At 51.3% G+C, this 57269-nt stretch carries 60 protein-coding genes and 1 pseudogene (2 of these 61 cut by a window edge); 35 read left to right on the top strand and 26 right to left on the bottom strand.

Features of this window, described 5'->3' with window-relative positions; all coding sequences use genetic code 11:
- A protein-coding gene (locus KK083_RS05390) for a 2OG-Fe(II) oxygenase family protein (RefSeq protein WP_254161478.1) crosses the window boundary here: on the top strand, positions 1–160 show its 3' portion. It extends 647 nt beyond the left edge of the window; the window shows 160 of its 807 coding nt (coding positions 648–807); the start codon falls outside the window, past its left edge; its stop codon occupies positions 158–160.
- A gap of 7 nt (positions 161–167) precedes the next feature.
- Here KK083_RS05390 and KK083_RS05385 read toward each other — a convergent pair whose 3' ends face one another.
- The 3 genes from KK083_RS05385 to KK083_RS05375 all read right to left on the bottom strand — a co-directional run bounded on the left by KK083_RS05385 (position 168) and on the right by KK083_RS05375 (position 2218).
- Positions 168–1109, bottom strand: coding sequence for a glycosyltransferase family 2 protein (locus tag KK083_RS05385; RefSeq protein ID WP_317195213.1), 942 nt, complete (start codon positions 1107–1109; stop codon positions 168–170).
- A gap of 17 nt (positions 1110–1126) precedes the next feature.
- Positions 1127–1606 carry an Mpo1 family 2-hydroxy fatty acid dioxygenase gene (locus KK083_RS05380; protein ID WP_254161474.1) on the bottom strand — a complete coding sequence of 160 codons (480 nt, stop codon included), beginning with the start codon at positions 1604–1606 and terminating at the stop codon, positions 1127–1129.
- 105 nt (positions 1607–1711) lie between these two features.
- Positions 1712–2218, bottom strand: coding sequence for a DUF4442 domain-containing protein (locus KK083_RS05375; RefSeq protein WP_254161472.1), 507 nt, complete (start codon positions 2216–2218; stop codon positions 1712–1714).
- Between the two features lie 123 nt (positions 2219–2341).
- On the opposite strand from KK083_RS05375, the gene KK083_RS05370 reads away from it, so the two are divergent.
- The 13 genes from KK083_RS05370 (at position 2342) to KK083_RS05310 (ending at position 15015) form a co-directional block, all read left to right on the top strand.
- Positions 2342–3475, top strand: a complete 1134-nt coding sequence (locus KK083_RS05370; protein ID WP_254161470.1) for a saccharopine dehydrogenase family protein — start codon at positions 2342–2344, stop codon at positions 3473–3475.
- 44 nt (positions 3476–3519) lie between these two features.
- Positions 3520–4278, top strand: a complete 759-nt coding sequence (locus KK083_RS05365) for an NRDE family protein (protein ID WP_254161468.1) — start codon at positions 3520–3522, stop codon at positions 4276–4278.
- An 11-nt stretch (positions 4279–4289) separates the two neighbouring features.
- Positions 4290–5153: an alpha/beta hydrolase gene (locus tag KK083_RS05360; protein WP_254161466.1), complete on the top strand. Its 864-nt coding sequence runs from the start codon at positions 4290–4292 to the stop codon at positions 5151–5153.
- A gap of 145 nt (positions 5154–5298) precedes the next feature.
- On the top strand, positions 5299–6021 hold the full coding sequence (locus KK083_RS05355) for an ABC transporter ATP-binding protein (RefSeq protein ID WP_262899455.1): 723 nt from the start codon (positions 5299–5301) through the stop codon (positions 6019–6021).
- A 164-nt stretch (positions 6022–6185) separates the two neighbouring features.
- Positions 6186–6734 (top strand): cob(I)yrinic acid a,c-diamide adenosyltransferase, encoded by a 549-nt coding sequence (locus KK083_RS05350; protein WP_254161465.1) that lies wholly within the window; start codon positions 6186–6188, stop codon positions 6732–6734.
- 72 nt (positions 6735–6806) lie between these two features.
- Positions 6807–7871, top strand: a complete 1065-nt coding sequence (locus tag KK083_RS05345; protein ID WP_254161464.1) for a branched-chain amino acid aminotransferase — start codon at positions 6807–6809, stop codon at positions 7869–7871.
- Positions 7872–7961: 90 nt separating this feature from the next.
- On the top strand, positions 7962–8492 hold the full coding sequence (locus tag KK083_RS05340; RefSeq protein ID WP_254161463.1) for a hypothetical protein: 531 nt from the start codon (positions 7962–7964) through the stop codon (positions 8490–8492).
- A gap of 159 nt (positions 8493–8651) precedes the next feature.
- A protein-coding gene (gene prfB / locus KK083_RS05335; RefSeq protein ID WP_254161462.1) for a peptide chain release factor 2 occupies positions 8652–9750 on the top strand; the annotation gives its coding sequence in 2 pieces (ribosomal slippage) (positions 8652–8711 and positions 8713–9750; 1098 coding nt in all).
- Positions 9747–10928: an MFS transporter gene (locus KK083_RS05330; protein WP_254161461.1), complete on the top strand. Its 1182-nt coding sequence runs from the start codon at positions 9747–9749 to the stop codon at positions 10926–10928. The genes prfB and KK083_RS05330 overlap by 4 nt, the downstream gene beginning before the upstream one ends.
- A complete protein-coding gene (locus KK083_RS05325; protein WP_254161460.1) occupies positions 10925–11587 on the top strand; it encodes a lysoplasmalogenase in 663 nt (220 codons plus the stop codon). The genes KK083_RS05330 and KK083_RS05325 overlap by 4 nt, the downstream gene beginning before the upstream one ends.
- A 79-nt stretch (positions 11588–11666) precedes the next feature.
- Positions 11667–12710, top strand: a complete 1044-nt coding sequence (galT, locus tag KK083_RS05320) for a galactose-1-phosphate uridylyltransferase (RefSeq protein ID WP_254161459.1) — start codon at positions 11667–11669, stop codon at positions 12708–12710.
- The gene (locus KK083_RS05315) at positions 12707–13723 is read left to right on the top strand and encodes an inositol monophosphatase family protein (RefSeq protein WP_254161457.1); all 1017 of its coding nucleotides are present in this window, start codon (positions 12707–12709) and stop codon (positions 13721–13723) included. The genes galT and KK083_RS05315 overlap by 4 nt, the downstream gene beginning before the upstream one ends.
- Positions 13720–15015, top strand: a complete 1296-nt coding sequence (locus tag KK083_RS05310) for a galactokinase (RefSeq protein WP_254161455.1) — start codon at positions 13720–13722, stop codon at positions 15013–15015. The genes KK083_RS05315 and KK083_RS05310 overlap by 4 nt, the downstream gene beginning before the upstream one ends.
- A gap of 230 nt (positions 15016–15245) precedes the next feature.
- Here the strand turns inward: KK083_RS05310 and KK083_RS05305 are convergent, their stop codons facing one another.
- The gene (locus tag KK083_RS05305; protein ID WP_254161453.1) at positions 15246–16064 is read right to left on the bottom strand and encodes a head GIN domain-containing protein; all 819 of its coding nucleotides are present in this window, start codon (positions 16062–16064) and stop codon (positions 15246–15248) included.
- A 116-nt stretch (positions 16065–16180) separates the two neighbouring features.
- On the opposite strand from KK083_RS05305, the gene KK083_RS05300 reads away from it, so the two are divergent.
- The gene (locus KK083_RS05300; protein WP_254161451.1) at positions 16181–16792 is read left to right on the top strand and encodes an IMPACT family protein; all 612 of its coding nucleotides are present in this window, start codon (positions 16181–16183) and stop codon (positions 16790–16792) included.
- A 6-nt stretch (positions 16793–16798) separates the two neighbouring features.
- Here KK083_RS05300 and KK083_RS05295 read toward each other — a convergent pair whose 3' ends face one another.
- Entirely contained in the window at positions 16799–17278 is a 480-nt protein-coding gene (locus KK083_RS05295; protein ID WP_254161448.1) for a DoxX family protein, read from the bottom strand.
- A 77-nt stretch (positions 17279–17355) separates the two neighbouring features.
- Positions 17356–17937: a Crp/Fnr family transcriptional regulator gene (locus tag KK083_RS05290; protein ID WP_254161446.1), complete on the bottom strand. Its 582-nt coding sequence runs from the start codon at positions 17935–17937 to the stop codon at positions 17356–17358.
- A gap of 131 nt (positions 17938–18068) precedes the next feature.
- Between KK083_RS05290 and KK083_RS05285 the strand changes: the two genes are divergently transcribed.
- On the top strand, positions 18069–19322 hold the full coding sequence (locus KK083_RS05285) for a TCR/Tet family MFS transporter (RefSeq protein ID WP_254161444.1): 1254 nt from the start codon (positions 18069–18071) through the stop codon (positions 19320–19322).
- A gap of 1 nt (position 19323) precedes the next feature.
- Here KK083_RS05285 and KK083_RS05280 read toward each other — a convergent pair whose 3' ends face one another.
- The 9 genes and pseudogenes from KK083_RS05280 to KK083_RS05240 all read right to left on the bottom strand — a co-directional run bounded on the left by KK083_RS05280 (position 19324) and on the right by KK083_RS05240 (position 27106).
- Positions 19324–20064 (bottom strand): LytR/AlgR family response regulator transcription factor, encoded by a 741-nt coding sequence (locus KK083_RS05280; RefSeq protein ID WP_254161442.1) that lies wholly within the window; start codon positions 20062–20064, stop codon positions 19324–19326.
- Positions 20061–21092, bottom strand: coding sequence for a sensor histidine kinase (locus KK083_RS05275; RefSeq protein ID WP_254161440.1), 1032 nt, complete (start codon positions 21090–21092; stop codon positions 20061–20063). Before KK083_RS05275 ends, KK083_RS05280 begins: the two co-directional genes overlap by 4 nt.
- Before the next feature lie 7 nt (positions 21093–21099).
- Positions 21100–21450, bottom strand: coding sequence for a DUF4288 domain-containing protein (locus KK083_RS05270; protein WP_254161438.1), 351 nt, complete (start codon positions 21448–21450; stop codon positions 21100–21102).
- A gap of 25 nt (positions 21451–21475) precedes the next feature.
- A complete protein-coding gene (locus KK083_RS05265) occupies positions 21476–22255 on the bottom strand; it encodes a LiaF transmembrane domain-containing protein (RefSeq protein ID WP_254161436.1) in 780 nt (259 codons plus the stop codon).
- Positions 22256–22454: 199 nt separating this feature from the next.
- The gene (locus KK083_RS05260) at positions 22455–25136 is read right to left on the bottom strand and encodes a glycoside hydrolase family 78 protein (protein WP_254161434.1); all 2682 of its coding nucleotides are present in this window, start codon (positions 25134–25136) and stop codon (positions 22455–22457) included.
- A 66-nt stretch (positions 25137–25202) separates the two neighbouring features.
- Positions 25203–25784 carry a GDP-mannose pyrophosphatase NudK gene (nudK, locus tag KK083_RS05255; RefSeq protein WP_254161426.1) on the bottom strand — a complete coding sequence of 194 codons (582 nt, stop codon included), beginning with the start codon at positions 25782–25784 and terminating at the stop codon, positions 25203–25205.
- A gap of 7 nt (positions 25785–25791) precedes the next feature.
- Positions 25792–26249 (bottom strand): annotated as a pseudogene (locus KK083_RS05250) (PIN domain-containing protein).
- Positions 26242–26460 (bottom strand): UPF0175 family protein, encoded by a 219-nt coding sequence (locus KK083_RS05245; RefSeq protein WP_254161422.1) that lies wholly within the window; start codon positions 26458–26460, stop codon positions 26242–26244. Before KK083_RS05245 ends, KK083_RS05250 begins: the two are co-directional and overlap by 8 nt.
- A gap of 22 nt (positions 26461–26482) precedes the next feature.
- Positions 26483–27106, bottom strand: a complete 624-nt coding sequence (locus KK083_RS05240) for a 3'-5' exonuclease (protein ID WP_254161420.1) — start codon at positions 27104–27106, stop codon at positions 26483–26485.
- Between the two features lie 186 nt (positions 27107–27292).
- On the opposite strand from KK083_RS05240, the gene KK083_RS05235 reads away from it, so the two are divergent.
- On the top strand, positions 27293–29014 hold the full coding sequence (locus KK083_RS05235) for an amino acid permease (RefSeq protein ID WP_254161418.1): 1722 nt from the start codon (positions 27293–27295) through the stop codon (positions 29012–29014).
- A gap of 101 nt (positions 29015–29115) precedes the next feature.
- Here the strand turns inward: KK083_RS05235 and rnhB are convergent, their stop codons facing one another.
- Positions 29116–29739, bottom strand: coding sequence for a ribonuclease HII (rnhB, locus tag KK083_RS05230; RefSeq protein WP_254161416.1), 624 nt, complete (start codon positions 29737–29739; stop codon positions 29116–29118).
- 143 nt (positions 29740–29882) lie between these two features.
- Between rnhB and KK083_RS05225 the strand changes: the two genes are divergently transcribed.
- The 5 genes from KK083_RS05225 to KK083_RS05205 all read left to right on the top strand — a co-directional run bounded on the left by KK083_RS05225 (position 29883) and on the right by KK083_RS05205 (position 33004).
- Positions 29883–30440 carry an NUDIX domain-containing protein gene (locus tag KK083_RS05225; protein WP_254161414.1) on the top strand — a complete coding sequence of 186 codons (558 nt, stop codon included), beginning with the start codon at positions 29883–29885 and terminating at the stop codon, positions 30438–30440.
- A gap of 120 nt (positions 30441–30560) precedes the next feature.
- Positions 30561–31124, top strand: a complete 564-nt coding sequence (locus KK083_RS05220; protein WP_254161412.1) for an acyl-CoA thioesterase — start codon at positions 30561–30563, stop codon at positions 31122–31124.
- 118 nt (positions 31125–31242) lie between these two features.
- Positions 31243–31989 carry a lysophospholipid acyltransferase family protein gene (locus KK083_RS05215; RefSeq protein ID WP_254161410.1) on the top strand — a complete coding sequence of 249 codons (747 nt, stop codon included), beginning with the start codon at positions 31243–31245 and terminating at the stop codon, positions 31987–31989.
- Positions 31964–32251 carry an Asp-tRNA(Asn)/Glu-tRNA(Gln) amidotransferase subunit GatC gene (gene gatC, locus KK083_RS05210; protein WP_254161409.1) on the top strand — a complete coding sequence of 96 codons (288 nt, stop codon included), beginning with the start codon at positions 31964–31966 and terminating at the stop codon, positions 32249–32251. The genes KK083_RS05215 and gatC overlap by 26 nt, the downstream gene beginning before the upstream one ends.
- A gap of 15 nt (positions 32252–32266) precedes the next feature.
- Complete coding sequence (locus tag KK083_RS05205) at positions 32267–33004, top strand: lysophospholipid acyltransferase family protein (protein WP_254161407.1); 738 nt, start codon at positions 32267–32269, stop codon at positions 33002–33004.
- A gap of 82 nt (positions 33005–33086) precedes the next feature.
- On the opposite strand, the gene KK083_RS05200 is transcribed toward KK083_RS05205, so the two are convergent.
- The 7 genes from KK083_RS05200 to KK083_RS05170 all read right to left on the bottom strand — a co-directional run bounded on the left by KK083_RS05200 (position 33087) and on the right by KK083_RS05170 (position 40874).
- Positions 33087–35279: a TonB-dependent receptor family protein gene (locus KK083_RS05200; RefSeq protein WP_254161405.1), complete on the bottom strand. Its 2193-nt coding sequence runs from the start codon at positions 35277–35279 to the stop codon at positions 33087–33089.
- Entirely contained in the window at positions 35266–36822 is a 1557-nt protein-coding gene (locus KK083_RS05195) for a vanadium-dependent haloperoxidase (RefSeq protein WP_254161403.1), read from the bottom strand. Before KK083_RS05195 ends, KK083_RS05200 begins: the two co-directional genes overlap by 14 nt.
- Before the next feature lie 10 nt (positions 36823–36832).
- Positions 36833–37744, bottom strand: coding sequence for a hypothetical protein (locus tag KK083_RS05190; RefSeq protein ID WP_254161401.1), 912 nt, complete (start codon positions 37742–37744; stop codon positions 36833–36835).
- A 192-nt stretch (positions 37745–37936) separates the two neighbouring features.
- A complete protein-coding gene (locus KK083_RS05185) occupies positions 37937–38470 on the bottom strand; it encodes a hypothetical protein (protein WP_254161399.1) in 534 nt (177 codons plus the stop codon).
- 68 nt (positions 38471–38538) lie between these two features.
- A complete protein-coding gene (gene rsmG, locus KK083_RS05180) occupies positions 38539–39168 on the bottom strand; it encodes a 16S rRNA (guanine(527)-N(7))-methyltransferase RsmG (RefSeq protein ID WP_254161397.1) in 630 nt (209 codons plus the stop codon).
- 6 nt (positions 39169–39174) lie between these two features.
- The gene (locus KK083_RS05175) at positions 39175–39783 is read right to left on the bottom strand and encodes an RNA polymerase sigma factor (RefSeq protein WP_254161395.1); all 609 of its coding nucleotides are present in this window, start codon (positions 39781–39783) and stop codon (positions 39175–39177) included.
- Positions 39771–40874 (bottom strand): glycosyltransferase, encoded by a 1104-nt coding sequence (locus KK083_RS05170; protein WP_254161393.1) that lies wholly within the window; start codon positions 40872–40874, stop codon positions 39771–39773. Before KK083_RS05170 ends, KK083_RS05175 begins: the two co-directional genes overlap by 13 nt.
- 552 nt (positions 40875–41426) lie before the next feature.
- On the opposite strand from KK083_RS05170, the gene KK083_RS05165 reads away from it, so the two are divergent.
- The 4 genes from KK083_RS05165 to KK083_RS05150 all read left to right on the top strand — a co-directional run bounded on the left by KK083_RS05165 (position 41427) and on the right by KK083_RS05150 (position 45992).
- Positions 41427–42497: a substrate-binding domain-containing protein gene (locus KK083_RS05165; RefSeq protein WP_254161391.1), complete on the top strand. Its 1071-nt coding sequence runs from the start codon at positions 41427–41429 to the stop codon at positions 42495–42497.
- Positions 42498–42699: 202 nt separating this feature from the next.
- Complete coding sequence (gene tgt, locus KK083_RS05160) at positions 42700–43830, top strand: tRNA guanosine(34) transglycosylase Tgt (protein ID WP_254161389.1); 1131 nt, start codon at positions 42700–42702, stop codon at positions 43828–43830.
- A gap of 161 nt (positions 43831–43991) precedes the next feature.
- The gene (locus tag KK083_RS05155) at positions 43992–45092 is read left to right on the top strand and encodes an LptF/LptG family permease (protein WP_254161387.1); all 1101 of its coding nucleotides are present in this window, start codon (positions 43992–43994) and stop codon (positions 45090–45092) included.
- On the top strand, positions 45093–45992 hold the full coding sequence (locus tag KK083_RS05150) for a DMT family transporter (RefSeq protein ID WP_254161385.1): 900 nt from the start codon (positions 45093–45095) through the stop codon (positions 45990–45992). It abuts the gene before it with no gap.
- 3 nt (positions 45993–45995) lie between these two features.
- On the opposite strand, the gene ispE is transcribed toward KK083_RS05150, so the two are convergent.
- Positions 45996–46808: a 4-(cytidine 5'-diphospho)-2-C-methyl-D-erythritol kinase gene (gene ispE, locus KK083_RS05145; RefSeq protein ID WP_254161383.1), complete on the bottom strand. Its 813-nt coding sequence runs from the start codon at positions 46806–46808 to the stop codon at positions 45996–45998.
- 57 nt (positions 46809–46865) lie between these two features.
- Positions 46866–47678, bottom strand: coding sequence for an enoyl-ACP reductase FabI (locus KK083_RS05140; RefSeq protein WP_254161381.1), 813 nt, complete (start codon positions 47676–47678; stop codon positions 46866–46868).
- 142 nt (positions 47679–47820) lie between these two features.
- On the opposite strand from KK083_RS05140, the gene KK083_RS05135 reads away from it, so the two are divergent.
- Complete coding sequence (locus KK083_RS05135) at positions 47821–48561, top strand: hypothetical protein (protein ID WP_254161379.1); 741 nt, start codon at positions 47821–47823, stop codon at positions 48559–48561.
- An 18-nt stretch (positions 48562–48579) separates the two neighbouring features.
- On the opposite strand, the gene KK083_RS05130 is transcribed toward KK083_RS05135, so the two are convergent.
- The gene (locus KK083_RS05130) at positions 48580–50700 is read right to left on the bottom strand and encodes a sensor histidine kinase (protein ID WP_254161377.1); all 2121 of its coding nucleotides are present in this window, start codon (positions 50698–50700) and stop codon (positions 48580–48582) included.
- A gap of 62 nt (positions 50701–50762) precedes the next feature.
- On the opposite strand from KK083_RS05130, the gene murI reads away from it, so the two are divergent.
- From murI to KK083_RS05090, 8 genes are all read left to right on the top strand, one after another.
- Positions 50763–51578, top strand: coding sequence for a glutamate racemase (gene murI / locus KK083_RS05125; protein WP_254161375.1), 816 nt, complete (start codon positions 50763–50765; stop codon positions 51576–51578).
- Between the two features lies 1 nt (position 51579).
- On the top strand, positions 51580–51747 hold the full coding sequence (locus KK083_RS05120) for a hypothetical protein (protein ID WP_254161373.1): 168 nt from the start codon (positions 51580–51582) through the stop codon (positions 51745–51747).
- A gap of 86 nt (positions 51748–51833) precedes the next feature.
- Positions 51834–52916: a complex I subunit 1/NuoH family protein gene (locus tag KK083_RS05115; protein ID WP_254161371.1), complete on the top strand. Its 1083-nt coding sequence runs from the start codon at positions 51834–51836 to the stop codon at positions 52914–52916.
- A gap of 56 nt (positions 52917–52972) precedes the next feature.
- The gene (locus tag KK083_RS05110) at positions 52973–54940 is read left to right on the top strand and encodes a tetratricopeptide repeat-containing sensor histidine kinase (protein WP_254161369.1); all 1968 of its coding nucleotides are present in this window, start codon (positions 52973–52975) and stop codon (positions 54938–54940) included.
- A gap of 54 nt (positions 54941–54994) precedes the next feature.
- Positions 54995–55861, top strand: coding sequence for a 4Fe-4S dicluster domain-containing protein (locus KK083_RS05105; protein WP_254161367.1), 867 nt, complete (start codon positions 54995–54997; stop codon positions 55859–55861).
- Positions 55858–56367, top strand: coding sequence for an NADH-quinone oxidoreductase subunit J family protein (locus tag KK083_RS05100; protein WP_254161365.1), 510 nt, complete (start codon positions 55858–55860; stop codon positions 56365–56367). The genes KK083_RS05105 and KK083_RS05100 overlap by 4 nt, the downstream gene beginning before the upstream one ends.
- On the top strand, positions 56364–56672 hold the full coding sequence (nuoK, locus tag KK083_RS05095) for an NADH-quinone oxidoreductase subunit NuoK (RefSeq protein ID WP_254161363.1): 309 nt from the start codon (positions 56364–56366) through the stop codon (positions 56670–56672). The genes KK083_RS05100 and nuoK overlap by 4 nt, the downstream gene beginning before the upstream one ends.
- Before the next feature lie 4 nt (positions 56673–56676).
- Positions 56677–57269: the 5' portion of an NADH-quinone oxidoreductase subunit 5 family protein gene (locus tag KK083_RS05090; protein WP_254161361.1), read on the top strand. The gene runs 1342 nt beyond the window's last position; the window shows 593 of its 1935 coding nt (coding positions 1–593); it begins with the start codon at positions 56677–56679; its stop codon lies off the right edge, out of view.

The following is a 57269-nucleotide window of genomic DNA, read 5'->3' as shown; positions in this document are numbered from 1 at the left end:
GGCCGTCACAGGGATCGATGGAGCTTATACGGCGGTGAGGCCCGATCCACAGCTCAATGAGGTGCTGGTATTTTCGCCTTACCTGATCCATGGCGGAGCTGCCAATCTCAATCCGGATAAAACACGGATCTCCATCGAGCTCAGGCTTTGGAAAAAATAAACGAGGGTTAATTGTACTTGATCCGATGATACCAATGCCGCAGGTAAGAAAGCGGTAGTCTGAATTTATTGAGCAACCACAGTAAACGGTCAACAACCCCACTCCTACCGGTTTCACGCAAAAAGATATAGAACTGATCTGCCTCTGCCCGGTTTTCGGAAAACACTGATTGCCGCAGCTCATATTTCAATCTCAACGCCAGCGCGCGATGATCTTCTTCTGTGCGGTTGAGCAGCAACGCTTTTTTGCAGACAAGGTAAGTGGAATGCAGCTGCCGGTCGCCCTGCCTGTACCATCCTGTAGACATCGAGCGTGCGCTTCGCCTCACCTTGGTCAGCTTGCGGTCAAGGTACGCGTACCGGTAATTGCGCGACGACCGCACCCAAAAATCAAAGTCCTCATAGCTCAGCGTTTCATCGTAACCATGAAGCTCGTCCATCACTTGCTTGCGCACCATCATGGTAGGCGAGCAGATAAAATACCGGCTGAGCACATGGCGGTAGACGTCTCCTTCCGGGATCGCCTTCAAAAGTTTTTTCCAGAAGAGGTATGCGTAGTGCTCGCGCAGAAATTTTCCTCGTTCGTCGATATAGATGGCATCGGTGAACACTACGCCATAAGAAGCATCGAGTGTTGAGAAAAATTCAACCTGGCGCTCGATCCTTTCAGGCATGAACACATCGTCTGCGGCAAGGTCGATGATGAACTCGCCCTTCGCCAGGGCCAGCCCGCGATTGAATGCGGCGCAGTTGCCAACATTCTCCGGAAGCAGGAGATATTCTATGGATGGATGTTTTGAAACGATCTGTTGGATGATCGCCGCGCTGTTATCGGTGCTGGCGTCATCCACCACGATGAGCTGAATGTTGTCGTAGGTCTGCGAGCGCACGGAATTTATCGCCTCCTCCACAAACCTCGCCTGATTATAACACAGGCAGACTACAGACACCAACGGTTTTTTCAGACTCAATACGGGATACCCAGTTTGCGATAAACAAAGTGCATGAGCCAGGCAGGACCGATCAGCAGAAACTGAATGTCTTTAAAGAAAGAAGGTTTTTTTCCTTCCACCTTGTGACCATAGAACTGCCCGATCCAGGCCACTATAAAAATGATGATCGATACCAGCCACAGCGGTGCAATGCCCGACTGCCCGATGAGCTTGGCGAGATAGAGACACAAAACACCGAAGAGCATCATGCCGAAGCTTAACGCGATGGAGAGCGAGGTATAATAAACCAGCACGAGGATCAGGACCACGGCTGCCCAGTTAGCATAAGGATTTCCTTCGCCCAAAAAGCGCTGCACCAAACCGGAAGGGATAGAAGCGATGAGGCCCACAATACTGAAAAAGATCAGCGGCACACATACCCAGTGAATGGCTTTGTTGGTGCCGTTCTGGTGACTTTCACCATACTCGGCCAGAAGTTCATCTATTTTACGCATAGGTTTAAGGCGGAAATTGAAAGTTTCTAATTTGAAGTTTCAAGTTAGCCGGTCAGGTCGGCGTTCTGTTATATCTATCTAAGTTAACACTAACACAACAAGTTTTCAAGTTTTGGTCTTCACCTTGCTCCAGTCCTTGATCTGCCAATGCACATTTCCTGTGGAGAGGTGATTACCCTTTACATCGTGAATGGGAACCTGGCAGTTCACCACCACGGATTCTTTTGTTTTCAGCGGGCCAAAAATATTCGCTTCAAGCCAGTCTGATGAAATGACGAATTCCGCGTGGGCATCCATCTTTCCCTGGTAGTGATAATCCATCTCCAGCCGTTGCATGATCAACCGGTATTTTTTCGGGTCCAGCTTCGAGATCAGCAAAAAGCCCGTGGTGAACTCTGAAACGGTTGCCATCGCGCAGGCATGCAATCCACGGATGTGGTTCAAATTTTTTCTGCGATAAGGCAAAAGTATTTTCAGGCGGTAGTCACCGATCTCAACCACCCTGAAGCCATGGGGTTTGTTAAACGGTACCATCCGGTCAAGCGCCAGGTTCAGCACCCACCTGTAAAAGGATGAGCTTTTCGCTTTTTGTAAGATCTTGTCTGTATCCATAAGCTTTTTAGCGGCAACAAAAGATATTCACAAGTTGCATTTTTTTAGGCTAATCTATCCTGCGTTGCAACTTTATTCTAATCGTTAATTTATGGTATACTTGCAGTACTGCAATCCAGATCCATGAAGAAAAAAATTGTTGTACTCGGCGCCGGGCTTGTAGGTAAAGCCATTGCCCTTGACCTGGCGAAACATTTCGAGGTAACGTCTCTAGACATCAGCGAAGAAGCTTTGAAAGCGCTTCAAGCTTCGGGCATCAGCACGCGCAAAACAGACATCACGGATACAAGCGCGCTCCAGGCGGCGATCGAACCCTTTGACCTGGTGGTGGGTGCCGTGCCAGGCTTCCTGGGATTGCAAACAGCCCGCACCGTTATTGAAGCAGGAAAGAATATGGTCGACATTTCTTTCTTTCCTGAAGATCCTTTTCAGCTCGACGACCTGGCGAAAAAGAAAAATGTCACCATCGTAACAGACTGCGGTGTGGCTCCCGGCATGGGCAACATCATTCTCGGCTATCACAACAAAAGAATGAAGGTGAGCGCCTATGAATGCCTTGTGGGTGGCCTGCCCGTGGTACGCGAGTGGCCTTACGAATACAAAGCGGTGTTCTCTCCCATCGATGTGATAGAAGAGTACATCCGGCCTGCCCGTTATGTGCAGAACGGCGCGGTGGTGGTGAAAGAAGCATTGTCGGATCCGGAGCTCATTCACTTCGATGGCGTGGGCACACTGGAGTCGTGGAACTCGGATGGCCTTCGCTCCCTGATCAGGACCATGCCCGGCATCCCCGACATGATTGAAAAAACACTTCGTTATCCCGGCTGCATCGAATACCTGAGGGTGCTGCGCGAGAGCGGATTCTTTTCGTATGAAGAGATCGACGTAAAAGGTGTGAAGATCCGCCCCGTGGATGTTACCGCCCGACTGCTCTTTCCGAAATGGAAACTGAAACCCGGCGAAGAAGAGTTCACCGTCATGCGCATCCGCATCAAAGGACAGGAGAACGGATCGGAAAAATTGTACGAATACAACCTGCTGGACCGCACCGACAAGCCTACCAGCACACTCTCGATGGCACGAACAACCGGTTACACCTGCACGGCTGCCGTTCACCTGGTGCTCGACGGAAAATTCAACCGTAAGGGGATCTGCCCGCCGGAATACCTGGGCGAAGAGGAAGCACATTTTAGCTTCATCATGAACCACCTGAAAGAGAGAGACGTAATTTATAAAATGGTAATCAGTAACCAGTAACCAGTAAATACAAAACCGTCCAAACCGAATACCGATTACCAATTATGTGTCTGATCTTCATTTCGCTCAACGAGCATCCCTCATACAAGCTGATAGTAGCTGCCAACCGCGATGAGTTCTACAACCGCAGAACCGCGGCCGCTGATTTTTGGCAAGACCATCCCGAAGTGTTGGGCGGTCGCGACCTGGAAGCCTGTGGTACATGGCTCGGAATGTCGCGCGGCGGTAAGATCAGCATGATCACCAACTATCGCGATCCCGTCAACATCAATCCGAAAGCACCCTCGCGCGGTCCCCTGGTATCTGACTATCTCATCAATCGCGAGACGCCCGAAGCTTACCTCCGGAAACTGGAGCCGGAAGCAAAACGATACAACGGCTTCAACCTGATCACCGGCACAACGGATGAGCTGTGGTATTTCTCCAATTACGGCAGCGGCATCGAGAAACTGACGCCGGGCCTTCATGGGCTGAGCAACCACCTGCTGGACACACCCTGGCCAAAGGTTCAGAAGGGAAAACAAGCCATGTGCGCCCTCACCAGCAATGCCTTTACACCCAACGATCTTTTTGAGCTGCTCCACAACACCGACACTGCTCCTGACGCGCAGCTGCCCGACACCGGCGTTGGGCTGGAACGCGAACGATATCTTTCTGCGATGTTCATCAAAAGCCCCGGGTATGGAACACGATGCTCCACGGTGGTGCTGGTGAGCTATGATAATGATGTTTTCTTTGCAGAACGTGTTTTTGATCTTGCCACCTTCACTTTCTCAGAGAAATCGTTTACGTTTAAAGTATAACCTCCATCGCTTTGAAAAAGGACAAGACACCTCCGCTGCTCAAGATCGTTCGCTGGTTTTTTCCAAAAGTGGAGAAGGTGGCGCCTTTCCTGGCACACCGGTATTTTATCAAGATCTTTTTCACCCCGCTCCGGTACCCGCTTCCCGACAAGGAAAAAGTTGTGGCACAACGGGCCGACCTGTTTACGATCGAAGTACTGGGAAAACAGATCCAATGTTATTCATGGGGGACAGGCCCCGTGGTATTGCTGGTTCACGGTTGGGCTGGGCGCGCCACACAATTCAGAAAATTCATCGAAGCGCTCACGGCATCCGGATACCGCGCGGTTGCGTTCGACGGACCTGCGCATGGAAGGTCTGAAGGCAAACAAACCAGCATTGCCGAATTCGAAGCGGTGCTTAAAAAGATCTACGAGACCATCGGTGAGCCGCACGCCATCATCGCGCACTCTTTTGGTGGCGGGGCCGTACTGTTTGCCGCCATGAACGGTCTCCCTGTCAGCAAGCTCATCAACATCGCCAGCCCTACCATCGGCGATGAGATCATCAACACCTACCTGAAGGCCATCAACGGCTCACCGGGAACGGGCGTGTTCTTCAAATCATACATCCTGCAACACTATGGGAAGAGCTTCGACGAATTCACCAGCCTTCACTTTATACGGCACCTGAAACAAGAAATAAACCTGTTGCTCGTTCATGATGAGAACGACAAGGAAGTGATCCTGAAGCATGCGCAGGAGCTCAAAAAAGTGTATCCAGGCGCCAGGCTCCTCGTTACCCAGGGATTGGGGCATACCCGCATTCTGAAAGACGACGAGGTGATTCGAAATTGTGTAACATTCATCAGCAACGGGCGTCTCAATGGCCAATGACCTTACCTCTGATACCGGTTTTCAGGTTTTTGAAAGAAATTTTGAAACTTAACGGAAACCTTTCCAGTATTAACACGGAAGGCAACTTTTTAACTTTTCCCGGCATCTTTGTAATTACGGCAGCAAACCAATAACTAATTGATCGATGAAAATCATAGAAACACACGCCATCTCGAGGACGTATAAAATGGGTAACCAGACGGTGAATGCCCTTCAATCGATCTCAATTTCCATCAATAAAGGTGAATACGTGGCTTTTATGGGTCCGTCCGGTTCCGGAAAGTCCACCCTCATGAACATCGTGGGATGCCTGGATACGCCTACTTCCGGCACCTATATGCTCAATAACAAGCTGGTAAGTGAAATGACCGAAAACGAGCTTGCAGACACCCGCAATAAGGAGATCGGCTTTGTGTTTCAGACGTTCAACCTGCTGCCCCGTGCCAGTGCGCTGGAGAACGTGGCCCTGCCCCTGATCTATGCCGGCTATTCCAAATCTGAACGTGAAGATATGGCCATGCAGGCGCTGGAGAACGTAAGCCTGGCCGACCGCTATCATCACAAGCCCAACGAGCTTTCCGGCGGCCAGCGCCAGCGTGTAGCCATTGCCCGCGCCCTGGTGAACAACCCTTCCATTATCCTCGCCGACGAACCTACCGGTAACCTCGACACAAAAACGTCTTACGATATCATGAACCTCTTCCAGGAGCTTCACGACAAAGGCAACACCATCATCATGGTAACGCACGAAGACGATATCGCTCACTATGCACACCGTATCATCCGCCTGCGCGATGGCCTCATCGAATGGGACCGCAAGAATGACAATGTGAACCGCGCAAAAGTGGCTGTTGCGGTGAATAGTTGACAATTGACAAGGGGCAATTGACAACGTGTGGAGTCAACTACCCTATTCTCTTTCAATTCATTGTAACACTAACCATGAACGGTTTCCCAGGCGTTGTCAACTGTTCCCGATGACAATCGGGATTTTGTCAACTTCGACTTCGATGCTTTCCCTAAATTAGCAGCATGAAGATCTACACTAAAACCGGCGACCAGGGCACTACGGCGCTCTTCGGGGGCAAACGTGTTTCGAAGGCCGACCTCCGCATAGACACTTACGGCACCGTGGATGAGCTCAACTCATGGATCGGTGTGGTGCGCGACCAGCCCGTGAACGAAAAACGCAAGGATTTTCTCATCTCCATACAAGACAACCTCTTTGTTACCGGCTCTATTCTCGCCACGGAGCCCGGCAACACCAAAGTGAAGATCCCTTCCTTGTCGGAAGCGGATGTAACGGCCCTCGAAAAAGAGATCGACGCCATGGATGCGCAGCTGCCCCCGATGAAGTTCTTCATTCTGCCGGGAGGCCATCAATCCGTATCGTTCTGCCATGTGGCCCGCACCGTTTGCCGCAGGGCTGAGCGGCTTACCATTGCCCTGCACGCACAGGAACCCATAGACCTGCTCGTGGTACGTTATCTCAACCGTCTTTCAGATTATCTCTTTGTGCTGGCCCGGAAAATGGGCGCGGAGCTGAATGTGGAAGATACCCCCTGGAAAGCCAGAATTTAACACAATCTTAACCCTAACTAACGTTAGTCGATTCGGGAATTTAGGTGTATCTTGCCTGGAAACTCATTAACCATGGTCGAGACACTTAAAATTGAGATAGAGCACGTAAAACGATCGCGGCTCCCGGAAGTGGATTTTACCAATCTTCCATTCGGGAAAGTTTACAGCGATCATATGCTGATGGCAGATTTCCGGAAAGGAAGCTGGGGAGGGTTCAGGATCCTGCCCTATGGCCATATTCCCGTCAGTCCTGCAACACCGGCCATTCACTATGGCCAGTCCATTTTCGAAGGCATGAAGGCCTACCATTCTTCCAGTGGCGAAGCGATGGTTTTCAGGCCGCTGGATAATTTGAAAAGACTCAACATTTCCGCCGAGCGTATGTGTATGCCGGTGCTTCCGGAAGAGTTTTTTATGGAAGGCCTCAGCACACTGATCGATACAGACCGGCGGTGGATCCCTTCGCAGGAAGGCGCGTCGCTCTACATCAGGCCGTTCATGTTCTCGGCCGATGAATATATCGGGATCAGGCCGTCACAGGATTTTACGTTCATGATCATTCTGAGTCCTGCCGGGGCCTACTATTCAACACCGGTGCGGGTAAAGATCGAGACGCATTATACGCGCGCCGTGCAGGGCGGAACCGGCTACGCAAAAGCAGCTGGCAACTACGGAGGATCGATCTATCCATCAAAGCTCGCCCAGGATCAGGGTTATCACCAGCTGATCTGGACCGATGGCAAAGCGCATCAGTACATAGAAGAATCCGGAACGATGAACGTGATGTTTGTGATCGACGATACGCTGGTAACGCCGGCATTGAGCGACTCGATCCTGGCAGGCATCACCCGCGACAGTGTGCTGAAGCTGGCGCGTCACTGGGGCATGAATGTGGAAGAGCGCAAGATCTCTGTTAAGGAGCTTGTGGATGCGCTGGAGCAGGGACGTGTGAAAGAAGCATTTGGAGCGGGAACAGCGGCCACCATTGCGCACATTGAAGTGATCGGCCATGAAGGAGTAGATCACCGGCTGCCTCCGGTAGAGAAGCGTGAGTTCGCGAATAAAGTGTATAAGGAACTGGAAGCTATCAAGCGCGGCACAAAACCTGATCCGTTCGGATGGGTTGTAAAAATGTAACGGTTTTATAGTTATATAGTTTTTATTGGCGGGCAGACATGTCCGCCAATTTTTTTTACTTTTAAATCGTTCTATCATAAAACCAAGCGCTTGAAGCCTGCCAGCTTTTTTCTTATCATGATCGCCCTGTCTGCCGTGGTGCCGGCAACTGCGCAAAAACAGTTGGTGCTTTTAAAGAATGAGAAAGTCGTGCTGAGGCTTTACCCGGGCGATGAGTTTGTTTTTAAACTGAAGAATGAACGCACCGTCAAAACATCGTACATCAACAATCTTTTTGAAAACGGTGTGAAGATCCACCGGGATACCATACCCTATTACCGGATCGAAAGAATATATTTTAAGCGCTCAACTTTCGCCAACAGGATTGGCAGTGCCATGGTAGTGCTCGGCACCGGGCTGTTCCTGATCGACCAGTTAAATGTAACAGTGATCCAGGGTGAAGAGCCGAGCCTGGACAACTGGGTGTCAACGGTGAGCTTATCTGCGCTGGGTGTGGGACTGCCGATGATGCTCATCAAAAAGAAATCGCAGCGGATCAACTATAAATACCGGCTGCTGACGGTGGGAGAAGATTCGCCGTTCTACAGGCCTGATACGAGGAATTTGATGTCGCCTTACTGAAGGCAGTTCACGCAAAGACCGCCCCACCTGTGCAATTGCTACGGCGGGCGAAGAAAGAAGCGCAAAGACCACAAAGGCATGTCGTAAATGTCTTTGATCCTTTGTCATTCCCCCAGATAAGGTATATTTGCACCTAATATTTATAAAACCAGCAGCAGAATGACTACTGAACAGTTGAAAGACTTGAAGGCTCGTGTGAGCGCCTTGAGGAGGTATCTTTGACTACGACCGTAAGAGCCTTGAAGTAAAAGACGAAGAGCTGATCACCCAGCAAGCCGATTTCTGGAACAATCCCAAACAAGCCGAAACCATTCTTAAGAACATCCGCACCAAAAAAGTGTGGACAGACGCCTATGAGAAGGTGAGCAAAATGCTCGACGACCTGGACGTGCTGAATGAATTTCACGAAGCCGGAGACGTGGATGAGGATGAGCTTGACCGCGAATACGAAAAAGCCGCGAAAGCCATCGAAGAGCTGGAATTCAAAAAGATGCTCAGCAAGGAAGAAGACCAGCTGAGCGCCATGGTGGAGATCAATCCCGGTGCCGGTGGAACCGAAAGCCAGGATTGGGCCGACATGCTCAACCGCATGTACATCATGTGGGGCGAAAAGAGCGGGTACAAGGTCACCCAGGTGGATTATCAGACCGGCGACGTAGCCGGCATCAAATCTGCCACCCTTGAAATTGACGGCCCTTTTGCCTATGGAAAATTGAAGGCCGAGATCGGCGTGCACCGCCTGGTAAGGATCTCTCCCTATGACTCCAACGGTCGCCGCCATACATCATTTGCCTCTGTGTTTGTCTATCCCGTGGTAGACGAAACCATCAATATCGAGATCAATCCCGCAGACATCGAGATCCAGACCTCGCGTTCAGGTGGCGCCGGTGGCCAGAACGTGAACAAGGTCGAGACCAAAGTACAACTTACCCACAAGCCTACCGGTATCGTCATTGTGTGCCAGGTAGAGCGGTCGCAGCACGCCAACCGTGAGAAGGCCATGCAGATGCTGAAGTCGAAGCTCTATCAGGTGGAGATGGAAAAGCGCAATGCCGAACGCGATAAGATCGAAGCCGGAAAAATGAAAATAGACTTCGGATCACAGATCAGAAACTACGTGCTACACCCTTACAAGCTGGTAAAAGATGCACGCACGGCAGTGGAACGCACCGATGCCCAGAACGTGCTCGACGGAGACCTTGACGAATTCATCAAGGCATTTTTGCTGGGCGCCCAGGAACAAACACAGCAGGCTTGAGCGACCCGGTAAGACTGGAGAAAACCTATACGAAACCGTTCTGGCTGATGTGTCTGAGCTCGCTGCTGTTCTTCGCGAGCTTCAACATGATCGTGCCGGAGCTTCCTGCCTACCTCACATCCCTTGGCGGAGCGGAGTATAAAGGTTTCATCATCTCACTGTTCACCATCACGGCGTTATTATCGCGACCGTTCAGCGGTAAGATCGCCGACAGGCTGGGCCGCGTACCGGTAATGATGGCAGGCTCCATCGTATGCTTCGCCTGCAGCCTCATGTATCCGGTGCTCACATCTGTTGCCGGATTTCTCTTGCTTCGACTCATTCACGGTTTTTCAACAGGCTTCACGCCTACGGGGCAGACTGCCTATCTCGCTGACATTGTGCCCGCCAGCAAACGCGGGGAAGCTGTGGGTTTGCTCGGAACAGCAGGAACATTGGGTATGGCCGGAGGACCTGCCATCGGGGGGTTGCTCGCCAACCAGTTTGGCATCAATGCAATGTTTTACTGCTCTTCGGCCTTCGCCATTTTATCTGTCATCATAGTGGCTAACATCAAAGAGACCCTGAAAGAAAAACATCCCATCAGTGTCGCTTTGCTCAAGATCAGCAAGGATGATCTTTTTGAGCCACGCGTGCTCGTGCCGTGCTTCATCATGGTGCTGTGTGCTTACTCCTATGGCACAATGCTTACCGTGATCCCTGACTTCAGTGTGCACGTCGGCATCAAGAACAAAGGCCTGCTCTTCACCTACTTCACGGTTGCTTCGCTCGTGGTGCGGTTATTGGGCGGGAAAGCCTCTGACCGGTGGGGTCGCCGGGCAGTGCTCAGGATCTCTTCGCTGATCATCGCCATCGCTACGCTGACCATGGCATTTGCCGACTCACCTCTTCAGCTGATTACGGGTATGGCGCTGTACGGCCTTGGACACGGCGCCACTTCTCCTACATTACTGGCCTGGGCCACTGACCTCAGCAACGCACGTTTCAAAGGCAGGGGCATTGCCTCCCTGTATATTTTTATGGAGCTGGGCATTGGCCTCGGCGCTTTTATTTCCGGATTTATTTACGGCAATCAATCATCGAATTTTTTTGTCACCTTTACTGTATGCAGCTCGCTTGCAGCACTGGCATTTCTTCACCTCACTTTTTCCCGGTCTCCGGTTAAGATCCCATCATGAAAAAAATTGCATTGATCCTGTTTATAATCTCCGATCTCGCTGTACTGGTTTCTGAATTCACGGGCATCTCCTGGATGTACACCATCGGCAAACCGCTCATCATGATTTCGTTGCTTTTGCATTACTTGCTGGCCTGTGAGCCGATCAACCGGTCACGGGCACTGATCCTCGCCATGGTGCTTTCGCTGGCCGGAGACGTGCTGCTGATGAACGAGGCATATTTCATTGGCGGACTGGTTGCCTTTCTTGCCGCGCATGTGTTTTACATTTTCGCCTACCGTCAGCACCGGCGTGAAGAATCGGAGAATGCGCTGCTCGGTCTTCAGCGGGTAAGGCTTGCCTTCCCGATCATCCTTGCGGGCACGGGGCTGGTGGTGGTGCTCTATCCGGTGTTGGGCGATCTGCGCTTACCGGTCATCATTTATGCCTCCGTACTGTCATTGATGGCGATCAATGCGTTGTTCAGGCACGGCCGTACATCCACTGGAAGCTTCTGGATGGTGTTTGGCGGCGCCGTGCTCTTCATGATCTCCGATTCCATACTGGCCGTCAACAAGTTCCTGGAACCCGTGCAGCACGCCGGTTTCCTGATCATGTCTACCTATATCCTGGCACAATACCTCATTGTAAACGGTTTGTTAAACCATCCACACGAATAAGTGTATTTTCGACACTACAGGATATTGAAAAAACCGGAATGATCGTATCTTAAGGGGTAATTCTAAATAAGCTTCCGGCATGAGCAACAGTTTTGAGAACAAGTGGGAAAAGCGCTGGCATCCGCTGCGCGAAGAGTGGGTAGTATATTCGGCACACCGTAACAGTCGTCCGTGGCAGGGTGCAGACCTGATCAAACCCGCGACCGGCCCCTCGTATGATCCTACCTGTTATTTGTGTCCTGGTAACAAGCGCATCCACGGGCACAGCAATCCTGCTTATAAAAGTGTTTTCATCTTCGACAACGATCATCCCGTAGTAGGTATGAACGCCCCGGAGGTCACGCAGCCCGCTGATACCTTGTACAAAAGGGCGAAAGCCACGGGGCGGGCTAAAGTAATATGTTATGATCCGCGCCATAACGTTACGCTTTCGCAGATGAGCCTTGAAAAAGTGACGGAGGTGTTCGAAGCTTTTCAGCGCGAAACCACCGCGTTGAAGAACGATCCCGCTATCCGCTCTGTGCTCATCTTCGAGAACAAAGGAGAAGCAGTAGGCGTAAGCAACCCGCACCCGCATTGCCAGATCTACGCCACCGATTTTCCGCTCAAGCTCGTTGAACAACAGATCAGGGTAGCAAACACATATTACCAGGAAACCGGAAAAAATATTTTTGCACAGATCATCGAAAACGAAAAACGCGACGACGTCAGGATCATTGCAGAGAACAAAAATGCCATTGCCTTTATTCCATTCTTCGCGCGTTACGCTTACGAGGTGATGATCTTCCCCAAGGCCCCACATCAAAGCCTGATCACACTGAACAAAGAAGAGATCAAAGACCTTACCGCCGTTTTTCATGAGGTGGTACGCAGGCTCGACATGAACTTCAACATCAGCTTTCCCTATGTGATGTCTGTCATGCAGGCACCCATAGACGAAGGAGATTATCCCCAGTTTCGCATGCACTTGTGGTTGCAGCCACCTTACAGGCAACCCGGACTCATCAAGTATTTGGCAGGGCCGGAGATCGGCGCGGGAAATTTTATGGCCGACACCATGCCCGAAGAAAAAGCAGCCGAGCTGCGGAAAGTAGACCTGAGCACTTATCAAGCTGCATCATGAACTACGAACGTGTTATACACATGCTGAAAGAGGCTGGCAACGCAGTGCGCGAAAAGGTCTATGCCTCGCTTCAGTCGTCTTCCGTGGAGCAGCTCAGCCGCGTGCACGCCGAGAAAAGTGAAGATACGATCTATACCATCGACCGTGAAGTGGAAGAAGTGCTGGTACCGGTGCTCGCAAAATATGCCGATGAGCTGGGAGGCATTGTGCTGCTGGCGGAAGGTATCGGAGAAGATGAGGGTGGTATTGTACTGCCTGAAAAATATGACCGGCACAACGCCAAATTGCGCTTGATCATTGACCCCATAGACGGCACACGCGGCATCATGTATAACAAACGTGCTGCTTTTTACCTGGCAGGCGCGGCACCCAACAAAGGTGATCAGACATCGCTGCTCGACATAGAGGCTGCCGTGATGGTTGAATTGCCAACCACAAAACAATTCAAGTCCGATACGCTGTGGGCCATCCGGAACAAGGGGTGCTTCGGAGAGACGAACAACCTGCTGACTGGAGAAACTGCACCGGTAGCTATCAAACCTTCGGGTGCCAAAACCATCATCGGCGGGTTCGCACAGCTGGCGCGGTTCTTTCCTCCCGGAAGGGACATATTATCCAGGATCGAGGACGAGCTCATTCAAACCCTGGTACCCTCCAATCCCGGAGGCAAAGCTTTGGTTTTTGAAGATCAGTATATCTCCAGCGGCGGACAGCTGTACGAGATGCTGATGGGGCACGATCGTTTTGTAGCCGATGTACGCGGTTTGTTATACGCGCATCTGAAAAGTCAGGGCAAGGAAGCGGGCCACGTTTGCCATCCTTATGATGTATGTGCGCACCTGATCGGAACAGAAGCCGGCATGATCATCACCAATGGTCATGGCGATGCGTTGCAGGCCCCGATGGATCTCAACTCGGAGATCAACTGGATAGGATATGCCAACCGGGAGATCGAACGGGAAGTTAAACCGATATTGATGACATTGCTTAAAAAATACGACCTGATCAGATGAAGGCTAATGCGATCTCGGCTGAAGCGTGGGCTCCCGGCCGCCTCGATGTGATGGGTGGAATTGCAGATTATTCGGGCTCACTGGTACTTCAGATGCCCATCCGGCAGCAGACTTCGGTGAAGCTTGCGCTGCGTGATGATTTTATCTGCAATATTCACAGTGAAACAAGTGTTGGCGAAAAGTTGTCGGCATCACTCGATTACCGGGAGCTGCTCGATGGCCAACAGGTGAGCTACACGTATGCGCGCGAAAAGCTGAAGCAGTCGTGGATCGCCTACATCGTAGGTTGCGCGCTGGTGCTTCAACAGGAGAAGGGTATCGACTTCAGGGGCGCGGATTTCTACATCCACTCGGATGTACCGTTGGGAAAAGGTGTTTCGTCTTCGGCGTCGCTGGAGGTCTCAAGCATGAAGGCGCTGGCCCAGGCTTTCCGACTTTCTTTTGCAGGAACAGAGCTTCCCCGACTGGCACAGCAGGTGGAGAACCATGTGGTCGGCGCCCCTTGCGGATTGATGGACCAGCTCGCATCAGCGTTTGGTGCGCCGGGAAAACTATTACCCATCATCTGCCAGCCCGACAAGATCGCTGAACCTGTTGCCGTACCTGAAGATGTTTATTTCATCGGCATCGACAGCGGCGTCAGGCACTCCGTTGGCGGCGCTTCGTATAGCGATGTGCGTTGCGGTGCCTTTATGGGCTATTCGATCATCCTTCAATCGTTGGGTTTAGACCACGCCACCATCGAAAAGACCAATCCCTCGGACCTGCCTTTTCAGGGATACCTTTGCAATATCTCAGTTCCGGAATTCGAAAACAAGTTTGCTGCGCTGCTGCCAGAGAGGATGAAAGGTGATGCGTTCCTTTCGCGTTACGGCGTAACAACAGACCGTGTAACGAAGGTGAATACAAATACCGTCTACGCTATACGGCAGTCTACCCTGCACCCCATATATGAAAATGCGCGTGTGCACAAGTTCATGCAGCTGCTCAAAGAAGTGCACCATCTTGATGGCACTGCCAGGTTGAGCTATTTACAGGAGATGGGGGCCCTGATGTATGGATCACACGAAAGCTATTCACGCTGCGGGCTGGGCTCGGAGCGCACGGATGAGATCGTGAACCTGATGAGGTCGCACCCGGCCGATGGCATTGCCGGCGCGAAGATCACCGGAGGCGGCAGCGGCGGAACAGTGTGCGCGCTGGCCATTGGCGAAGAAGGAAAACGCGCGGTGAAGAGGGTTCACCAACACCTCTGTGAGAAGTATGAGACAGATTTGGTGCTGTTTGAGTGACGGGACTGGTTGCCAGTTGCCGGTTACCTGTTGCCGGTTCGTTCGGTGTGAGAATTTCCTGTGAAATCCTACTCCAGTGAATCGAAGTCCCTGAATCGAAGTCCCTCACGTGAAGACGTGCACCACCCCAACTGGCCATCCGGAAACCGGCAACTGGCAACAAACAAGAACTGCCCTTTTCGACAGCCTAACTTTAAACTTTAAACCTTAAACTTTAAACTTCTAACCAACTACATCTTCCTCACCTTCCCGCTTCCCGAAGAGTGACTGTTTACCTTATTCGGGCTGCCCCTGTATGAAACGCTTCCGCTGCCGGAGATCACAGCGTCAAGCTCATTCTTCACGTTTATCTCAACATCGCCGGAGCCTGAGATGCGCACTTCACAACGGTTGGTTTCGAGGTCGGCCGCCAGCACTTTGCCGGAACCGCTGATAGACGCTCTTACACTTTGCGCCGAACCACTGGCGGAGATCTTGCCGGAGCCTGATAGGCCAAACTGGGCTTCGTCAGCAACTGTAATATTCAGCGCTACGTTACCGGAACCGCTCACATCACTGTCAAAGTCCCTGCATTTTCCCTTCAGGTCTATGTCACCCGAACCAGACACGTCAGCATCGACACTGCCGGTTGCGTCGATGTCAAGCTTCAATGACCCTGCGCCGCTGACGTTCAGGTCAAGATTGTTGGTTGTTATTTTGGTTTCGCCGATGAGGTCGCCGGAGCCGCTGACGCTCAAGCCGTCGATGTTGGGAACAGTGATATAAACCGTGATCTTGTCGCTTTCACTCCACTTCCAGTCGAACCACTTGCCTTCTTTGCCGATCACAAGCTTGTTACCATCGACATCCGTTTCAATTTTACTGAGTACTTCCTTATTTCCTTCGAGCTCCACTTTCTGGGGACTGCCCTGCCTCAGGTACAGCTTGCCCGGATGGCGGAATGAGATCTTTGTAAAACTATCAACGTTTCGCGTTACCCGCGTCTGAGCAAATGCGAAGGAGGTGCTCAGCAATATCCCGAACAAGGCAGGAAAGATCAGTTTTTTCATAATGGTGCTGTTTTGATAAGCGTAGATACCATAGAGACTTGGACTATTCCCAAAAGGTTGCGTAGACAGTACGATATTCCGTTCTTTGAGACGCAAAATCCAGCACGCGCGTTACCATGGCCATCTTTTCTTATCGTACCATACAGTCGCCGACTACCGGTATCTATAAGGAAAAGGGCAGCAAATTCCTGGCGTTTGCCTATCCTGCTGAATCAGAGCCGGATATAAAGAATCACCTGGAGCTTCTTAAAAAAGAATACTTCGATGCCCGCCATCATTGCTTTGCCTATGTGCTGGGGGCGGACCGGAAAAAATTCCGTGCTTTTGACGATGGCGAGCCCAATCACTCGGCGGGTGATCCCATTCTCGGACAGATCCGGTCAAAAGAGCTCACCAATGTGCTGGTGATCGTGGTGCGGTATTTCGGTGGTACCAAGCTGGGGGTCGGCGGGTTGATCAGCGCTTACAAAACGGCCGCGGAAGATGCGCTCAGCAAAGCGGTTGTGATCGAGCAAGAGGTACTGAAAGATATTGTCATTACGTATGATTATACCTCGACCCCAGAAGTCATGCGCCTGGTGAAAGAGCTCGAGCTGCAGATCCGGGGTCAAAAATTTGAGCAGCGCTGCTCCCTTGCTGCGGCGTACAAGCTCAGGCATGAAACGCTTCTTCATGAAAAGATCGCGTTACTTAAGGCAACCGGGCATGATATTTCCACCGAGGGTTGACATCCTTTAAAAGGATGTCAACCCTGGTGCCGGGACAGGCTGTGATTTGAACAAAAAACGGTCTATCGAAAACGCTCCGCTTCCGTTGATGATGATGGCGAGGCTGAGGCCGAAGGTGAGCAGGTCGAATTCAAAACCTTCGCCACCGGTGCGGTTGCCGAACCAGTTCATAAAAAATCCATTTTGTGCGTGGTCGAAGTACATCGCGCCCAGCATGATGATGAACATGCCTGCACCCATGAACCTGCCGAACAATCCCAGGGCCAATGCCAGCGCGCCGAGGCTTTCGCCCAGTATGACCAGCAGCCCGATAACATACGGTACGCCTACTGTATCTGTAAAATAATGCATGGTACCTTCGAAGCCGAAGCCCCCGAACCAGCCCAGAAGCTTTTGGGCACCGTGCGGGAAAATGACCACACCCAGCATGATCCGGATGATGAGCAGGGTGAGGTCGGTCTTGTGTTGTGTGAATAACGATTTCATATTTTTTTTTCGCCAAAGATGCGGGGCGAAGGGGTGCCGGCGCATTGACCTGGCGCAGGAAAAACCATTGATCCAGATCAAGAGCTTTGTGACTGCTGCCGACGGATGCGGCTGATGGTTTCGGGGGTAAGGCCCAAAAAGGAAGCGATCTGATGCTGGGGGATGCGTTGCTCGAGTGAAGGGTACTTGCGGATAAAGGCGAGGTAACGTTGTTCAGCGGTCTGGCTGATGCCGGCGAGGATGCGCTGCTGGTGTGAGATAAATGCGTTCTGGAACAGGATCCTGAAAAACCGTTCGAGCTTGGGGATCTCTATGTAAAGCCATTCGAGGTCCGGCCGTTCAATGCTGAGCACTTCGCTGTCTTCCAGGGCGTCGATGTGCAGGGTGGCCGGGGTGTCGGTGAGAAAGCTGTAGAGATCAGAGATCCACCATCCCTCCATGGCGAACATGGCCACGTGCTCCTGCCCTTTGTCATCAACCGTGTAGGCCCTGAGCAATCCCCTCATTACAAAATTCTCATACTTAGAGACATCGCCTGCCTGAAGCAGGTACTGCCTCTTTCGCAGCTTCCGGTGCTTCAGACGTGAAACAAACAATTGCTGTTCCCCCTCCGAAAGTTCGATGTGCTGCGCAACATTAGACAGTATAAGATCGTACATATCAGGCCGTTGAAGTTACTAGGGAGTGTTGAGCGTGAGCGGGAAGCTTAAGAAAAGCAAATCTTTACAAGCCCATCATTCCAAATCTAGTTTGAAAATAGCTTTATTTATGAATTAATTCCCCCAATGTTATGTCTGGAAAAAGAAAAGCAGCTCTTGGTTTTATCTTTGTCACCCTTCTCATTGACGTTACAGGATTCGGCATCATCATTCCGGTAGTGCCCAAGCTGCTCAGTCAGCTCCTGCACACAACAGTGGAAGAAGCTTCTGCATGGGGAGGATGGCTCATTGCAGCTTACGCGGGCATGCAGTTTGTGTTCTCTCCTTTGGTGGGCAATCTCAGTGACAGATTCGGACGAAGACCGATCCTGCTCGCGTCATTATTTGGTTTCAGCATCGACTACCTGCTCACAGCGTTTGCGCCAACCGTGGCGTGGCTTTTTGTAGGCCGTATTATAGCGGGTATCATGGGTGCCAGCTTCACCACAGCCAGCGCTTATATAGCAGACATCAGCGAACCGGAAAAAAGGGCGCAGAACTTCGGCATCATCGGCGCCGCTTTTGGTCTTGGATTTATCATAGGCCCTGCGTTGGGTGGCCTGCTGGCCGAATATGGTGTAAGAGCCCCCTTCTTCGCCGCGGCTGCGCTGACCATGCTCAACTGGTTATATGGTTTCTTCGTGTTGCCTGAGTCGCTGAAACCGGAGAACCGCAGAAAGTTCGAGTGGAAACGTGCCAACCCGATCGGCTCGCTCGAATTCCTCTTACGATATAAGGTCATCCTGGGCATGGTAGCGTCGCTTGTGCTGCTATACATTGCAAGCCACGCCGTGCAGAGCAACTGGGCTTATTACACCATTGCTAAATTTGAGTGGACCGAAGCCACGGTAGGCCTATCGCTTGCTGCGGTAGGTGTGATGTTCGGTCTTGTGCAGGGATTGCTCATGAGATTCATCATCCCTAAACTCGGTCAAAAGCGGAGTATCTATGTTGGTCTTGCACTCTATGCTATTGGATTTTTGCTTTTCGGCCTTGCCACAGAGGGCTGGATGATGTTTGTTTTCCTGATCCCGTACTGCCTGGGTGGTATTGCCGGGCCGTCACTGCAGGCCATTATGTCAACGCAGGTGCCACCAAATGAACAGGGAGAATTGCAGGGCGCACTGACAAGTCTCATGAGCCTCACGGCTATTTTCGGGCCGGTTTTTATGACCACGCTGTTTACATACTGTTCACAGCCTTCATCAAAAATTTATTTCCCGGGGGCGCCCATGATAGCAGGTGCAATACTTTCACTGATCAGTGCATTCCTGGCAAGGCAGAGCTTGAAAAAATATGTCAAGACCGATGTACAGGTTACAACGCCCGTACCCGAGCATTCGTAACCTACATGCCCAGCACCGACTTTAATTTCGAGTATCCGGTTTTGCTGAGAGGGATCCGCACGCCGCTTTTTAACAACGCCACGTGTGTATCTTTTTCCAGCGGCTCGATCCTGGTCAGGTGTGAGAGCTGCATGATATAAGAACGGTGCACGCGGATGAACTGTGACGGGTCAAGGATCTGCTCATAGAAGCTCATGGTCTTCTTTTTCAGGAACATTTCTTTTGCCGTGTAGATCTTCACATAGTCGTCATACGCTTCGATGTGCTGGATCTCGTTGACGGGGATGATCCTGATGTTGCCCGCTTCCTTCACCACAATACGGTTGCGTTCTTCCGGCTGCCGCACTTCTTCCGGCATCAGCATGGTCTTGCTTTTGCCATCGTGCTGCTGGCGTTGTGCGAGCCATTTCTGCAAGGCTTTATCAAACCGGTCTTTGCTGAACGGCTTCAGGAGGTAGTCGATCGCATGGGCTTCGAAAGCTTTGATAGCATACTCGTCGAACGCCGTAGTGAAGATAACTGCAGGAGGTTGCTCGATCAGCTCCAGCATTTCAAACCCGTTGATCTTGGGCATTTGAATATCGAGGAAGATGAGGTCGGGCTTATGCTGCGCGATCGCCTTTACACCTTCGAATCCGTCGTTGCATTCCTGGAGGATCTCCATCTCCGGATATGCCTGAAGGTATTCACGTACAATGCTGCGGGCCAGGGGCTCATCATCGATCAGTACCGTTTTGATCATATGCTTTGCGGGATTTTGATTTGGGTGGTAAAGACATTTTCTTCCTGGTAAGTGGTGAGCAGATCCTGCCGGGCGTAGAGCAGATACAACCTTCGTTTCACGGAGGTGAGTCCAAAGCCGGTGCCCTGCTTCGGCTGGGCAGTGCCCGGGTCGAAGGGGTTCTCCACAACAACCACCAGGTAGTTGTCTTCTGTGCGCACCATCAGGCGGATGATCGTTTCGCCGGTGGTATCATACAGGCCGAACTTGATGGCGTTCTCCACCACCGGTTGAAGCAGCAGCGATGGCAGCTTCATGCCGAGTGAAACATCATCGCGGTCGATGTGTGTTCTCAGACGGTGACCGAACCGCACTTTTTCGATATCGAGGTACAGCTGCAGGTGGTCCAGCTCTTCGCCCAGGGTTACCAGCTGCTGGTCATCCTTTTTTAAAGTGCCGCGCAAAAAATCGGAGAGCTGCTGGATCATCTTGCGGGCTTCTTCGGGCCTTGTTCCTGCCAGCGCACTGATGGAGTTGAGGCTGTTGAAGAGGAAGTGTGGCTGAAGCTGTTGCCGGAGCCGTGACAGCTCTGCTTCGCGCGCCAGCTTCTCCGTTGCTGTTTTGCGTGCTTCAATTTCCTGTTGCTCACGGATGGAGAACCAGAGCCAGCTCAGGGCGCTCACCAGGGTGATCATGAGCCAGCAGTAGAGGCCACGGATAAAAGACGATCGCTCTAAAAAAGCGAGGTAATCTTCCTGCTGCCCGATGACGATGGGTGCGATCTTTTCCATCACGAACACCGCCAGGAAAGCGAGGGCTATGCTGATGCCGAGCCGCGTTACCTGGTGTGGCTGGTAAAACCGCATCATGCTGATCATGATATATCCCTTGATGGCGATCAGCACGTTGGTGATCACGGCGTCTTTCAGGCTGGTCTCCCATCCGAAGCCGAAAGTGTTTTGCAGGGCCAGCGTTTGCAGCACGATCCATGAAATACACCACAGCAGATAAACAATGCCAAGTTTACGGTATGAGAGATTTTGCAGCACGGGCGTGTTAGAATGATGGTTTTGAGCTCAGTCGCAGAAAGATCGCCTTCTGGTGGATGCAATGAATGTACGATCCGGCTTCTTCTGTCTCGTGGATCTGCGAATACAATTCCATTCCGTCTTCCAGCGTTGTTTTCAGCGGCACAATCTCTGCAACATTAATGAATTCCCATTTCACTTTGTTGTTTTTGTCGTTGAGAAAGGAATCTTCTTCGTTAAGTCCCAGCACCCTTGCCTTGATAAAGGCTTCTTCCATCGAATCGGCCGCGATGAGCCGCAGTTGTTCGTCAAACTGCGGCTTATGCAACGTATTCTCGGCCGATATGTTGAACACTATTTTGGCGATGAACCATTTCATGATAGGAGACCGTTTGCCTGTGTTATTAGTAACTCTTGATATCGATGCCGCCGAAGATGCAGGTACCCTGTAATACGAGCACTTTGTTCGAATCAATTTGTGAAGGATCGGTCACCGGCGGGCGCTTATCTTCAACGCTGCCGAAAACTGCTACCTGGTCTTCAGACTGGATCTTCCAGTGCGGGGGAACCAGCAGCTTGATGCCACCGAACACGGCTGTGAGGTCGAGCACGATCTTGCCATCTACATCGGCCTGCATCATGTTGATATCCGCTCCACCGAATACGGCTGTAACCTCGCCTCCTTTGAAGTTCTTGGAGATCACATTCTTCTTTACACCACCAAACACAGCAGTAGAATCAATATAATCATCAGAATAACTATGAGCGGAATCATCGTACCTGCCCTCCCATCTTTTTCTCCAGTGCGGTGTTACGTTTTTTTTTCCGGACCGGAAGATCATGATCAAACCTATGGCGATGATGATCATAGGCCATGTGAAATCTGAAATGTCAGAGTAGGGAAAAATATCGTCCAGCAAAAGCACCGAACCGATCACGATGAATACCAGCCAGGTCATGTTCCTGAATGAGTGCCTGAAGCCGATGAACAAACCGATAGCGATGAAGATCATTTCCCACGAAAAGATCCACCGGGGCAGATCGACTCCGGCGCGCCTGGCAAGAAACAGGATACCCACTGCAACCACGAAAAGTCCCCCCATTACCCTGCCAGAACGGTTAGTCTTGTTGATGGAATCTTCCGGCTTAACCGGTGTACCTGAATCTTTGCTGTATGGATCCATAAATTGTTTGTTTTATGATCAAATATACGGGCATGGAGACCCCGGCGGCCATAGGAGATAGGCGGGGAAAGGGCGGCCGTAGGTGAATGGCGGATGGGAGTCGGTGAACGAGGGCAAGCTGCGAGTTGTGAGCCACGGGCTGCGAGTCAGGGAAGCCCTGCTTTTCTCGCGGCCCGCAGCTAAAAAGCTCGTAACTATCTCATTTCCAGGAATACTCAAAATGGTAGGTACCCGGTCCCACTTCAGTCTGGCCCTCGGAATTGAGGGTTACCGGAGGTGTGCTTGTTGCCCCGGAGGCCTTCGGCAGGATGATCTCTGCTTTCGTGTTGGCAGGGATCACGACATCAACCTTCAGCATGCCATTTTCGATCTTCCATGACGATCTTACTTCACCGTACAACGTCTGCAACGAAGCACTGGCGTTGGTGAGGTTGCCACCGGGTTGTGGCGCGATCCTGATCTTTTTATAACCTGGCGATGCCTCCTGGATGCCGGCGATCACACGGTACATCCAGTCACCAATAGCACCATAAGCATAATGGTTGAACGAGTTCATGCCCGGGGTCTGGAAGGTGCCATCGGGTTTGATGCCATCCCACCGCTCCCAGATGGTAGTAGCGCCCATCTTGACAGGATAGAGCCATGATGGATATGTTTCCTGCAGCAGCAGCGTATACGCAACATCGGTGTATCCAAAACGGGTGAGCACGTGGCAGAGGTAAGGTGTGCCCAGGAAGCCAGTAGTGAGGTGGTTGCCATAGCTCTTCACGTTATCGGCAAGTTTCTGCGCGGTCTGTTGCCTGAGGTTTTCCGGAAGCATATCAAAGTTCAGCGCCAGCACATAAGCGGTCTGTGTGCCCGACACCAGCCTGCCATTGGGCGTAAGGTATTCCTTCACGAAGGCCGCTTTGACCTTGCCCAGCAGCTCGGTGTATCGTTTCTCATCTTCTGTTTTGCCCAGCACTTTTGCAGCGTTGGCAAGCAGTTGCGTGGAATGCGCAAAAAATGATTGTGCGATGAGGTATTTATCCGTGACGGCAGAGCGACCATCGTTGTCATCGAAGGGCCGATAGAAAAGCCAGTCGCCAAAATGAAATCCTGTGTTCCATAAGTAATCCTTACTGTTCTTTTCCATGTAACCTACCCACCGCTTCATGCTTTCATACTGGTCTTCCAGGAACCTTGTGTCACCAAATGCCTGATACATGGTCCAGGGAATGATGGTAGCTGCGTCTGCCCATCCGGCGGAAGCCGCGGAATTAGGGCCCAACACATTGGGGATCACAAAAGGCACTGCACCATCTTCACGCTGGTCAGCCGCCACATCTTTAAGCCACTTGCTGAAGAAAGACGCCGCGTTCATGTTGTAGGCAGCCGTACGTGCAAACACCTGCGCATCGCCGGTCCACCCGAGGCGCTCATCACGTTGCGGGCAGTCGGTGGGTACATCCAGGAAATTTCCTTTCTGCCCCCACTGGATATTGTGCTGCAGCTGATTGATCAGCGCATGTGACGAAGTGAAGTTCCCTGTGGGTTCCATATCAGAGTACAATGCAGTGGCCAGTAAATTCTCCGGCGTGAGCTGTCCGGGGAAACCCTGTACCCTTACATAGCGGAATCCCATAAAAGTAAAATGAGGCTCGTATACTTCTTCAGCGCCACCTTTCAGGGTGTACTGGATCTCCTGCCTTGCAACGCGGAGGTTATCGGTATAAAAATTCCCGTCTTTATCGAGCACTTCTGCGTGGTGCAGGGTGATCTTGTCTCCGGCTTTACCTTTCACTTTGATGCGTAAAAGCCCCACGAGGTTTTGCCCGAAATCGGCTACCACTTCGCCTTTGGGCGTGGTGATGATCTTTACGGGTTTGAAGGTCTCGTGCCTTGTGATAGAGGGTCCGTTGGTAGCCACCAGTTTGTCTTTACCTTCGTTGGCCACCACCACGGGCTTCCAGGCCGCATCGGAGAAACCTTGCTGCATCCAGCCTGCCTGCTCCTGCCGCGCATCGTAAACTTCACCATGATAGATCTCCGAAGACCTGATAGGCCCGAGGCTTGTTTTCCAGCTTCCATCGGTAGCAACGGTCTCCCTGGTGCCATCGGCATACGTCAGCTCGAGCTGAAAAAGCAGCGAGGTTTTATCGCCATAGATCCTTTTGTTTCTTTCCCATGCCAGTGGCCCGCGGTACCAGCCGTTGCCCAGCATCACACCGATCACATTGCTGCCATTGCTGATGAGCGGCGTAACATCGTACACCTGGTATTGAAGATGGTGGTTATAGCTTGTCCAGCCAGGAGACATGTGTGCCTTGCCAATCCTTTTGCCATTGATAAACGCTTCATAAACACCTTTGGAAGTGATATAGGCCCGGGCTGCCGTGATGGCCTTTTTGGAGTCAAATGTTTTCCTGAACAGGGGCACGGGACCGTTCACGGTATCTTCGGCCATGCCTGACTGGATCCACTGTGCCGACCAGTCCGCCGGGTTGAGGAGGCCCATCTCCCAGAACGCAGGCTCACTCCAGGGCGAGGTGTTCTTCTGGTTGTCCCACACGCGCACCTGCCAGTAGTAACGTTGCCTTGATTGAAGCGGTCCTCCGTAAGGAACGTGCACCGACTGGTCAGACTGCACTTTGCCCGATTGCCAAACCAGGTTGCGGCCTTTTGCCAGTGCCGATGCGTCTGTGGCCACGCGGATCTCGTAAGCGGTCTGCATCACATCGCGTTTGGCGGATGACAGTTGCCAGCTTAGCCGGGGCGGTGTCAGATCGAGGCCCAGCGGATCTTTGCGGTACTCACAAACAGGGTTAACGATTTTTAACGATTGAGCGGAAAGCGTTCCGGCCAACCCGAGGAAAAGAACGATGAATAAGGCGCGCATCATGGTTGTTTATGTCTGATGCCGGAAGATACAAAACGCGGCCCTTAAAAACTGTACTGCTCTTTCCGGCTACAGGGTGACAAGGTTGTGCAGCCGGGCATATTGCAGCAGAATAATGGTCTTGGCATCCCTGATCTCGCCACGCTCCATCATCTGCCAGGCTTTTTCAAAGGGAAGCTCCAGCACTTCAATGTTCTCCTCGCCTTCAACGCCGCCGCCTTCGTTCACTTTTTGGTCTTTCGAATATTCTGCCACAAAGAAGTAAAGGATCTCGGTTACGGAGCCTGGCGACATGTAGGCTTCAAAGATCTTCTGCACGTGCCTGATCCTGTACCCGGTCTCTTCTTCGGTCTCTTTGCGGATGCAGTCTTCGGGGTTGTCTTTATCGAGAAGGCCGGCACAGGCTTCGATCATCAGGCCATCGGTGTTTCCATTCACGTAGGTGGGGAGTCTGAACTGCCGGGTGAGGATCACTGTTTTTGCTGCGGTATTGTACAGGAGGATCACGGCACCGTTGCCACGGTCATAGGCCTCGCGATGCTCGATCTTCTTGTTGCCCTTTTTATCGTTGGTCTCGTACGTGTACTTGTAAAGTTTGTACCAGTTGTCTGATAAGACTTTCTTCTCCAGAATTTTGACCTGTTCTTTCATGTTACTGTTAAGCCTCCCCGGCCTCTTTTAGGATTTGTTCGACAATCGGTTTCGCAAATCGGAAATTATGGTTATGAAGTTTCTCAATGATATCCCTCACATTAGAAATGACACCTTTTTGTTTCGCGAGCAAAAGGATTCTGAGCGTTCCAACTATTTCGATCTTCAGTTCCCTGGCAATTTTTCTTCCTTTTTCTCGTCAATGACAAGCACCGCATTTTCGGTCCCTAACGCCAGTGAAATCGCGCTAGCTTCCCCGACATCGAGATTTTGTTTAATCTCTTCAAATCTTGATTCATCATTTACTTTTCTGATCTCTATCCACATTGGCAATATTTCACCGAACTCCTGCTGGACTTCCCTGGTCGTGACAATGTTCGAAAAAATGTGACGAAGTATTTCCAGTTTATCGATCCTGCTTAAGGCAATCAGGCAACTGGTGTCGGATATGATGATCTTAGGCATTAAATGGAGCTTTCAGGTCATCAGTGGTTTCCCCGAATATTGAAACTCCATATTTTCCTACTGTTTCTATAAATTCCCTTTTTGATATACCCACGAAGGAGGCGGCCTGTCCTGAAGATAGCACTGCTTTATCGAAAAGTACGGCTGCTACGGCCATTTTAAACTCCCTTTCGTTCATGTCTTCCGGCAGACTCAGCGTTACTGTTTTCATGATATCAAAGATACGTTAATCTTCAATATTTAGTTTTCAATTTCCCATACAACTCCAGGCATACCCACGCATCGGTGGCGGCGTATTCGATCTGTTTTTGGGTAAAGGTAGCGGCTTCCCAGTTGGAGGTCTGCGCGCTTTTTGAGATCCTGAATCCCAGCAAAAGGGCGGTAAGTTTTTTTACACTTTCCACCTGTAAGCCAGCCTGTTTGGCAAGCGTTGACAGGTCGTAAAAACCGCCGGGTTCAAAGGGCTTCAGCTTCTGAAGTGCCTTCAGGTCGTCGCGGATGCCGACCCCCGCTTTGATGATGTTGGGGTTTTCCAAAAACTGTTTGATCTCGTCGGTAACACCGGTATGGTTGACGCGGATCAGATAAGCCTTTTTGGGTACTGCCAGCTGCAGCAGTGACACTTGGTAGAACTGTCCCCGCTTGAAGCTCGGGCGCGTTTCGGTGTCGAACCCTACCACATCGTATTTTTCTATTTCTTTGATCGCCTTCGGAAGTTGCCGCAGGTCACTCACCACCACCGTCTTTCCATCAAAGGTCCTCAGCGGAAGCTTGTTGATCTCTTCCGGCGAGATGTTGATCTTTAATCCTTCTGCAGGGGCTTGCTGATCTCCGTTTTGGTGGACTACAGGTTCCATTAAAAAATTTACCTCGATTAAAAAATATCAGCCTTCGAAGCCCTTAAGTTATTAAAATTATCACTGCTTTCATGACTTGGGCTGGAAATAGAATATCATTCGTGATGACCGGCGGTACCAGGGTAAGCGGTAGTGGAACTGGTTTATTTTTTACTATTTTGCCCCCTTTAAACCCCATAATTCCTCATGCCTAACTCACTTTTCCGGAAAAAGCCGCTCCAGAGAATTCTCGAGGATGCCAAACAGGACGGTGGTGACGGCCACGCGGGCTCGTTAAAAAAAGTGCTCGGCGTAAAGGATCTTACTTCTATGGGCATCGCCGCAGTGATCGGCGCGGGCATCTTTTCAACCATCGGTACCGCCGCCTTCAACGGTGGTCCGGCCATCTCACTGCTTTTTGTGATCACGGCTGTTACCTGTGGCTTCTCGGCACTCTGTTATGCCGAATTCGCCAGCAGGGTACCCATCGCCGGCAGCGCCTATACCTATGCCTATGTCTCCTTCGGTGAGCTGATCGCCTGGATCATCGGGTGGGCACTCATCCTCGAATATGCTATCGGAAATATTGTGGTGGCCATTTCCTGGAGCGGGTACTTCAACAACCTGCTGGAAGGTTTCGGCCTGCACCTGCCCGCATGGCTCACGGCAGACCCCGGCACCGCGAAAGGAGCTTATCAGCAGGTGCAGGAGGCAATAGCAGCGGGCACTCCGCTCACGCCCAGCCTGCAGTTTGCCAAAGACGCCTGGGAAACAGCACCCATCATTGCAGGCTATCACATTTTCATCAATGTGCCCGCATTCGCCATTGTTTGCTTCATCGCCGTGCTCACGTATATCGGTATCAAGGAAAGCAAGAAGACCACCAACTTCCTGGTGGTATTCAAGATCATTGTGATCCTTTTTGTGATCGTGATCGGTTTCTTTTTTGTGGAGCCCAACAACTGGAGTCCTTTCATGCCCAATGGTTTTGAAGGGGTGCTCCGGGGTGTATCGGCGGTGTTCTATGCATACATCGGCTTCGACGCCATCTCCACCACCGCGGAGGAATGTAAAAATCCGCAGCGAGACCTGCCCAGGGGAATGATGTATTCACTGGTGATCTGCACCGTGCTGTACGTTCTCATCGCCTTTGTGCTCACAGGTATGGTGCCTTTCACTACACTCAAGGTGGCAGACCCGCTGGCCTTTGTGTTCGACAGTGTAGGCCAGGAGTGGATTAGCTATATTGTTTCGGTTAGTGCCGTGGTGGCTACCACCAGTGTGCTGCTCGTGTTTCAGCTCGGCCAACCCCGCATCTGGATGAGCATGAGTCGCGATGGCCTGCTGCCTAAAAAGTTTGCCAGCATCCATCCCAAATACCAGACCCCGTGGTTCTCTACCATCGTTACTGGATTTTTGGTGGCGATCCCATCGCTGTTTATGGAAAGCGGACTGATGACGGACCTCACCAGCATCGGTACCTTGTTTGCGTTTGTGCTCGTATCGGGTGGCGTGCTCATGCTGCCGCGCATCACCGGCGACAACCCAGGCCAGGTCGGAAAATTCAGGTTGCCCTATATCAACGGAAGGTTCATCGTGCCCGTGCTGTTCCTGATCTTTGTTTACTTTCTGGGCGATCGCATCATCAACAGCCTGAAGAACATCGGCACCAGCTTGCAGCATATTGCTGATGGAGGGCTGCAGGAAATACTGTTCCTCATTTTTGGAGCGCTGGCCGCAACGTTAACTGTGCTGACGGCCCTTCGTAAATACAATGTTATCCCCATACTGGGCGTATTGTTCTGCGCATACCTGCTCACCGAGATCCCGGCGTTGTCGTGGTTGTATTTCTTAGGATGGATGGCTATTGGACTGTCGATCTACTTCAGCTACGGATACTTCAAGAGCAAGCTTGCAAAAGGGAATTAAGAGATGACATCCTTTTTTCAGCTTCTTTAAAAACCGTCCCGATTTTATCACGTACATACGCTTGATTAAATGACAGTTAAGGATGTCATCTCTGATACCCTTCAGTCAAGGATCTCTGTAGCGTCTTCGCCAAACAGCTCGAGCTGGCTGGGTAAAAGTGTAAACGATCTCCGGTGATAGGGTGTGATGCCAAGCTGTTTGATGCCTTCGCGGTGTTCGAGTGTTGGATAGCCTACGTTGGTCTCCCAGCCATATCCACCGAATTGTTTCGCCAGGTCGTTCATCAGCGCATCGCGATGGGTTTTGGCAAGAATAGATGCCGCTGCGATGGATAAATATTTTCCGTCACCCTTCACGATGCATTCGAATCGCACTTCCTTATAAGGTTTGAACCGGTTGCCATCGATGAGCAAAAGCTCGGGCTCCATGGTGAGCTTGTCCAGCGCAAGGTGCATCGCTTTGAACGAAGCATTCAGGATATTGATCTGGTCGATCTCCGTGTGGTCTACCTCCGCCACGGCCCAGGCGAGCGCGTCGCGTTCAATCACCATGCGCAGCTCGTCACGTTCTTCGCGTGTGAGCTGTTTGGAATCGTTGAGTTTTTTATGTCGGTATTTTTTTGGGAGGATCACCGCAGCTGCAACAACAGGGCCTGCGAGACAACCTCTTCCGGCTTCGTCACATCCGGCTTCAAGCAGATCTTTGGTAAAGGCTGAGCGTAGCATATTTGTAATGGCCCGGGTAAAAATAAAAGAAAAGTGGCGCCCCGGAAAGAATTTAATAGTTTTGGAAAGCCGTCGCGGCCCGTGGCATCAGATTTTTAAAATATACCGCGTTCAAAATCAAGAGACTAAGACAACATCATTAAATGATAAACGAAGAAATAAAAAATCCCTGGAAAACACTTTCCGGAGAGGTCAAGTATGATAACCCCTGGATCAAGGTAACAGAGTTCCAGGTGATCAACCCGGCGGGCGGCAGAGGCATTTATGGCAAAATACATTTCAAGAATAAAGCCATCGGCATAGTGGCGGTAGACGAAGCGCTGAACACATGGCTTGTGGGGCAATACCGTTATGCGCTGGATGCATGGTCGTGGGAGATCCCCGAAGGAGGAGGCCCCCTGAATGAGCCCCCTTTGAATGCCGCCAAAAGAGAGCTTCAGGAAGAAACAGGACTCACGGCAACAAAGTGGAGCCAGATCATCCGGTTGCATACTTCGAACTCTGTTACAGACGAAGAAGGTTTTATATTTCTGGCCGAAGACCTGCAGCAGGGCGAAGCTTCTCTCGAAGAGACCGAGGCCGATCTAAAAGTATGGAAGCTGCCGCTGAAAGACGCGCTGCAAATGGTGATCGACGGAAAGATCACAGACAGCATGAGCGTGATGGCCTTGCTGATGGTGGCGAGGAAGTTTCAGGTTTAAAGTTACAGGTTTAAAGTTGCTACGTTCGGAGGTGGAGCTTCGGTTATTCTACCGCGCCCAACTTTAAACCTGAAACTTGAAACTTTAAACAGACCTCCCTATCTTTTCAAAAAAGTGTATATGATCCCCGCTTCCCGCACCGTGAAAGATTCACAGAGCACCATCACCGAGCTGATGATCCCGTCGTATGCCAATTTCGGTGGAAAGATTCACGGGGGTATACTGCTTTCGCTGATGGACAAGGTGGCCTACGTCTGTGCCAGCAAACACGCGGGCACTTATTGCGTTACCGTATCGGTGGATAAGGTGGAATTTTTGCAACCGGTTGAAGTGGGTGAGCTCGTGTCGCTGCACGCTTCTGTGAACTATGTAGGCCGAAGCTCCATGATCGTGGGCATCCGTGTGGAAGCACAGAACGTGAAGCTCGGAACAGTTAAACACACCAACTCCTCGTACTTCACCATGGTGGCCAAGGGTGACGATGATAAACCCACCACAGTGCCGGAGCTGATCCTCGAGAACAAAGAGCAGGTGAGACGTTTTATAGAATGCATGCGAATGAAAGAGATCAAACAGGCCGTGAAAGAAAAAATGGACGACGCCCGTTCGCAGATCGAGGTTGAGAACGCAGCGGAGATACTGAAGGACGAGCGTTGTAAAATTGCGTTCGGTGTAAAAGTTTGAAGTTTAAAATTTAAAGTTTAAGGTTTAAAGTTGTGTAGTGTCTTCAAGTCCGGTTAAAAAAGTTGGGAAGCACCTAACTTTAAACTTTTAACTTGAAACTTGAAATCTGACCCGTCCCATGAAATTTCTCAGAGGTGTTTATACGTTGTATGGGGTGATCATTTTTTCACTGCTCTTTCTCATCTTCTTTCTCCCGCTCCTGATTCCTGTTTTTTTCAAAAAACAATTCAGGCTCACGGGCGTCTTTAACCGGTGGTGGGCGAAGCTTCACTTCATCCTGATAGGACTGCCGTTCACCGTGGAGTACAGGCAGAAACTGGACCCTGACAGGCAATATATTTTTTGCCCCAACCATTTTTCTTACCTCGACATTATCACCATGGGACTGAACAGCCACAACACCATTTTCGTAGGCAAGACCCTTGACAATATTCCCCTGTTCGGTTTCATGTACCGGAACCTTCACATTACCGTAGACCGGACCAAGCTGAAAAGCCGCTACTCCACCATGCTAAAAACACTGGAAGCGCTGGACGAAGGCAAAAGCCTGGTGATCTTCCCGGAAGGTGGTATTGTTACCGAAAAAGATCCCGTAATGGCACGGTTCAAGGATGGTGCTTTTCGTGCGGCCATCGAGAAACAAATTCCGATTGTACCTGTCACCATACCATATAATTGGATAATTTTGCCACCGGATCAATTTCTTCTGCGCTGGAGGCCGCTGAAAGTTATCTTTCACGAGCCGGTAGACCCCTCCGGATATACCCTTGCGGATATTGACCAGGTAAAATCCAGGGTAAGAGATATTATTGATTCGGAATTACAACAGCATTTGACGTATGAAAATAGACCGGGAACAGCTTGACAAGATCGCCCATCTCTCCAGGCTCGAGTTTGATGAGAAGGATGCGGAGAAGATGATGAAAGATATGACAGCTATTGTCGACTGGGTGGAAAAGCTCAACGAGGTGAACACCGATGGTGTTGAGCCGCTCACCACCATGACATACGAGATCAATGTGTTCCGTGAAGACGAAGTAAAAGAACACCTCAGCCACGATCGTGCGCTGCTGAACGCCCCGAAAAAAGACCAGGATTATTTCCGCGTTCCCAAGGTCATCGAATAACCCATCACTCCTGCTTTGAAGATCGTTAACACTATTTTCCGCACACTCTACAAGGTTTGGGTATTCCTTGTGTTCACTGTGTTCATGCTCATTTTCCTGCCCGGCATCGTGCTGCCTTTTCTTTTCGGTCAGCGTGCCGGAAGCGTCGGCTACACTTTTCTCTGGCTATGGAGCTGGGTCTTCAGTCAGCTCACGTTCATACGGTATAAATTTTACGGAACAGAAAATTTTAAAAAAGGCAAGGCTTACATCTACGTGAGCAACCACACTTCTTTTCTTGATCTGCCCGGCATCCGTATGATCATTCCAGGACAGTTCCGTCCGCTGGCAAAGAAAGAGCTCAAGAAGATCCCCGTGTTCGGATGGATCGCCCAGGCGGCCACCGTGATCGTTGACCGTTCGAGTCCCGAGAGCCGGAAAAAAAGCATCGACCGCCTGAAGATGACCCTGAAGCACGGCATCTCCATTCTGATCTTTGCAGAAGGAACGCAGAACAGGACCAAAGAAATACTTCAGCCCTTCCACGACGGCGCTTTCAGGATCGCCGTGGATACGCAACAACCCATTTTGCCCATGGTGGTGATCGGCGCAGGCAAGCTCATGCCGCCGGGCACCATCGACCTTAAGCCTGGCAAGATCAGGATCTACGTTGGTCCGGAGATCTCCACAGAAGGACTTACCGTCAAAGACGTCACTGACCTCAAGCAGCGAACCTTCGATGCCATGAAGCAGATGATCACACAGAATAGCTGATCCTACTTCCTCCAACTAAAAACCCGCCTGGTGCATGAGCACTTCGGCGGGTAGTAAGAGGGAAACAAAAAACTCAAAAGAATTATATTTTGAACGCTACGGAAAAATTCACGGAGCGTCCATCTGATGACCAAACACCAGGGCCAGGATAGAACGATGGGCGTTTGGTGAAATAATGCCTGTCGGTCACGTTGTTAATGTTGAAACGCATCATCAGGTTAGAATAGATCCTGAACGATGCGTTGACGTCCAGTATGCCGTAAGCCGGAACAGCGCCCACCGATCCCGTTGCAGATGGTGTTTCGGTGTTGAGGGGATCCGCGTAACTTTTTGCCGTATAGCTGTAAAGGCAAGAGAGACTAAGCTCGCCCGAACGGAAGGTAACACCATTACGCGTGATCACATCAGGAACCGTTTCAACTTTATTACCGTCGATGTCAATGTTCTTGTCGCCTGATCGCACTACCGCATCACGATACCGCGCGTCGAACAACGCTGTGGACGTAAACATCGTTATGGAAGCGCGCTCGCGATGAAGCACCGCATACTCGGCAAAGAGCTCTATGCCGCGGGTGAGCGAATTACCAACGTTGGTTCGTTGGATGTAAAAATTTCCATCGCCGGCAGCATCTCCCGCCAGGGTCCCCAGGCGATTGTTATACACGAGCTGGAAAGCGCTCACATCCCAGCGCAGTGTACCTTTCGAACCGCGGTAGCCGGCTTCGAGGTTGTAGCCGTCAGCATCTTTCAGGTTTTTGTCAACCGTCTCATAAACCGAAGCAGGAATAATATCCTTAAAGATCACGGGACGGTATGCCTGAGACCAACCCGCATAGAGGTTATGCCCATTCTTCAGTGTGTAGTCTGCATGGATGCCGAACAGCGGGAAGCGGTGCCTGATGGTGTTGGGCAATGTCCCCGGGTCGTAGCTCCTGATCACACCCGTCATGTCAGAATTTCCCAGTTCTACTCTTACACCGGGCGTGACGATCAGCGATGGCAAGATCGCAAAACTGTTCTCGGCAAAGAGCGCAAGGTTCTTCGTTTTAAAATGGAGGTCCCTGCCCCATCCGGGCTCTGTGAGTGAAAGATCGAAACCGGTGCCCGTGGTTCCCTTACCAAGCTGCCGGCGATGAAGGTCGTTGTCAAAAACCTGTATACCCGCAGCCACAGCACCCTGCATCTTTCCGATCGTATACTGGTGCAGCATCCGCAGCTCGGTGGTGTAGCTGTTAAAGCGATCGATATCTACCTGGCGGGCCGCATATTGCAATGTTACCGGATCAAGGGCATCGGGTGTGGTGGCAGGTTTATCGAACTGAACGCTGTTGCGCGCACCCAGCACCGCAGAAACCGTCCACGACAATATGGTACGCTCACTCACTTTCCACTCGGCGCTGAGCGAGGGAACAAAGATCCCGGGATTGAAATAATTCCGGGCGCGGGTAGACAGGCGCGGGTCTGCGCGAAACATGCTGTCAGTTAACGGTCCGGGGATCTGGTACACATAATTCGATCTGGCAACCTCCGCTTTCAGCTGCAGCGCTTTTACAGGCGTGTAGATGAGCATGACAGACTGCGCATCAAAGTCTGTATGGCTGTTGTTCCTGTAGCCGTCCGAGACCCGTTTGTTATAGTAGGCATAATACTGCACCTTACCCACCGTGCCGCTCACCGCGTTGTAAGTGCTCATCATATTGAAGGAGCCCAGGCTGTTGACGCTCTCGAACGTAAACGCTTTTACGGTATCCGGTTTTTTGGAAACATAGTTCAGCATTCCACCAAACTGAGCACCATACTGAAGCGATCCCGTGCCACGCACCAGCTCGATGTGGTCAACGGCTTCCATGGGCATGCTGTAATGGCTGGCAGGATAACCGTACATATCTGAATTAGTGATGATGCCGTTCTTACGGATATTATATTCCCAGCCTCTGTGCGGATCGAGGCCGCGGGTGGAGATATTGGTCTGGTTGCCGCTGCCGTCCATATCGTATACAAACACACCCGGCACCTTTGAAAAGATCTGCCGGGGTGTTTTTTCTGCGATGGTGGCATCCAGGTTCTGCACGTTGATCACTTCATTCTTTCTTCCGGCCCACAGGTAAGTGCCTTTAACTTTGGGCAGACGTTCCACAGAAAAAAGCTTATCGCCGGCGATCGTAACGGCATCCAACGATTTGGTACGGATGCTATCTGTTTTCTGCCCGTACAGAACCTGGGTAAGTAACCATGCGGCGATGCACAGTAACGTCTTCAGATCAGTCAGCACCATCAGTAGACGCGTAATTCACCGTGTAACTTCCTATTACTTTGCCATGGGCGAGTCCCATCTCGATGTCTGAACGGTAATGGATGCCACCGAATAATCGCGAATCAGATGCTTCCTTGGCTTCTGCATGAAAATATTCTGAATGCTGCGGGAAGAGGTATGAAAGCACCGTGGCGGCAGCACCTGAGAACGTTGAATGCCCTGAAGTGAAGGCCGGGAAGTTAGGCACACCGGTACCTGTTTTAATGGAAGGATCCATCTGTGAAGGACGCGGGTTGAAATAAAAGAACTTCGTTTCCCAGCAGCCAACCGCGGCATCGTGCAGCGCCATGTTGATGAGCGCATACGCCCGGGCTGCACGCACCTCGCTGAATTTTGCTTCGGCAATGTATTCTGCCGCAATATCGTTCCAGTGACCTGGAGGCGTATAGGTGCCCGCGCCATCTGCCCACTTGTGTACGATGGCGAGTCTTTCACGAGTCAGGTTCTGAGAATACCACTTCACCTCATCCACTTCTTTTTTCATCTCGGCCGAATTGGTGAGCGGAGGCGCTTCAGGCCGCTCGTTGACGATATCCTGGGCCGTCATATTCCAGGCTGTCACCTGTCCAAAGAACGGGAGCATGGGAGGCCGTTTAGGATTGTCGCGGCTGATCCACGGGATCTCTCCTTTATCGATGCATTGCTGGGCCAGTTGGTCCCATTGCGCTTTCGTTCCCACGGCATTGCGCATGCCATCGTTGCCTGCACGTGCAATCAACTGGGCCGCTACTGCTTTTCCTAAGGCAAGGCCGGCGGAAATATCGCTTGAAGAAGCCCGGCCCGACCACAACGCGGCGTTGCGTTGCGCCGCAGCATACAGCGTGATCTCCTGAACGGCTGCCGGGAACAAAGACTTCAGCATGTCTGCCGCAGCACCGGAAAGCACGGCATCCTCAGAGGGATAAGACGGTAACCCGGTCTCGGGCATCAGCAACTTGATGGCATTGTCATTCTTGTAAGGAGATTGCCTGTTGTACAAGTACTTGTAGTGCCACGCCGCTTTCAGGGCTTCGTATTGCGCCACGCTCACATAACTATAAGCGCGTGAGGCGTAGGGCGGGTTGGCGAACGGGAAGTTGGGATCGGCAAAAGGGTTTTCCGCATCCGGTGCAGGATAGGTGTTATCCGCTTTCGGGGCCGGTGGCAGGTTATAACGGGCCACGAGCTTCCGGAACATCTGGTTCCAGCGCAGCACGCCGCCGCCACTCCAGAATTCGATCGTTTCGCGCTGTGAGGCTGTGAGCTTGCTCTGCGCATCTTTAATGGCTGTGAGCTCAGCCTGGTATGCCGCTGCATTGATGTCGCCAGGGGCCGCAACAGCGATCTGTGCAGGCGATGTGAGCACGATCATATCCCAGGTGCCGGCATCATTGTCTGTTGCCGCGGGTGCCAACGGCTTAAGGTCTTCGGTAATGTCGATCTCTTTGTTGCAGCTTACCGGCAACACCACCGTGAAGGCAACGGTAAAGATCATCAGCAGAAAAAAATATTTCAAAGTTTTCATGGACGTGCTTTTACGGGTTCTTGGAAAAATTAATGGTATAGAGCAGGCCGCCGGTGAGCGTAGAAGATTTACCAACATTGCGTCCATCAACGGTGAGGCTGTAGCCACCACGCACAGCCAGGCCATGCGTGCCGGGCACATAGTACAAGACGTAAGCGCCGGCTTTGGAGAAGTTCATACGGTTGGAAACAAAAGGCATGTCCTGCCGGCGGATGTCGCCCCCGCCCAGTGTGTTTTGTTGGGTGTAGTTCAGGTCTGCCTGCAAGGGGCCTTTACGGTAACCCACGCTGACCACATAATCGAATACGTTCGGCATCTCAACTTCATTGGTATTGTACAGCTGACCCTTGGTGAAGTAAGAAGGCCGGTCGAGCTCCGTATTGCTGCGCCACGTATATGCGGCCGAAGCATTGATATAGATGCCCATCCCGAATGTATAATTTGTTGTTAACCGCCACGAGATATTCTGCGTGGCCGATCCTAAAGAAAGTGGGTAAAAGTCGGGTGTGTAATCTGTTAACGGCGTGGAGAAACCCAACACACCAAAAGTTTTCAGTGTACCCGGGCCTGCCGACTGTTTGAAGAAATTATACTTTACGGCCAGGCTGAGATCCTGGATCCCTTCAAGACCACTCAGGGTTCCCTGGCTCGCCTCGGTTTTCACATAGGGCAGCATGGCAATGATGTTGATCTTGTCGGTGAGACCATAGGTGCCTACCCACATGATGCTCTGCGTGGTAAGGTCACCGATGTTGCCGTTCTCGCGTTTAAGCTCTCCTTCCCAGTATTCGGTCCAACGGTCGTGGGTATACATAACACCCGTACAAATGGTCTTTTTAGGCATCATGATCCCATCGTTGATGGTTTGTGCAAACCCTGCGGATGAAATGCCCAGACACAAAAAGAGTACAAATCTTCTCATAGGCGGAATTTTTAAAATTGATTGAAATCGATGAAGAAAGTCCATCGTCATTAGTTCGATGATGCATAACAACGTGCGTTACAGATCAGAACCGAAGATCAGGACACAAAAACACAAAAGAATAAATAAGGGTTAATAGGCTTCCTCACCCAAACCATCAGAGGAAGCGCTATCAAGGAAATGCATTCCCAATCAGGCTTCCGGTGGCGGAGAAACTACCGGTAATGACATGAGGTGCAACGGGAGCTGCACAGCTTCGGGGTTGAGTGAAACGTTCCAACCCATTGCTGAAGATGCCAGTGTGAAATTGGCGGAGATATAATCTTTAATAAAACCGGGTACGGTCTTCAACGACTGCTCGTTCGATGAATGATGGCTGAAGGTCTTTACATAATCGGCAAGGGCCTGCTTGAGGCGTTTGCCTTTTACATCGCGGAAGCAGACAATGTGCAGCGTATCGTTTTCAAGCTTCTGTTTTACCAGGCGGTAATATTCACCCTGGTGCTCGATCTCACCATCGATGCGCTCGAACTCAGTGTCCATATAATAAGGTATGGCCAGCGGAACCTTGATGGTAACGGTTTCAGCGGTAGCGTAATCTTCTGCGTCCAGGCGTTGGGTAAGATCAACCGTGTTCCTGTATTTAAGGCCGAGAAACACCCCATAATATCCCAATACATTGAGCAGGAGCAGGCAGACGAGAAAGATGGAACAGATCTTTTTCATTTGGGATAGGGTAATACTAGTTAGGAAAAAACCGCGTGATTACCAAACCCGCCGCGTACCCGATGCTTTTACATGGGAACGTAAACCACTTTTTTGGTCTCGAAAAATTCTTCTTTGAAATAGTCTGAGAGCGCAAAGATCTGGTGGGGGCGTTTAAGCTCTGCCAGCTCTTCATCGAGGTCGCCACCTTTGAGATAAAGGATGCCGTTGAATAACGTATGAGATGAGTCCTTTTTTACTTTCCGGTTGATCCATCCGTAAAACTCCTTGAGGCGTGTCACGGCGCGGCTCACAATAAAATCGTATTCGCCCTTGATCTGCTCGGCCCTGATCTGCTCCGCTTTCACATTTTTCAACCCGATGCCCTCGGCCACGTTCTTCACCACCGTGATCTTTTTACCAATGGAGTCTACCAGGTGGAATTGTGTATCGGGAAACAGGATGGCGAGTGGTATGCCGGGAAACCCTCCGCCTGTGCCAACGTCAAGGATAGACGCGCCAGGCTTGAACGTCGTTACTTTGGCGATGCCCAGCGAATGCAGCACATGGTTCACGTAAAGATTCTCGATGTCCTTACGGGAGATCACGTTGATCTTTTCATTCCACTCGCTGTACAAGGAATAGAGGCCCACGAACTGTTCCTTTTGGGTATTCGTCAGGCCGGGGAAGTAGCTAAAAATGAGATCTGCTGTTTGCAACGCCACTTAAATATGATCGCGTTTGTTCTTCACCATCTCGAACATGAGCTCGCGGGCGCGGTGGAGCTGTGCTTTTACTGTGCCGAGGGGGGCGTCAAGCTCTTCTGCAATTTCTTCGTAGCTCAGCTCGTGGAAATAACGAAGGCGTACCAGCTTCTGATATTTGGAAGGCAGCTTATCCACAAACACCTGGATGAGCTCCGCTTTCTGTGCCCGGATGGTCTCTTCCTGCGGATCGAGGTTCTCATCCTCCACATCGATGGAAACAGACTGGCCGTCGTCATCGGTGAATGTGTTCTCGATGCTGAGCGTGTTCAGCTTTTTCTTGCGGATGAAGTCGATGGTATTATTGGTAGCGATCCTGAACAGCCAGGTGCTGAACGTGAAATCTTTTTTGAAGCGGTGAAGACTCCTGAAGGCTTTGGCGAACGATTCGATGGTGAGATCTTCGGCATCGTCTACGTTGCGCACCATTTTCAGGATCATGTGGTAAACCGGGCGTTTATAACGTTGGAGCAGCCTGGCATAGGCGTTATCGTCACCTGCAACCGCCATGTCGATCAGGCGGAAATCCTCCATCGCCTTATCAGAAAAATCCCGTTTTAATTCCTCCATCGAATCTTTTTAGTTAGTAACGCTACCAGACCCGTTGAAATATAATAAATCGAATATAGAAAATCTAAAAACGGCACTGCCCAGAGCGGAAATGGCAGCCTGGCCTTTTTCACCAGGGTATTGATCAGCAGCATCAGCAAGATCGCCCTGAGGGCCAGCGGAGCGGCTGCGAGCCACCATTGCGTTACATTGACGATCAGAAGGGATATTCCAGTAAACCATGCCAGGATCCAGGTTAAGGTAAAAACACCCAACAGTATACGGTGTTTCAGTCGATAACGTTTCCCCACCGACAAATGTCTGACCTTTTGATTGAAAAAACCTGATAAGGTGGTCTTGGGAATGGAGTGTACCTGTGTTTCGGGGGTAAAGGCAACGAGGGTGTTACTGCCCCCGGCGTGCTGATTCACAAAAAGGTCGTCGTCGCCGCCCGTCACGTTCAAAAACTGGTTGAAGCCCTTCTTTTCAAGGAAAAGCGACTTGCGGTAGGCCAGGTTGCGGCCAACGCCCATGTACGGATTCCGGAGCCAGGCATAAGAAAAATACTGGATAACGGTGATCAGCGATTCGAACCGGATAAAAAGATTCAGGAATCCGGCGCCCCGCTGGTAGGGTGAGAAACCCAGCACAAACTTGGTGCTGTCGGTGAACTGACTGCTCATACCGGCGATCCAGGTTTTGGCGGCAGGCCTGCAGTCAGCATCGGTCAACAGGATCCATTCATGTGAAGCAGCCCTGATGCCCAGGGTGATACCGAATTTTTTCCCGTTCACATGCGCCGGCACATTTTCAACATTCACCATGCGCAGACGTGAATCCTTTTTCGTCTCTTCCAGCAGGAAATCATACGTACCGTCATTAGACCGGTCGTTGACAACGATCACTTCAAAGTTGGGATAGTCCTGCGCGAGCAGTTCGGGAACGAGCGTTTTTAAGTTCTGCTCTTCGTCATGCGCAACCACGATCACGGAGACCGGTACACCAGAAACGTTCTTGCTGTCACGCCTCCGTGAGAAGGTGACCAAAAACACGATCAGGTAAAGCAATTGAATACCAACTACACTGAAGAAAAGAACCGTTAGAATCTGCAAAGGAGTATCCGGGGTTTAGAAGGCACAAAGATAACTTTTGCCCTGCACCATGAAAGCACAATTTTCTGCCCGGCAGGCAAAAAAACGACATGAATCATTTATTCAGGCATAAGGATAACTTTGGATATCATGAAACGGAGTTGTTGACAAAATGGCTTGTTAGTCACGGAACGGACATGTTGGTGAAGAACACCAACATGGGCACAAGATGGCCAGGGAGTTGTTGGTGAAGAACACCCGCAACGGCCACCCCAACAACAGCACACCAACACGGGCGGCGTTGCTGCCCGGCAATTAAAAATGTATTTTAGTCGACCTGATGCCCTCCGGATCCGATGCTCCGATAGCTTCCGGACGGATGTTATGAACAGTCTACTATGCAGGGATATCTAAACGCCCTGCTCCTTTGGCCGGTATAACCTGGCGAGCTGTAATAGGAAAACCCAATAAAAACCGGCCGCGAATAGGTTAATTCAAAATAATTTTATAATTTGTGTGCGCGCACATTTAATATGTGTCCGCAAACATTACCTAGTCTGTAAATTCTGACCCATGAACGTCAAAAATATCAGGATAAAAGATATTGCCCAGCTTGCAGGTGTTTCCGTGGGCACAGTAGACCGCGTTTTGCATAACCGCGGCAGGGTATCAGAAGACGCCCTGAAAAAAGTACTCGCGGTACTTGACCAGATCGACTATAAACCCAACCTCATCGCCCGGACCCTCGGCGCCAATAAAACCTATCGCATCGCCGCGCTCATGCCCAACCCTGACCAGGATCCTTACTGGGCTTCGTCTAAGTCAGGCATAAGCCAGGCCGAAGCAGAATGGCTTCGTTACGGTGTTACCGTGCAGTCATATTTCTTCAACCTTTACGAGAAGGATTCATTTAAAGAGGTGGCGGAAGCGGTAACCAAAGACCGTCCTGACGGCATTCTGGTGGCGCCGATCTTCTACCACGAAACGCTCCCTTTCTTCGAACAATTCAAACAGGAGGGCATCCCTTACGTGCTGTTCAACACCAACATTCCGGAGGTTGATCCGCTGAGCTTCATCGGGCAGAACCTGTTTCAGAGCGGCAAGCTCGGCGCCGAGCTCATGCACCTGGCCCAGAATGGCGAATCCGGAATGCTCGCCGTGCTGCACATTAATGAAGACCTCGGCAACTCGGTTCACTTAGCGGAAAAGGAAAAAGGGTTCAGGGAATATTTCCTGGAGAAAAACCACTCCGGCTACAACATCACCACCCACAACCTCTACAACCCCAACGAGCCTACCTTTGAAAAAGAGCTTTCGGCGCTGCTCGACCAGCCTGCTCTGAAAGGTATCTTCGTCAGCACATCCAAAGCCACCTATATCGTTGCCTCCTACCTGGAAAAACTTCAACGCAACAACATCAAGCTGATCGGCTATGATATGCTGCAGGAGAACATCCGGTATATGAAAAAGGGCGTGATCAATTTCCTGATCAACCAGAACCCGAAACGACAGGCCTTTCTCGGCATCAATCACCTGGTGGGATACCTCATCCTGCGCAAGGAAGCACCCGCCAACGAACTTCTGCCGCTGGAGATCATTTCGAAGGAGAATCTTGACTCCTACCTCAGTTCGGGGATTCATTAAGAGTTGCCGGTTGCCGGATAGCCGGTTAAGGATGACTCGGTCATCACACCTCGCCTTCGAAGCTCCGAGAGGATGCTAGCACACAAACGAACTGGCAACCAGTAACTGGCAACCGGCAACAATAACCCCGTTTGCTACCTGGAACTATCTGAGGACTGTCGTCCGTGGACTGTGGACTATTATTTCTATTTTTGCGCCGTTTATGAAATTTGAAGTTACTGCCCGCGATCCGCGGTCTTCAGCCAGGGCTGGAATTCTGGAAACGGGTCACGGCGTCATCCATACACCCATCTTTATGCCGGTGGGCACCGCTGGTTCGGTGAAAGCCGTGCATCAGCGCGAGCTTGAAAACGATGTAAAGGCTGAGATCATCCTCGGCAACACTTACCACCTGTATTTGCGGCCGGGCATCGAGCTGCTGGAAAAAGCCGGCGGGCTGCACAACTTTAATGGCTGGAAACGACCTATCCTGACCGACAGCGGAGGCTACCAGGTGTATTCACTTTCGGAGAACCGCAAGATCGTGGAGGAAGGCGTTACCTTTAAATCGCATATCGATGGCTCCCGGCACCATTTTACACCCGAAGGTGTGATCGACATCCAGCGTACGATCGGCGCCGATATCATCATGGCTTTTGACGAGTGTACGCCTTACCCGTGTGAGTACAAGTACGCCAAGAAGTCGATGGTGCTCACCCACAAGTGGCTTGAGAGGTGTGTGAACAGGATGCGCACCACGGAGCCCAAGTATGGTTATGAACAGGTATTGTTTCCCATTGTGCAGGGAAGCGTTTACAAGGACCTGCGCGAAGAATCGGCTGCCTTCATCGCATCACAAGACCAGCCCGGTAATGCCATTGGGGGTCTTTCGGTGGGTGAGCCGCATGAGGATATGTATGCCATGACAAGCCTGGTGTGCGGCATTCTTCCGGCCGATAAACCCAGGTACCTCATGGGTGTGGGTACCCCGGAGAATATACTTGAATGCATCGCACTGGGCGTGGATATGTTCGATTGTGTGATGCCTACACGCAATGCCCGCAACGGCATGTTGTTTACCACGCAGGGCATTATCAACATCCGGAACGAACGATGGAAAGACGATCTGTCACCCATTGATGCCGCACTCGGTGGCCATGTGAGCACTTTCTATTCGAAAGCGTATCTTCGTCACCTGGTCATCAACAAAGAGATTTTAGGCGCGCAAATTGCTACGCTTCAGAACCTCACTTTTTACCTGTGGCTGGCGAGGGAAGCGAGAAAACAGATCGAGGCGGGAGAATTTGCCAGCTGGAAGGAGAAGATGGTGAAAATAGTCTCACAGAGACTTTGAAAAGTCCATAGTCCATGGTCGATAGTCCATGGCAGGAAGTCTGAAAGACGGAGTGGTAAATTAGAACGTATGTTAGAATCATTTCTTAAAGCTCGCATAACAATCGTCGATCCTGGGTCCTCATGCTATGGACCATGGACTGTGGACTATGGACCATTACTATGAAACTGATCGATCAATATATCCTCAAGCGTTTTCTCAGCACCTTCTTTTTCGTGGTGGTGATCCTGCTGGCTGTTATTACCGTGATCGACCTTACGGACAAGATGGACAAATTCGCGAAAGCGGGTGTCACAGCCTCGCAGATCGCGGGTTATTATGTTGACTACATTTACTGGATCGGCAGCCTGGTAACACCCATTACCATTTTTATAGCAACGGTATATGTATGCGCCCAGATGGCCGGCAGAACGGAGGTCATCGCCATTCTCAGCGCCGGTGTAAGTTTCAAACGCTTCCTGTTGCCGTTTTTCATTGGGGCTACGATCGTTGCCGTGCTCAGCTTCATCCTTACGGGATGGGTTATTCCCAACTCCAACAAAACACGCCTGGCCTTCGAGGTGCAATACCTGAAAACCAAATTCTACTTTGACAAACGCAACATCCATATCCAGGTAGCGCCTGACATTTACCTCTACCTGCAGAGCTATAACAACAACACCAACGTGGGCTACCGTTTTTCCATCGAGAAGTTCGAGAACAAAAGGCTGGTGGAAAAGCTTACGGCCGACCGCATCGAATGGGATACCGTGAAGCAAAAATGGACCCTGCGCGATTACAAGATCAAAAAGATCGACAGGCTCTTCGAGACCACCAGCGCCATTAACTACCGCGACAGCATCATTACAGGTACCTCGATCGATACAGCGCTGGTCATTCATCCAAGGGAGTTTGAAAGCGACTACCGTAAATACGACGGCATGACCCTCACCGAGCTCAACGACTACATCACCACCCTGAAAGCCAGGGGCTCGGCGGGTGTTGAGGCGTATGAAGTTGAAAAATACACCCGTTACACTTCGCCCTTCACCATCTTCATCCTGGTGTTCATGGGAGCCATTGTGTCGTCACGCAAAAGCCGTGGTGGCACCGGGTTGCAGATCGCACTGGGGTTCGCGCTGTCGTTTGTTTTTATCCTGTTCTTTACGTTGTTCCGGACCTTCGCGGAAGCGGGCTCCACGCCGCCCCAGATCTCGGTATGGGTGCCCAACATCTTGTTCGGCATCATTTCTCTTGTCATGTATAAATACGTTCCCCGTTAAATGGCCTCCTCTACCGATTATTTCAAATTACATTTTATCGTTTTTCTCTGGGGCTTTTCGGCTATTCTCGGAAAACTGGTCACCATTCCCGCGGTGGAAATGATCTTTTTCAGGGCCATTTTTTCAGCGCTCGGCATCGGTGCGGTGATCTGGTTTGCCAAAGACAGCTTTCGTGTTGAACGCAACGATCTTGTGAAGCTCGTCCTGATCGGGTTTGTGGTAGCTGTGCACTGGTTGTCCTTCTTCGGGGCGGCACGTGTCGCCAACGTCTCAGTGAGCCTTGTGGGTTTTGCCACCAACTCGCTCTGGGCGGCGCTGCTCGAACCGTGGTTTAACAAGACCAGGTTCAAAAAATACGAGCTGGTGTTGGGCCTCGTAGTGCTGCTGGGTCTTTACATCATCTTCTCTTTCGATTTTCAATACAAGCTGGGGCTCGCCATCGGCGTGTTTGCAGGATTCACCTCTGCCCTGTTCTCTGTGTTCAATTCAAAAATGGTGAAACGCATCGCCCCACGCAGCATCACATTCTACAATATGATCGGCGTGTTTTTGGGCACGGGTTTGTTCCTGCCCATATACCAGGCAACCATAGCCACCGATCACCAGCTGCACCTGCTGCCGTCAGCCATGGACCTGCTGTACATCGCTGTGCTGGCGGGTGTGTGCTCGGTATACGCTTATACAGTAGCCATAGAGTTGATGAAACGCATTTCGGTGTTCATGATCCAGCTCACACTGAACCTGGAGCCTGTGTACGGCATCATCATGGCCGTGATCATTTTCGGCCAGCAGGAAAAGATGAGCTTCAACTTTTACGTCGGCACGCTCGTCATCATGGGCGCCGTGGCTACCTATCCTTTGCTGAAAAAGAAATTTGAAAAAACTGTACTGATCGAGTAAGCGCTAGCCGAGAACACCGCTCCAGTAAACATGCGCTTCGAATGTACTGCGGAGGTCAGTAGGATTGGAGAAGATACCAAACACGGCGGAGCCTGATCCGCTCATGCTGGCATACAAAGCTCCCTTGGCATATAAGGTTTCTTTAATTCGTGCGATCAGGGGATAACGCCGGAAGACCGAGTCTTCAAAGTCATTCACTACACTACCTTTCCACGAATCGACAGGCTGCTGCTCCAACACTTTGTTCAGGTCATGAGCAGGCTGGCCTGGCCTCACAGCGGAATACGCTTCCGCAGTAGAAACATGAATGTCAGGTTTTACCAGCACCATAAATTTTCCCGCAAGGTTCACAGAGACAGGCTCCAATACTTCGCCGCGGCCAGTACCAAGCATGGGTTTATCGGAGATGAAGAACGCACAATCGCTGCCGAGTTGTGAAGCGTAGTATCTGAGCTTTTCAGAAGTGAGCTGAAGGTTGAATACCTGGTCCAGTGTGCGCAAGACCCAGGCAGCATCGGCAGAGCCTCCACCCAGTCCCGCGCCCATAGGAAGGATCTTATGCAGGTGCATGCTCACATTGCCCAGATCAAAATCTTTTTTTAACAACCGGTACGCTTTGATGCACAGGTTCGCTTCGGGATCACCCGGTATGGGCAGGCCGGAGCTCGAAAAAGAAAAGTCTGTAGCGGGAATGATCTCCAGTATATCGTACCATGGCACAGGGTAGAAGCAGGTGATCAGATCGTGATACCCGTCGGGTCTTTTGCTGATGATGTTAAGACCCAGGTTGATCTTACAGGGCGGGAATGAGACCATTGCGGTGCAAAAGCCCTTTGAGGATCTAAAACCCTCAAAGGGATGATGACACAAAATTTATTTCGTTAAACGTTCAATAAGGTCCTGCGTGATACCGGTGGATGAAAATCCGCCATCGTGCATCAGGTTCTGCATAGTGACCATACGGGTGAGGTCAGAGAACAGGCTCACGATGTAGGCTGCGCAATCTTCTGCTGAAGCGTTGCCCAGCGGCGACATCATCTGCGCGTAGTCATAGAACACGTCGAACCCGGAGATGCCGGCGCCGGCGGTGGTCTTCGTAGGTGACTGCGAAATAGTGTTCACGCGTACTTTTTTAAGCTTGGCGAAGCGGTAACCGTAGCTGCGGGCGATCGATTCCAGCACGGCTTTGGCCTGCGCCATGTCAGAGTAGTCAGGGAACGTGCGCTGCGCCGCGATGTAGGTGAGCGCCACAATAGATCCCCACTCGTTCATAGCATCAGTCTTTTCTGCTGTTTGCAGCACTTTGTGAAAAGATACGCCTGAGATATCGAGCGTCTTCAGGAACCAGTCATAGTTCAGATCGCCATACGCTTTGTCTTTGCGTACGTTGGGGCTCATGCCGATGGAGTGCAAAACAAAATCAAGTTTTCCGCCCAGTACTTCCATGGATTTGGTAAACAAGTTCTGAAGATCCTGCTCGGAAGTGGCATCCGCCGGAATGACTTCGGCATTACACGCCTTGGCCAGTTCATTGATCTTGCCCATGCGCATCGCAATAGGTGCGTTGGTAAGCGTAAAACTGCCGCCTTCCTCTTTTACTTTCAATGCCGTTTTCCAGGCAATGGAATTCTCATCCAGTGCACCGAAAATGATACCACGTTTGCCTTTCAGTAAGTTGTATGTCATAGTTTGTGCCTTTTTTGATCAGCGCCGCAATATTATAAATAGTCGGGTAAGCTGAAAATCGCAGCCAAAAATAGCCCGAAATATGTACCAATACAGTACCGGATTTGATAAATTTAGGTATCATCTAACAATTTCAATTGCTATGGAAAATGTCCCTGATTTTATCGTGACTGTCGATAGCTATATGGCTGTTGGCGCATACCTGTGTGTCGCATTCGCCGTTCTGGTGCTGCTCTATCACGAGTACCGGATCTTCCGCATCAAAGATTACAAAGAGAAGTACGACTACGTAAACCTGCATGAGATACGGTACTTCTGGTTTGCTGTGGTGGCCCTTATCGCCGCTGTTGCCCTGTACGGGAATTCGCTGGCCTCCACCATGGTCTTTGCCAATATGGAAACCTGGTTCTGGGTACGGACCTTCATCACGCTGAGCTTCGTGGTGGTGGCTTACTTCATCTTCTACAGCCTCGTGCGCATCTACTATCCGCGCTTCGTAGAGAGACGGCTTGACAAACTTCGCAATAAGCCAAGGCTCTCACCAGCCGGCAACATCATGCGCAAGCTTACGGAAGCAGAAGAGGAGGCACATCTCGAAGCAGCGCAGTTTGCAGAACAAAAAGAAGTTCACAGCGTAGACTACGACGTATGGCTTGACGAAAAAACCGGCTACAAGAAGATCGAAAAATACAATGCTTATCAGCACGCCATCGAATGTTCGGAATGCGGCTACGTTACCATGAAGATCGCCAGCGAAGAAGTTGCCAAAGCACCTGGGGATGCGGAACCGGGCATGCTGGTGAAACACTATCGCTGCAGCTACTGTGGCCACCGCGAGGCTAAGAGCGTAGTGATCGCTGCCTTGTCTGAGAACATCGCCTGAAAATTGCCAGGCGTTGCCCTAACGGGGAAAGTACACAAAGAAGTTGCTGCCCACGCCGTATTCGCTCACCACCTCGATCCTGCCCTTCAGCAGGGTCAGTGCTTTTTTGACGAGATACAGGCCAAGGCCGTTGCCCCTGGATAACGCCGTGCCGCGGAAATGCAGGTCAAATATCTTTTCGAGGTATTCGTTTTCAATACCAATACCGTTATCCCTGATCTTCACCATCACATGCTCATCGAGCTGGATCGCCTCGATGGAGAGGTACGGCCTTTCAAGCTCATCAGACTTTTTAAAAGTGATCGAGTTCTCGATCAGGTTCTGGAAGATGATGCTGAACAGGCTCTCATCGCCCGTAAAGGAAATATTCCCCCTGATGGATGCCGCGCAATCCATGCCGATGCGTTTCATTTCCGGCAGAAACTTGTCGACAGCATTTTTAATCGCTTCCGTAAGCGTGATCTGCGAGCTTGTGCCCAGCGGGCGGTTGAGCGCGTAGATCATCTGAAGCTTGTGCAGCATGCGGTCCATGTGATAGGCCGTCTCCGTTACCTTGTCAAAGATCTGCATGGCGGGCAGGTCGTGGGTGGTTACGTGCGCGAGGTTGCTCAGTCCCAGCAAAGTAGTGATGGGCCTTCTGATGTCGTGCGAAGCCCTGTACAGGAACATGTCGAGCTCCGAGTTGGCCTCTTCGAGCTCGCGGGTGCGCGACCTTACACGAAGCTCGAGGTCTTCGTTCATCTTCTGGATGGTCTCGTTCTGCGAAGATAACGTGTCGGCATAGGCGCGCAGCTCTTCATTGATGGCCTTGATCTCATTGTTCGCTTCAATGAGCAGGTAGTTGTCTTTCTTTTTCACCCGGTAGTTCCGGTAAATGACCAGCGCCAGGATGAACAACAGCACGATGGTAATGCCTGCCACAACGGCGATAATGTTGCGGTAGACCACCTGTTGCTCATGCAGCTTTTTTTCAGCAGTGAGCAGCTCGATCTGTCCCTGCTTTTGCTGGATGTCGAAGGCAGTTTTGATACGCGTGAGCTCGGCAGACTGATGTTCTACCTGCAGTGAGTCGTGGATCTCATGGTGCCGCAGCAACGCCTCGTACGCCTGCCGTATGTTGCCGGCGTGGGCAAACAGCTTCGACTGGTTCTCCAGGTAACGTGCCTTGCTCCGGCGCGATCCGCTGTAACGGCTCATCAGCATGCCGGCGGTATCCATATACTGGCGCGCCATCTGCCACCGCTCGCTGCGGATGAACAGCTCAGACAGTGACAAGCTGCTTCCGATGGCGCTGGGCCATTGTTTGAATTCCTTACTATGCCTCAGATCGATCTGCAACGCGCCAATGGCCATGGCGATGTCTCCGTTGCTGGCATAAATGTGTGCTTTGTTGCCATTGATGAGTCCGATCCAGAACCTGTTGTTGAGCATGACGGCAAACTTCTCGGCTTCGGCATAACAGGCCATTGCTTTTTCATTGCTGCCGAGACCTGCGTAAGCCAGGCCGCAGGTATTCAGGGCATTCATCATGTCAACACTGTCTGCATGCGATAACCTTTCGGGCCTTACGGAATGGAAGATCGTGAGGGCTTTCTCTACCTCTTCAACAGCCACTGCATAGTTACGGGCCCTGTACCCTATCGCGGCCGCCAGCGCCCGTGCGTTCGCCTGGTGCAGGGTGTCGTTTGCCGTCACAAAGTGCTCGTTGGCTTTATAGGCCCGTTCCAGCGCCTGCGTATACATCTCAGCATTCATGTAACGCTCGGCCACAGTCAGGTCGCCAATGCCGGCTTCGGTAAAAGCGCCAGCAGCAACCGCGTCGGTTACGGCCCGGTCGAAATAATGGAGGGCCTCCGGATACATGCCACGCGCCCAGCATACCACGCCCAGGAACCTGAAAGTGCTGATCCGGTGCGCAACGTCGAGATTCTCTTCAATGAATGAAGCTGTCTTTTTAACATGCGCCGAAAGGGCTTCGTTACTGAATCTGTTATATTCGGCGCGAAGGGCTTCCAGGTAAAGGCTTTCGTTGGCCTGGTCTGAAGAAAAGCGCTGAAGCAGGCTATCGGCACGAAAGTTTTGAGCGATAAGACTATTCCCGGCCACAAGGAAAACTAACGGGAATAAAATTCTGCGCATAGGGGTTGTATAAAACTAAATTTAACAAAATTTGCTGGCCAAAACAGCATGCAGAGAACAGAATGAGCACTTCCAAACAGCAAAAGCCGATCGGGATCTTCGACAGTGGTATCGGCGGACTCACCGTGGCCCACGCCATCAAAAAAATACTCCCGAATGAGAACATGATCTATTTCGGAGATACCGCACACCTGCCTTACGGCGATAAGTCTGAAGCTGCCATCCAGGCTTACTCCATCCGCATCGCCAACATCCTGCTGCAGAAAGGCTGCAAGGTGATCGTCATCGCCTGCAACTCGGCCAGCTCTGCAGCCTATGAGCTGTTGAAAGAATATGTGCGCAAAGACACCCACATTATCAACGTGATCGATCCCATGGTGGCGCTGGTAGCCCAACAGTTTCCCGACCGCAACATCGGGCTTATCGGCACCAAACGTACAGTGCAATCGGGTGTTTATACCAGAAAGATCCAGGAAGCGGGCAAAGGCATCACCCTTCACTCACTGGCCACGCCCCTGCTGGCGCCCATGATCGAAGAAGGCTTTTTCAATAACCAGATCAGTCATGAGATCATCGCGCAATACCTCTCCGACCCCGTGCTGCAGCCCATCGATGGACTCATCCTGGCCTGCACCCATTATCCTTTGATCAAAAAAGAGATCGGTCAGTTCTACCAGAACAAGATGCAGATCTTCGACTCTTCTGAAGTAGTGGCGCTGGCCCTCAAACAATACCTGCAGGAGCACGACCTGCTCAATGGCGGGCACAATGCCCAGGATCATTTCCTTGTGTCAGACTACACCGAATCGTTCGAACAATCAGCCAGGATGTTCTTCCACGAATCCGTGCAGCTTGAAAAGCATCTTTTATGGGATTAGCATGGGGATGTTAGGGATGTTGGTGAAGAACACCAACATCGGCACACCAACATGGACACACTCGCCTTTACCGGTGTTGTTCACCGGCAAACACCTCACCCGGGTTGTGCGCAAGTCTACACAGAAAGCACGCAAACACCAGCAGGACTGGCGCCAGAAACGTTTATAAGTAAACAGTTTTTTAACACGTTAAACTTTGGCCACAGCTAGCAAGGAACCGCAATATTTTACATCTTTCGGAGTTTTTATATTGGCTTGACAACACTTATTTTCATTCTGCCATTCCTGGTGCTGTATGCGGTTCTGGCTATCTATGCCGAACGGAAAATATCGGCATTTATCCAGGACAGGCTCGGCCCCATGGAAGTAGGTTATTACGGCATCGCGCAAACGATAGCTGACCTGCTCAAGCTGCTGCAGAAAGAAGACATCGTTCCCGCGAAAGCGGAAAAAGGTCTTTTCAGGATTGCGCCCCTCCTCATCTTCGTGTCGGTGTTTGCAGGTTTTGCAGTGCTTCCGCTGGCCCCCAACTGGCATGGCGCCGCTCTTTCAACAGGTATATTCTTTCTGTTGGCCATCATCTCGCTCGACGTGATCGGTATTATCATTGCCGGCTGGAGCTCAAACAACAAATACAGTGTACTGGGCACCATGCGGTCTGCGGCACAGATCATCTCTTACGAGATCCCCATGGGACTTTCCGTATTGTGTGTGTGCATTGTTTGTGAAACGCTCGACCTTCAGGAGATCTCTGTTCAGCAGGGCATCCTGTCTGGCAGTCCCCGCTACCTCCTTGACATTCCGGCATTAGGCATCGACACAACATTGTATGGTGGTTTTCTGAGCTGGAACATTTTCAGAATGCCGGTGCTCATCCTTACATGGGTAATCTTTTTCATCGCTTCGCTGGCGGAATGCAATCGGGCGCCTTTTGACCTTCCTGAAGCGGAATCTGAGCTGGTTGCGGGATTTCAGACCGAGTATTCGGGCTTCCGCTGGGCCGTTATTATGTTGGGTGAGTATGCAATGATGCTTTTAGTAAGTATATTAGGGGCTGTGTTATTTTTTGGAAGCTGGAATACACCCTTACCTGACATTGGTTCCGTCCGCCTGGCAACCTGGACCACAGGAGCACCAGGTACCCTGGCTTCAACCTTATGGGGCATTTTTTGGCTGCTGAGCAAATCGTTGTTTTTCGTGGCCGTTCAAATATGGATCCGATGGACTTATCCGCGGCTGAGAGTGGACCAACTTATGAACCTGAGCTGGAAGTATTTAACCCCTCTCGCCCTAATACTGATTATATTATGTGCGTTCTGGAAGATAATTTTCATATAAAACACGTGCGATACGCGATCCTATTTTTCGTAGTCCTCTTCATCTGCGGTTCCGCCTTGGGTCAGGGAAAAATCGACAGCCTGGAAAATGAAATCAAACGCGAAGACATAGCAGACTCGGTGCGGGTTCGGTCACTGGTAGCGCTCTCACGTGAATACCAGTTCTCCGACTTCAGCAAAAGCCTGCGGTACGCAAAGCTGGCCCTTGACATTGCAGAAGACAACGACCTCACCAAAACAAAGATCCTGGCCTACCAGAACTTCGGCGGACTGCATACCTTGAGCGGCGACTACAGCACAGCGCTGCGTTATGACAACCTCGCCCTGCAACAAAGCCTGCTCATGGGTGACAGTGTCAACATCACCGTGGATTTCAACAACGTGGCCAACGACTACTATGACCTGGGTGAGTATGACGAAGCTTATTACTACTTCACACAATCATACCGCGTTGCCAGCTCGATCAAGGACTCGCTGCGGATGACCATTGCCCTTCACAACGTGGGCCGCGTCTTCAAGGAACTGGGCCAGTATGACCGCGCCCTCGATCACCTGCTGATCTCACAACAGATGAGCCGCGACATCGGCGACAAAGAAGGGATCCCTTACTCATACGATGAGATCGGCGATGTGATGCTGCGCAAAGGCGATTACGATTCGGCGCTGCACGTGCTGATGAACTCGCTCAAGCTATCAAGGCTGCACAAGGTGAACTTTCTTCAGCCCCGCACCCTGAACAAGCTCGCGAGCGTTTACCTCCACAAGAAAGACTACGGAACAGCGCTGGCCTATTACGACACAACCTTCCTGCTGCACGCCAGAACCAACAACCGGTTCGGGATCGCGGAAGTTGAGCTTGGCCGCGGCCTCGTATACATGGACCAGAAAAAATACGACGACGCCCTGGATGTGATCAACCGCAGTCTCAAGCTGTCCAAAGAAACCAATGCCCGCATCCTCGAGATCAACGGATTCAACCAGCTTTCCAAATTGCTGGAGCTGAAGGGCGACTATAAAAAATCACTGGAGTATTTTAAGCAGTACAAGCAGCTGGAGGATTCGCTCTTCAGCCAGGACATGCAGGAAAAACTGTTCCGCGACCAGATCAGGTTCGAGACGGAAGCCAAGGATACCCAGATCGAAGCCCTGAGCCGTGCCCGCGACATCAAGGATGACCAGATCAAGAAACAGGAGTTTGTACGCAACATCCTGGTAGTGGTGATGGCCCTGAGCGTGATCCTGCTGGCCACGGTATACCGCAGCGGCCAGCGACGACGCCAGATCAATATGCTGCTGCTGCAACACCAGGAAGACATGGAGAAACGCAGCGAAGAGCTGGAGCGCCTCAACCAGGTGAAGGATAAATTCTTCTCTATCATCTCGCACGACCTTCGCTCACCCATCAACGCGCTGGCAGGTTTGCTCGACCTGCTCGACAAGGGAGCCGTGAAACCCGAAGAGCTTCCGAACCATGTCAAGGAGCTGAAAACAAGGTTCAACCATACCCGCACGCTGCTGAACAACCTGCTCGACTGGACGTTGCTGCAGATGGATAAGCTGAGCCTTCAGGCCACCCGCATCGACCTGCACAAGATCGTTGACGAGAACATTCAACTGCTCGGCTCCGTGCAGAACAAACAGATCAGGCTTATCAACACCGTACCGGCAAGTGCATACGCTTTCGCGGATTCCAATACCACAAACCTCGTGATCCGAAACCTGATGACCAATGCCATCAAGTTCACCAACGATGGAGGCGCCGTGACCATTACCGCATCACAACAGGCCGGAGAGTGGGTGATCTCCGTGGAAGACAACGGCATCGGCATGAATGCTGACGTGCTCAAGATCCTGTTCGACAAAACCGCACCCTACACCACCCGCGGAACAGCCAACGAAAAAGGAACGGGCCTCGGCCTCATCCTCTGTAAAGAGTTTGTTGAGAAAAACGGTGGCAAGATCTGGGTCGAAAGCAAGCTGGGCGAAGGAAGCAAGTTCTCTTTCACCATTCCCCGGGTGAATTGATCAATTTCCGGAAATTATCCTCCAACATTCCTTTTTCTCTCTATTTTTGTTCTGATGAGAGGATCGCAACCATCATACTGGGAAAGTATCCGGCATTCTGTTCAGTCGCTGTCAGCGGGACTGAAGCTCACCTTCCGTCACCTGTTGAAGGCGCGGAAAAGCCGTAAGCCTGTTGCCATCACAGACCGGTATTACTTTGACCAGCCTGAAGGTATCGCCACCATTCAGTATCCGCATGAGATCCTGCCTGTACCTGACACCGGGCGCTACAGGCTTCACAATGAGATCGACGATTGTATTGTCTGTGACAAATGCGCCAAGATCTGTCCTGTGAACTGCATCACCATCGAGCCGGTGAAAGCCGTGGAAGAGATCGGGAAAACCTCCGACGGTACCCCCAAGCGCATCTACGCGGCAAAGTTCGACATCAACATGGGGCAGTGCTGCTTCTGCGGGTTGTGCACTACGGTGTGCCCTACAGAATGTCTCACCATGACCAAGGTGTACGACTTCAGTGTGACCGACATCCGCGAGCACAATTACGCCTTCGGTGAAATGACACCGGGTGAGATCGCTGAAAAGAAAAAAATACTGGAAGAGCACCAGAAGAGTAAGGTGGCAGCACAACAACCTCAGCCTGTGACAACGCCGGCCGCTGCAGAAGTGAAAACAGCGGAGGCAAAAGAGCAGTCATCTGAAGCGCCCAAAGCGCCGGCAGCCAAGCCCGTGTTCAAGCCCAAGATCAAACCGCCGGGAACGCCTTCAGCACCTCCGGCACCACCTGCACCTGAAGAGGCGAAGGCTCCCGAGGCAAAAGAGCAAGCACCTGAAGCTCCCAAAGCACCGGCAGCCAGGCCCGTGTTCAGACCCAAGATCAAACCGCCGGGAACAGCTCCGGCATCACCACCCGCCGAGTCATGAACACGCTCACGTTTATATTTTACTTTTTTATGCTCACCGCAGCGGCGTCGGCAACGGGCATCCTGCTAAGTCGCAACGTGTTCAAAGCTGCGCTGATGCTGCTGGTGTGTTTGCTTTCGATCGCAGCGCTGTATGTGCTTTCCTTCGCCGAGTTCGTGGCCATCACGCAGATCCTGGTGTATGCAGGCGGCGTACTGGTGGTGATCATCTTCGGCATCATGCTCACGTCAAAATTATCAGGCAAACCGTTGCAGGTAGGCCACACCAATATTTTTGCTGCGGTGCTCTCGGGCATCCTGCTTTTTGCGCTGCTGGCGAATTTCATCACCGATGATGTCTTCGCCGTTCCACAACACGCGGTTGAGACTCAGGGCGCATTGCAGACCATCGGCACAAATTTCATGACGGCCTATTCACTTCCCTTCGAGATTGCCGGCATCCTGTTATTGGCAGCGCTGATCGGTGCCGCCGCGATCACTTCTTTTATGAAATCAAAGAAAGTATGATGCCGTCACTGCAACACCTCCTCTACCTGGCGGCATTTTTATTCTGCACCGGTCTTGCTGTTGTTATGGTTAAACGCAACACCATTATGATGCTGCTGGGCATCGAGCTCATGCTGAATGCCTCGAACCTGAACCTGGTAGCGTTCAACCGGCTGTATCCTGCTTCACTCGACGGGCAGATGTTTGCGCTGTTTGTTATTATTGTGGCAGTATGCGAAGCCGCGGTTGGCCTGGCCATTGTGCTGCGGGTTTACCAGCACTACCAGACCTCGGTGCCCGACGAGATCAGCGAATTAAAAGGTTAAGCATTTGACGGCGCTTTCTTTCCATACCGACCCCACACTGCTGCTGTGCATCTTCGCGGCACTGCTGCTTCCATTGCTGTCGTTCGGAGCATCCGTATTAACACCCCGTCAATATTCCTGGCTGGTAAGCTTCAACGCTCCCCTGCTGTTGCTGGTCAGTGCCATCTGTGCCGCCGTTGCGCTCACCTCGCGCTGGAACGACGACCCTGCTTTGTTTCAGATCACGTGGTTCACCGTGGGCGATCAGCCGCTATCGGCTAATATTTTACTGACCAACACATCGCTGCTCATGCTGGTGGTGGTGTCCGTCATTTCTTTCCTCGTGCATCTCTACTCCACCGGCTACATGGCGGGTGATAACGATCTGAAAAAATACTTCGCCATGCTGGGGTTCTTCACCTTCTCCATGCAGGGCATTGTGCTGGCCGACAACCTCCTGATCCTTTTTGTGTTCTGGGAGCTGGTGGGGTTCTCATCTTACATGCTCATCGGCCACTGGACAGAAAAGCTGGCCGCGGGGCAGGCATCTAAAAAAGCTTTTATCCTCAACCGCATTGGTGACGCAGGTTTCCTGGTAGGATTGATGATCGTGTGGGC

The sequence above is a fragment of the Chryseosolibacter histidinae genome (assembly GCF_018598225.1).
In the GTDB taxonomy this organism is placed as follows: Bacteria; Bacteroidota; Bacteroidia; order Cytophagales; family Cyclobacteriaceae; genus Chryseosolibacter; species Chryseosolibacter histidini.
Note: the sequence above shows the minus strand (reverse complement) of the source record. Positions and strands in the feature narration are given on the sequence as shown.

Excerpts from the sequence above, each read along its gene's own strand:
- KK083_RS05380 (WP_254161474.1), bottom strand. The coding sequence starts at position 1,606 with ATGCGTAAAATAGATGAACTTCTGGCCGAGTATGGTGAAAGTCACCAG.
- KK083_RS05375 (WP_254161472.1), bottom strand. The coding sequence starts at position 2,218 with ATGGATACAGACAAGATCTTACAAAAAGCGAAAAGCTCATCCTTTTAC.
- KK083_RS05370 (WP_254161470.1), top strand. The coding sequence starts at position 2,342 with ATGAAGAAAAAAATTGTTGTACTCGGCGCCGGGCTTGTAGGTAAAGCC.
- KK083_RS05365 (WP_254161468.1), top strand. The coding sequence starts at position 3,520 with ATGTGTCTGATCTTCATTTCGCTCAACGAGCATCCCTCATACAAGCTG.
- KK083_RS05355 (WP_262899455.1), top strand. The coding sequence starts at position 5,299 with ATGAAAATCATAGAAACACACGCCATCTCGAGGACGTATAAAATGGGT.
- KK083_RS05350 (WP_254161465.1), top strand. The coding sequence starts at position 6,186 with ATGAAGATCTACACTAAAACCGGCGACCAGGGCACTACGGCGCTCTTC.
- KK083_RS05345 (WP_254161464.1), top strand. The coding sequence starts at position 6,807 with ATGGTCGAGACACTTAAAATTGAGATAGAGCACGTAAAACGATCGCGG.
- KK083_RS05325 (WP_254161460.1), top strand. The coding sequence starts at position 10,925 with ATGAAAAAAATTGCATTGATCCTGTTTATAATCTCCGATCTCGCTGTA.
- galT (WP_254161459.1), top strand. The coding sequence starts at position 11,667 with ATGAGCAACAGTTTTGAGAACAAGTGGGAAAAGCGCTGGCATCCGCTG.
- KK083_RS05315 (WP_254161457.1), top strand. The coding sequence starts at position 12,707 with ATGAACTACGAACGTGTTATACACATGCTGAAAGAGGCTGGCAACGCA.
- KK083_RS05310 (WP_254161455.1), top strand. The coding sequence starts at position 13,720 with ATGAAGGCTAATGCGATCTCGGCTGAAGCGTGGGCTCCCGGCCGCCTC.
- KK083_RS05305 (WP_254161453.1), bottom strand. The coding sequence starts at position 16,064 with ATGAAAAAACTGATCTTTCCTGCCTTGTTCGGGATATTGCTGAGCACC.
- KK083_RS05300 (WP_254161451.1), top strand. The coding sequence starts at position 16,181 with ATGGCCATCTTTTCTTATCGTACCATACAGTCGCCGACTACCGGTATC.
- KK083_RS05295 (WP_254161448.1), bottom strand. The coding sequence starts at position 17,278 with ATGAAATCGTTATTCACACAACACAAGACCGACCTCACCCTGCTCATC.
- KK083_RS05290 (WP_254161446.1), bottom strand. The coding sequence starts at position 17,937 with ATGTACGATCTTATACTGTCTAATGTTGCGCAGCACATCGAACTTTCG.
- KK083_RS05285 (WP_254161444.1), top strand. The coding sequence starts at position 18,069 with ATGTCTGGAAAAAGAAAAGCAGCTCTTGGTTTTATCTTTGTCACCCTT.
- KK083_RS05280 (WP_254161442.1), bottom strand. The coding sequence starts at position 20,064 with ATGATCAAAACGGTACTGATCGATGATGAGCCCCTGGCCCGCAGCATT.
- KK083_RS05270 (WP_254161438.1), bottom strand. The coding sequence starts at position 21,450 with ATGAAATGGTTCATCGCCAAAATAGTGTTCAACATATCGGCCGAGAAT.
- KK083_RS05265 (WP_254161436.1), bottom strand. The coding sequence starts at position 22,255 with ATGGATCCATACAGCAAAGATTCAGGTACACCGGTTAAGCCGGAAGAT.
- KK083_RS05260 (WP_254161434.1), bottom strand. The coding sequence starts at position 25,136 with ATGATGCGCGCCTTATTCATCGTTCTTTTCCTCGGGTTGGCCGGAACG.
- nudK (WP_254161426.1), bottom strand. The coding sequence starts at position 25,784 with ATGAAAGAACAGGTCAAAATTCTGGAGAAGAAAGTCTTATCAGACAAC.
- KK083_RS05245 (WP_254161422.1), bottom strand. The coding sequence starts at position 26,460 with ATGAAAACAGTAACGCTGAGTCTGCCGGAAGACATGAACGAAAGGGAG.
- KK083_RS05240 (WP_254161420.1), bottom strand. The coding sequence starts at position 27,106 with ATGGAACCTGTAGTCCACCAAAACGGAGATCAGCAAGCCCCTGCAGAA.
- KK083_RS05235 (WP_254161418.1), top strand. The coding sequence starts at position 27,293 with ATGCCTAACTCACTTTTCCGGAAAAAGCCGCTCCAGAGAATTCTCGAG.
- rnhB (WP_254161416.1), bottom strand. The coding sequence starts at position 29,739 with ATGCTACGCTCAGCCTTTACCAAAGATCTGCTTGAAGCCGGATGTGAC.
- KK083_RS05225 (WP_254161414.1), top strand. The coding sequence starts at position 29,883 with ATGATAAACGAAGAAATAAAAAATCCCTGGAAAACACTTTCCGGAGAG.
- KK083_RS05220 (WP_254161412.1), top strand. The coding sequence starts at position 30,561 with ATGATCCCCGCTTCCCGCACCGTGAAAGATTCACAGAGCACCATCACC.
- KK083_RS05215 (WP_254161410.1), top strand. The coding sequence starts at position 31,243 with ATGAAATTTCTCAGAGGTGTTTATACGTTGTATGGGGTGATCATTTTT.
- gatC (WP_254161409.1), top strand. The coding sequence starts at position 31,964 with ATGAAAATAGACCGGGAACAGCTTGACAAGATCGCCCATCTCTCCAGG.
- KK083_RS05200 (WP_254161405.1), bottom strand. The coding sequence starts at position 35,279 with ATGGTGCTGACTGATCTGAAGACGTTACTGTGCATCGCCGCATGGTTA.
- KK083_RS05195 (WP_254161403.1), bottom strand. The coding sequence starts at position 36,822 with ATGAAAACTTTGAAATATTTTTTTCTGCTGATGATCTTTACCGTTGCC.
- KK083_RS05190 (WP_254161401.1), bottom strand. The coding sequence starts at position 37,744 with ATGAGAAGATTTGTACTCTTTTTGTGTCTGGGCATTTCATCCGCAGGG.
- KK083_RS05185 (WP_254161399.1), bottom strand. The coding sequence starts at position 38,470 with ATGAAAAAGATCTGTTCCATCTTTCTCGTCTGCCTGCTCCTGCTCAAT.
- KK083_RS05175 (WP_254161395.1), bottom strand. The coding sequence starts at position 39,783 with ATGGAGGAATTAAAACGGGATTTTTCTGATAAGGCGATGGAGGATTTC.
- KK083_RS05165 (WP_254161391.1), top strand. The coding sequence starts at position 41,427 with ATGAACGTCAAAAATATCAGGATAAAAGATATTGCCCAGCTTGCAGGT.
- tgt (WP_254161389.1), top strand. The coding sequence starts at position 42,700 with ATGAAATTTGAAGTTACTGCCCGCGATCCGCGGTCTTCAGCCAGGGCT.
- KK083_RS05155 (WP_254161387.1), top strand. The coding sequence starts at position 43,992 with ATGAAACTGATCGATCAATATATCCTCAAGCGTTTTCTCAGCACCTTC.
- KK083_RS05150 (WP_254161385.1), top strand. The coding sequence starts at position 45,093 with ATGGCCTCCTCTACCGATTATTTCAAATTACATTTTATCGTTTTTCTC.
- ispE (WP_254161383.1), bottom strand. The coding sequence starts at position 46,808 with ATGGTCTCATTCCCGCCCTGTAAGATCAACCTGGGTCTTAACATCATC.
- KK083_RS05140 (WP_254161381.1), bottom strand. The coding sequence starts at position 47,678 with ATGACATACAACTTACTGAAAGGCAAACGTGGTATCATTTTCGGTGCA.
- KK083_RS05135 (WP_254161379.1), top strand. The coding sequence starts at position 47,821 with ATGGAAAATGTCCCTGATTTTATCGTGACTGTCGATAGCTATATGGCT.
- KK083_RS05130 (WP_254161377.1), bottom strand. The coding sequence starts at position 50,700 with ATGCGCAGAATTTTATTCCCGTTAGTTTTCCTTGTGGCCGGGAATAGT.
- murI (WP_254161375.1), top strand. The coding sequence starts at position 50,763 with ATGAGCACTTCCAAACAGCAAAAGCCGATCGGGATCTTCGACAGTGGT.
- KK083_RS05120 (WP_254161373.1), top strand. The coding sequence starts at position 51,580 with ATGGGGATGTTAGGGATGTTGGTGAAGAACACCAACATCGGCACACCA.
- KK083_RS05105 (WP_254161367.1), top strand. The coding sequence starts at position 54,995 with ATGAGAGGATCGCAACCATCATACTGGGAAAGTATCCGGCATTCTGTT.
- KK083_RS05100 (WP_254161365.1), top strand. The coding sequence starts at position 55,858 with ATGAACACGCTCACGTTTATATTTTACTTTTTTATGCTCACCGCAGCG.
- nuoK (WP_254161363.1), top strand. The coding sequence starts at position 56,364 with ATGATGCCGTCACTGCAACACCTCCTCTACCTGGCGGCATTTTTATTC.